This is a genomic window from Pseudomonas antarctica, assembly GCF_900624995.1.
Lineage (GTDB): Bacteria > Pseudomonadota > Gammaproteobacteria > Pseudomonadales > Pseudomonadaceae > Aquipseudomonas > Aquipseudomonas antarctica.
Genome location: NZ_UYXQ01000029.1, coordinates 1 through 48,765, shown reverse-complemented (window position 1 = coordinate 48,765; position 48,765 = coordinate 1). Strand labels below are relative to the sequence as shown.

General features: G+C 60.5%; 41 protein-coding genes, 7 tRNA genes, 1 pseudogene and 1 riboswitch. Of the genes and pseudogenes, 10 read left to right on the top strand and 39 right to left on the bottom strand.

Features of this window, described 5'->3' with window-relative positions:
- Positions 1-94: 94 nt before the first annotated feature.
- Positions 95-262, top strand: coding sequence for a hypothetical protein (locus E0F99_RS30015; RefSeq protein WP_156795338.1), 168 nt, complete (start codon positions 95-97; stop codon positions 260-262).
- A gap of 548 nt (positions 263-810) precedes the next feature.
- Here E0F99_RS30015 and E0F99_RS16555 read toward each other — a convergent pair.
- A tRNA-Val gene (locus E0F99_RS16555) sits at positions 811-887 on the bottom strand.
- A 184-nt stretch (positions 888-1,071) separates the two neighbouring features.
- On the opposite strand from E0F99_RS16555, the gene E0F99_RS16550 reads away from it, so the two are divergent.
- On the top strand, positions 1,072-2,355 hold the full coding sequence (locus tag E0F99_RS16550; RefSeq protein WP_083357740.1) for an NAD(P)/FAD-dependent oxidoreductase: 1,284 nt from the start codon (positions 1,072-1,074) through the stop codon (positions 2,353-2,355).
- A 232-nt stretch (positions 2,356-2,587) separates the two neighbouring features.
- On the opposite strand, the gene E0F99_RS16545 is transcribed toward E0F99_RS16550, so the two are convergent.
- From E0F99_RS16545 to leuC, 18 genes are all read right to left on the bottom strand, one after another.
- Positions 2,588-2,664: transfer RNA gene (locus E0F99_RS16545), tRNA-Asp, on the bottom strand.
- A gap of 55 nt (positions 2,665-2,719) precedes the next feature.
- Positions 2,720-2,795: transfer RNA gene (locus tag E0F99_RS16540), tRNA-Val, on the bottom strand.
- Positions 2,796-2,902: 107 nt separating this feature from the next.
- Positions 2,903-3,667 carry an SDR family oxidoreductase gene (locus E0F99_RS16535; protein ID WP_083357739.1) on the bottom strand — a complete coding sequence of 255 codons (765 nt, stop codon included), beginning with the start codon at positions 3,665-3,667 and terminating at the stop codon, positions 2,903-2,905.
- A gap of 11 nt (positions 3,668-3,678) precedes the next feature.
- Positions 3,679-4,890, bottom strand: coding sequence for an O-succinylhomoserine sulfhydrylase (locus tag E0F99_RS16530; protein ID WP_083357738.1), 1,212 nt, complete (start codon positions 4,888-4,890; stop codon positions 3,679-3,681).
- Between the two features lie 65 nt (positions 4,891-4,955).
- Positions 4,956-6,461: an amidophosphoribosyltransferase gene (gene purF, locus E0F99_RS16525; RefSeq protein WP_083357737.1), complete on the bottom strand. Its 1,506-nt coding sequence runs from the start codon at positions 6,459-6,461 to the stop codon at positions 4,956-4,958.
- A 41-nt stretch (positions 6,462-6,502) separates the two neighbouring features.
- Entirely contained in the window at positions 6,503-7,060 is a 558-nt protein-coding gene (locus E0F99_RS16520; RefSeq protein WP_014719151.1) for a CvpA family protein, read from the bottom strand.
- Positions 7,061-7,307: 247 nt separating this feature from the next.
- Positions 7,308-7,964 (bottom strand): SPOR domain-containing protein, encoded by a 657-nt coding sequence (locus tag E0F99_RS16515; RefSeq protein ID WP_083357736.1) that lies wholly within the window; start codon positions 7,962-7,964, stop codon positions 7,308-7,310.
- Positions 7,948-9,255, bottom strand: coding sequence for a bifunctional tetrahydrofolate synthase/dihydrofolate synthase (gene folC, locus E0F99_RS16510; protein ID WP_083357735.1), 1,308 nt, complete (start codon positions 9,253-9,255; stop codon positions 7,948-7,950). Before folC ends, E0F99_RS16515 begins: the two co-directional genes overlap by 17 nt.
- The gene (gene accD / locus E0F99_RS16505; RefSeq protein ID WP_083357734.1) at positions 9,252-10,172 is read right to left on the bottom strand and encodes an acetyl-CoA carboxylase, carboxyltransferase subunit beta; all 921 of its coding nucleotides are present in this window, start codon (positions 10,170-10,172) and stop codon (positions 9,252-9,254) included. Before accD ends, folC begins: the two co-directional genes overlap by 4 nt.
- A gap of 247 nt (positions 10,173-10,419) precedes the next feature.
- Positions 10,420-11,052: a phosphoribosylanthranilate isomerase gene (locus tag E0F99_RS16500; protein WP_083357733.1), complete on the bottom strand. Its 633-nt coding sequence runs from the start codon at positions 11,050-11,052 to the stop codon at positions 10,420-10,422.
- A gap of 63 nt (positions 11,053-11,115) precedes the next feature.
- Positions 11,116-11,940, bottom strand: coding sequence for a tRNA pseudouridine(38-40) synthase TruA (truA, locus tag E0F99_RS16495; RefSeq protein ID WP_083357732.1), 825 nt, complete (start codon positions 11,938-11,940; stop codon positions 11,116-11,118).
- A 144-nt stretch (positions 11,941-12,084) separates the two neighbouring features.
- Entirely contained in the window at positions 12,085-14,673 is a 2,589-nt protein-coding gene (locus E0F99_RS16490; RefSeq protein WP_083357731.1) for a FimV/HubP family polar landmark protein, read from the bottom strand.
- Between the two features lie 161 nt (positions 14,674-14,834).
- Positions 14,835-15,845 (bottom strand): aspartate-semialdehyde dehydrogenase, encoded by a 1,011-nt coding sequence (locus E0F99_RS16485; protein WP_083357730.1) that lies wholly within the window; start codon positions 15,843-15,845, stop codon positions 14,835-14,837.
- 160 nt (positions 15,846-16,005) lie between these two features.
- On the bottom strand, positions 16,006-17,118 hold the full coding sequence (gene asd, locus E0F99_RS16480; protein ID WP_083357729.1) for an aspartate-semialdehyde dehydrogenase: 1,113 nt from the start codon (positions 17,116-17,118) through the stop codon (positions 16,006-16,008).
- Positions 17,119-17,182: 64 nt separating this feature from the next.
- A complete protein-coding gene (gene leuB / locus E0F99_RS16475; RefSeq protein ID WP_083357728.1) occupies positions 17,183-18,265 on the bottom strand; it encodes a 3-isopropylmalate dehydrogenase in 1,083 nt (360 codons plus the stop codon).
- Positions 18,266-18,317: 52 nt separating this feature from the next.
- The gene (locus tag E0F99_RS16470; protein WP_083357727.1) at positions 18,318-19,082 is read right to left on the bottom strand and encodes a class I SAM-dependent methyltransferase; all 765 of its coding nucleotides are present in this window, start codon (positions 19,080-19,082) and stop codon (positions 18,318-18,320) included.
- Positions 19,083-19,212: 130 nt separating this feature from the next.
- Complete coding sequence (leuD, locus tag E0F99_RS16465; protein ID WP_083357726.1) at positions 19,213-19,857, bottom strand: 3-isopropylmalate dehydratase small subunit; 645 nt, start codon at positions 19,855-19,857, stop codon at positions 19,213-19,215.
- 10 nt (positions 19,858-19,867) lie between these two features.
- Positions 19,868-21,286: a 3-isopropylmalate dehydratase large subunit gene (gene leuC / locus E0F99_RS16460; RefSeq protein ID WP_083357725.1), complete on the bottom strand. Its 1,419-nt coding sequence runs from the start codon at positions 21,284-21,286 to the stop codon at positions 19,868-19,870.
- 147 nt (positions 21,287-21,433) lie between these two features.
- Here leuC and E0F99_RS16455 point away from each other — a divergent pair, with 147 nt between their 5' ends.
- On the top strand, positions 21,434-22,324 hold the full coding sequence (locus E0F99_RS16455; RefSeq protein WP_083357724.1) for a LysR family transcriptional regulator: 891 nt from the start codon (positions 21,434-21,436) through the stop codon (positions 22,322-22,324).
- 66 nt (positions 22,325-22,390) lie between these two features.
- Positions 22,391-25,669 carry an EAL domain-containing protein gene (locus E0F99_RS16450; protein ID WP_083357723.1) on the top strand — a complete coding sequence of 1,093 codons (3,279 nt, stop codon included), beginning with the start codon at positions 22,391-22,393 and terminating at the stop codon, positions 25,667-25,669.
- 3 nt (positions 25,670-25,672) lie between these two features.
- Here E0F99_RS16450 and E0F99_RS16445 read toward each other — a convergent pair whose 3' ends face one another.
- The 13 genes and pseudogenes from E0F99_RS16445 to uvrB all read right to left on the bottom strand — a co-directional run bounded on the left by E0F99_RS16445 (position 25,673) and on the right by uvrB (position 36,612).
- Positions 25,673-26,956, bottom strand: coding sequence for a hypothetical protein (locus E0F99_RS16445; protein ID WP_083357722.1), 1,284 nt, complete (start codon positions 26,954-26,956; stop codon positions 25,673-25,675).
- A gap of 122 nt (positions 26,957-27,078) precedes the next feature.
- A complete protein-coding gene (locus E0F99_RS30450) occupies positions 27,079-28,050 on the bottom strand; it encodes a hypothetical protein (RefSeq protein WP_232000143.1) in 972 nt (323 codons plus the stop codon).
- An 89-nt stretch (positions 28,051-28,139) separates the two neighbouring features.
- Positions 28,140-29,579 (bottom strand): hypothetical protein, encoded by a 1,440-nt coding sequence (locus tag E0F99_RS16435; RefSeq protein WP_130908821.1) that lies wholly within the window; start codon positions 29,577-29,579, stop codon positions 28,140-28,142.
- Between the two features lie 225 nt (positions 29,580-29,804).
- A complete protein-coding gene (locus tag E0F99_RS16430) occupies positions 29,805-30,764 on the bottom strand; it encodes a tRNA dihydrouridine synthase (RefSeq protein WP_083357720.1) in 960 nt (319 codons plus the stop codon).
- 55 nt (positions 30,765-30,819) lie between these two features.
- Entirely contained in the window at positions 30,820-31,254 is a 435-nt protein-coding gene (locus E0F99_RS16425; protein ID WP_083357719.1) for an acyl-CoA thioesterase, read from the bottom strand.
- A 37-nt stretch (positions 31,255-31,291) separates the two neighbouring features.
- Positions 31,292-31,423: pseudogene (locus tag E0F99_RS16420) on the bottom strand (alpha/beta hydrolase); the annotation flags it as partial.
- Positions 31,424-31,517: 94 nt separating this feature from the next.
- Positions 31,518-32,057, bottom strand: coding sequence for a TetR/AcrR family transcriptional regulator (locus E0F99_RS16415; protein WP_083357717.1), 540 nt, complete (start codon positions 32,055-32,057; stop codon positions 31,518-31,520).
- A 182-nt stretch (positions 32,058-32,239) separates the two neighbouring features.
- A tRNA-Glu gene (locus tag E0F99_RS16410) sits at positions 32,240-32,315 on the bottom strand.
- Between the two features lie 79 nt (positions 32,316-32,394).
- Positions 32,395-32,470, bottom strand: a tRNA-Ala gene (locus tag E0F99_RS16405).
- A 50-nt stretch (positions 32,471-32,520) separates the two neighbouring features.
- Positions 32,521-32,596: transfer RNA gene (locus tag E0F99_RS16400), tRNA-Glu, on the bottom strand.
- A 78-nt stretch (positions 32,597-32,674) separates the two neighbouring features.
- Positions 32,675-32,750, bottom strand: a tRNA-Ala gene (locus E0F99_RS16395).
- Between the two features lie 147 nt (positions 32,751-32,897).
- Positions 32,898-34,379: a glutamate--tRNA ligase gene (gene gltX, locus E0F99_RS16390; protein WP_083357716.1), complete on the bottom strand. Its 1,482-nt coding sequence runs from the start codon at positions 34,377-34,379 to the stop codon at positions 32,898-32,900.
- 217 nt (positions 34,380-34,596) lie between these two features.
- Positions 34,597-36,612 (bottom strand): excinuclease ABC subunit UvrB, encoded by a 2,016-nt coding sequence (gene uvrB, locus E0F99_RS16385; protein ID WP_083357715.1) that lies wholly within the window; start codon positions 36,610-36,612, stop codon positions 34,597-34,599.
- Between the two features lie 344 nt (positions 36,613-36,956).
- Here uvrB and E0F99_RS16380 point away from each other — a divergent pair, with 344 nt between their 5' ends.
- Positions 36,957-38,153 carry an amino acid aminotransferase gene (locus E0F99_RS16380; RefSeq protein ID WP_083357714.1) on the top strand — a complete coding sequence of 399 codons (1,197 nt, stop codon included), beginning with the start codon at positions 36,957-36,959 and terminating at the stop codon, positions 38,151-38,153.
- Positions 38,154-38,252: 99 nt separating this feature from the next.
- A complete protein-coding gene (locus tag E0F99_RS16375; protein WP_083357713.1) occupies positions 38,253-38,462 on the top strand; it encodes a hypothetical protein in 210 nt (69 codons plus the stop codon).
- 40 nt (positions 38,463-38,502) lie between these two features.
- On the opposite strand, the gene ptrR is transcribed toward E0F99_RS16375, so the two are convergent.
- Positions 38,503-39,381: a putrescine utilization regulator PtrR gene (gene ptrR, locus E0F99_RS16370; protein ID WP_083357712.1), complete on the bottom strand. Its 879-nt coding sequence runs from the start codon at positions 39,379-39,381 to the stop codon at positions 38,503-38,505.
- A 103-nt stretch (positions 39,382-39,484) separates the two neighbouring features.
- Between ptrR and E0F99_RS16365 the strand changes: the two genes are divergently transcribed.
- A complete protein-coding gene (locus E0F99_RS16365; protein WP_083357711.1) occupies positions 39,485-40,876 on the top strand; it encodes an aldehyde dehydrogenase family protein in 1,392 nt (463 codons plus the stop codon).
- A gap of 65 nt (positions 40,877-40,941) precedes the next feature.
- Here the strand turns inward: E0F99_RS16365 and E0F99_RS16360 are convergent, their stop codons facing one another.
- The 3 genes from E0F99_RS16360 to E0F99_RS16350 are packed head-to-tail and all read right to left on the bottom strand — an operon-like array spanning position 40,942 to position 43,868.
- Positions 40,942-41,961: a sensor histidine kinase gene (locus E0F99_RS16360; RefSeq protein WP_083357710.1), complete on the bottom strand. Its 1,020-nt coding sequence runs from the start codon at positions 41,959-41,961 to the stop codon at positions 40,942-40,944.
- Positions 41,962-41,970: 9 nt separating this feature from the next.
- On the bottom strand, positions 41,971-43,437 hold the full coding sequence (locus E0F99_RS16355) for an ATPase domain-containing protein (protein WP_083357709.1): 1,467 nt from the start codon (positions 43,435-43,437) through the stop codon (positions 41,971-41,973).
- Positions 43,434-43,868: a hypothetical protein gene (locus E0F99_RS16350; RefSeq protein ID WP_232000142.1), complete on the bottom strand. Its 435-nt coding sequence runs from the start codon at positions 43,866-43,868 to the stop codon at positions 43,434-43,436. The genes E0F99_RS16355 and E0F99_RS16350 overlap by 4 nt, the downstream gene beginning before the upstream one ends.
- 118 nt (positions 43,869-43,986) lie before the next feature.
- A riboswitch (cobalamin riboswitch) is annotated at positions 43,987-44,179 on the top strand.
- Between the two features lie 117 nt (positions 44,180-44,296).
- On the opposite strand from E0F99_RS16350, the gene E0F99_RS16345 reads away from it, so the two are divergent.
- The 3 genes from E0F99_RS16345 to E0F99_RS16335 are packed head-to-tail and all read left to right on the top strand — an operon-like array spanning position 44,297 to position 47,069.
- Positions 44,297-45,307, top strand: a complete 1,011-nt coding sequence (locus E0F99_RS16345) for an ABC transporter substrate-binding protein (protein ID WP_083357707.1) — start codon at positions 44,297-44,299, stop codon at positions 45,305-45,307.
- Positions 45,304-46,308 (top strand): FecCD family ABC transporter permease, encoded by a 1,005-nt coding sequence (locus E0F99_RS16340; protein WP_083357706.1) that lies wholly within the window; start codon positions 45,304-45,306, stop codon positions 46,306-46,308. The genes E0F99_RS16345 and E0F99_RS16340 overlap by 4 nt, the downstream gene beginning before the upstream one ends.
- Entirely contained in the window at positions 46,305-47,069 is a 765-nt protein-coding gene (locus tag E0F99_RS16335) for an ABC transporter ATP-binding protein (protein ID WP_083357705.1), read from the top strand. Before E0F99_RS16340 ends, E0F99_RS16335 begins: the two co-directional genes overlap by 4 nt.
- A gap of 46 nt (positions 47,070-47,115) precedes the next feature.
- Here the strand turns inward: E0F99_RS16335 and E0F99_RS16330 are convergent, their stop codons facing one another.
- From E0F99_RS16330 to E0F99_RS16320, 3 genes are all read right to left on the bottom strand, one after another.
- A complete protein-coding gene (locus E0F99_RS16330; RefSeq protein WP_083357704.1) occupies positions 47,116-47,613 on the bottom strand; it encodes a GNAT family N-acetyltransferase in 498 nt (165 codons plus the stop codon).
- On the bottom strand, positions 47,610-48,533 hold the full coding sequence (locus tag E0F99_RS16325; RefSeq protein ID WP_083357703.1) for an alpha/beta hydrolase: 924 nt from the start codon (positions 48,531-48,533) through the stop codon (positions 47,610-47,612). Before E0F99_RS16325 ends, E0F99_RS16330 begins: the two co-directional genes overlap by 4 nt.
- Positions 48,533-48,765 (bottom strand): TspO/MBR family protein (locus E0F99_RS16320; protein WP_130908820.1); only part of this gene is annotated, 233 nt, incomplete at its 5' end. The genes E0F99_RS16325 and E0F99_RS16320, both read right to left, overlap by 1 nt.

Below are 48,765 nucleotides of genomic sequence, written 5' to 3'. Positions count from 1 at the left end.
GGGTGCCCTACAGCGCCGACGCCATAACGTCGAACGACACGTCCATCACCAATTCCATCGTACCCCCCTGGTTTGAATTCAATCGCTAGCCAGTATGACCAAGTCACTGCGACTTGAGCAGCGCTTCATAATCGGCGCAGATCTGCGCGCGAATCATCAACGCCGCAGCGCCCAAAGCCACAGCATCCTGCCCAGCAGTCCCGATTTGAATGCGTGGGCATGGGCGATCGGCGCGGCTGCTGATCAGCGACTCAAGGGCTAAAGGCGGATGATCAATCGGGCGAGTATGGCCCCGGGGAGAAAGCCGCTGATCAGGATGGTCTGCGGGTCAAGCACCGATCCTAGAATGTTGATGGCTTAGCGCAAGGCCGGTGTCGCTTCATCGAGCCAAAGGTCAACACTGGCGTTGAGGGGCTGATTGATGTGTCTCGATTGCCGGCAGGCGCTTGCGCAAGCGTGCTCAACCACACCGGATCGGCTCGACCGTGAAGAATCCTGTTCCACACCTATACTCAATGAAGCCATGCGCATTCTTGCGCATCGCTGACGGCACGACCGCCGACGAAGAGGGTAGCCATTATGTATGCCGGACACATGAGTATGACCACAACCAATGGCGAAATTCGCTGCCAGATGGTTGTTCAGATCATCTGCCTGTTGTCGGTGGCTACGCTGTTCTGCTGACCCAAACCAGCCCTTCAACGTGAGCCGCACAGCGGCTTGGCGACCTATTGCCTTTATTCCAGACAACAAAAAAGGGCCCACCTTTCGGTGAGCCCTTCTAGACCGCCCAGCAGAGCGGATTTTGTTTGGTAGGCGCGATTGGACTCGAACCAACGACCCCCACCATGTCAAGGTGGTGCTCTAACCAACTGAGCTACGTGCCTGCTGTGAGGCGGCATTCTACGGAATTGTGGAGGGGTGTCAACATCTTTTTTGCAGCTAAGCCTATGAATATGCGAATTATTTATTTGCTACGGGCGCACCCGAAGTTTTCGGGTGGCTGGCAGGCAATTTTCAACTCAGGTAGGATCTGAGCACTCGTAAAAAATATAAAACAGAGGTTCCAGGATGGCGAACACCCCCTACCCCCAGTCGTATTACGCCGCGTCCGCCAATGCGGTTCCGCCTCGCCCGCTACTGCAAGGTGAAGTCGAAACTGACGTGTGTGTGATTGGCGCCGGCTACACCGGCCTCTCCAGCGCGCTGTTTCTGCTGGAAAACGGTTTTCGCGTCACCGTGCTGGAAGCGGCCAAAGTGGGGTTTGGCGCGTCGGGCCGCAACGGCGGGCAGATCGTCAACAGCTACAGCCGCGACATAGATGTCATCGAGCGCAGCGTTGGCCCCAAGCAGGCGCAGTTGTTGGGGCAGATGGCGTTTGAAGGCGGCAAGATCATTCGCGAGCGCGTGGCCAAGTACCAGATCCAGTGCGATTTGAAGGACGGCGGCGTGTTCGCCGCGCTCAATAGCAAGCACATGGGCCATCTGGAGTCGCAGAAACGCCTGTGGGAGCGCTACGGCCATACGCAGCTAGAGCTGCTCGACGAGCGCCGTATCCGCGAGGTCGTGGCCTGTGACACTTATGTCGGTGGTCTGCTGGACATGAGTGGAGGGCACATTCACCCACTCAATCTGGCATTGGGGGAAGCGGCAGCCGTGGAATCGCTGGGCGGCACGATCTACGAGCAATCGGCCGCGGTACGCATTGAGCGCGGGGCCAACCCGGTGGTGCACACCGCCGAAGGCAAGGTCAGGGCTAAATTCATCATCGTCGCGGGCAATGCCTACCTGGGGAACCTTGTGCCCGAGCTGGCGGCCAAGTCGATGCCATGCGGCACACAGGTCATCACTACCGCGCCCCTGGGTGAAGAACTTGCCAGGACATTGCTGCCGCAAGATTACTGCGTCGAAGACTGTAACTACCTCCTCGATTACTACCGCCTCACCAGCGACAAGCGCCTGATCTTCGGCGGCGGCGTGGTGTACGGCGCGCGCGACCCGGCCAATATTGAGGCGATTATCCGCCCGAAGATGCTTAAGGCCTTCCCGCAGCTCAAGGATGTGAAAATCGATTACGCCTGGACCGGCAACTTCCTGCTGACCCTGTCGCGCCTGCCGCAGGTCGGTCGTCTGGGCGACAACATCTATTACTCACAGGGTTGCAGCGGTCATGGCGTGACGTACACACACTTGGCAGGCAAGGTACTGGCGGAGGCGCTGAGAGGCCAGGCGGAGCGCTTTGATGCGTTTGCTGACCTGCCACACTACCCGTTCCCGGGCGGGCAACTGTTGCGCACGCCGTTTGCTGCGCTGGGCGCGTGGTACTACGGGCTGCGGGATAAGTTCGGGTTCTAATTGTGATAGCTGGCTGCCGACGATGGCCTTACCTTAGACCAAGGTAAAGCTATCGCAGACAAGCCAGCTCCCACATTGACCAGTGGCAGCTACGGAAGAAGCTCAAACCAAAATATCAAATCGCAGACACAAAAAACCCCGGTCTTTCGACCAGGGTCTTTGCTATCGGATCAAAGATAAGCCAATGGCTTTCTTTGTGCTTCAAGGCGTTCAGTGGGCCTTGAGGCAGATATGGCGCAGCGGACGGGACTCGAACCCGCGACCCCCGGCGTGACAGGCCGGTATTCTAACCGACTGAACTACCGCTGCGCGTCGGTGCAACCTTTAACGTTGCGTCCTGCCCTAAGGCAAAACTCTCAAGAAGTGGTGGGTGATGACGGGATCGAACCGCCGACCCTCTGCTTGTAAGGCAGATGCTCTCCCAGCTGAGCTAATCACCCTTTGCTTCGTTGAGGCCGCGAAATTTACGCAGGTAACGGACCTAAGTCAATAGCCTGCTTGAAGTTTTTCTGAAAAAGCCAAAATAGCTTCAAGACGGCTGCCCGCCCTACTCGCTGTAAATCATCTTCTTGCTCATGCCACCGTCCACCACAAACTCCTGGCCGGTGACAAAGCCCGCCTGACGCGACAACAACCACGCCACCATCGCCGCCACGTCCTCAACCGTACCTACCCTGCCCGCCGGATGCTGGGCATGGTCGACATCGGTCAACGGCTCGGCACGCCGCGCCGCAGGATCACGCGCATCGATCCAGCCAGGGCTGACGGCATTCACCCGCACCTCAGGCCCCAGGCTCATGGCCAAGGCGTGAGTAAGGGCCAGCAGGCCGCCTTTGCTCGCCGCATAGGCCTCGGTGTTAGGCTCCGACTGACGCGCGCGGGTCGACGCCAGGTTGACGATGGCACCGCCGTGGGCACGCAGGTACGGCGCACAGTGCTTGGCCAACAGCATCGGCCCACTGAGGTTTACCGCCAATATGCGGTTCCAGTACGCCAGGTCGAGGCTTTCCAGGGTCATATTGCGCGGGTCAGCCACCGCCGCGTTGCACACCAGCGCATCCAGGCGCCCGAACTGCCCCAGCACCTCGGCAACACCCTGGGCGACTTGTTTCTCATCCGCCACGTCCATGGTGATAAACCAGGCGTTGTCACCCAGCACCTTGGACACCTTGGAACCGCGTTCGCGATCCAAGTCGGTCAGCACCACTTGCCAGCCTTCACTGATCAGCCACGCGGCGATACCGAGGCCAATGCCCCGTGCCGCGCCCGTCACCAGTGCAACGCGGCCGTTACCGGTCGCCGCAGCGTCCATGGACCACTCGATCACAAGGCAGCCAACCCGCGAGCCAAGTCAGCTTGCAAGTCAGCCACATCTTCCAGGCCCACCGCGATGCGAATCAGGCTGTCACGTATACCCGCCGCTTCACGCTCTTGCGGGGTCAGGCGGCCGTGGGAGGTGGTGCCTGGGTGAGTAATAGTGGTTTTGCTGTCACCCAGGTTGGCGGTGATGGAGATCAGGCGTGTCGCATCGATGAAGCGCCAGGCGCCCTCCTTGCCACCCTTCACTTCGAAGCTGACCACAGCGCCGAAACCACGCTGCTGGCGCTGGGCCAATGCGTGTTGCGGATGGCTCTTGAGGCCCGCGTAATGGACCTTCTCGATACCGTCCTGTTGCTCCAGCCACTCGGCCAGGGCCTGGGCATTGGCGCAATGGGCCTTCATGCGCAGGCTAAGGGTTTCCAGGCCTTTGAGGAAGATCCAGGCGTTGAACGGGCTCAAGGTCGGGCCAGCAGTGCGCAGGAAACCCACCACTTCCTTCATCTGCTCGCTGCGACCAGCAACCACACCGCCCATGCAACGGCCCTGGCCGTCGATGAACTTGGTGGCCGAGTGCACGACGATGTCCGCACCCAACTTCAACGGCTGCTGCAACGCAGGCGTGCAGAAGCAGTTGTCGACCACCAGCATTGCCCCCTTGGCGTGCGCCACTTCGGACAATGCGGCGATATCCACCAACTCAGCCAACGGGTTGGACGGCGACTCGACAAACAGCAATTTGGTGTTGGCCTTGATTGCCGCATCCCAACCAGACAGGTCCGCCAAGGGCACGTAATCCACTTCGATGCCAAACCGTTTGAAGTATTTCTCGAACAAGCTGATGGTCGAACCAAACACGCTGCGCGACACCAGCACATGGTCGCCAGCGCTGCACAGGCTCATTACCACCGCCAGGATGGCAGCCATGCCGGTTGCCGTGGCCACCGCCTGCTCAGCGCCTTCCAGGGCCGCGATACGCTCTTCGAATGCACGCACAGTCGGGTTGGTGTAGCGCGAATAAACATTGCCGGGCACTTCACCGGCAAAACGCGCGGCGGCGTCGGCAGCAGTGCGGAACACATAGCTTGAGGTGAAGAACATCGGGTCACCGTGCTCACCTTCCGGGGTACGGTGTTGGCCGGCGCGCACAGCCAGGGTATCGAAAGCTACGCCATCGAGGTCGCTGTCCAACCGACCGGCATCCCATTCCTGACTCATGCTGCGACTCCTTACTCAATGCTTTATTTAGGATACAAAACCGGCCCCTCAGGGCCGGCATTTACTCAGTTGTTGTACAGGTCGATGATCGCGCTGACCGCCTGGGTCTTGATCTTCGACGAGTCGTTACGCGCCTGCTCGATCTTGTTCAGGTAGGCCTCGTCGACATCGCCGGTCACGTACTTGCCGTCGAACACGGCGCAATCGAACTGCTCGATCTTGATCTTGCCACCACCCACGGCTTCGATCAGGTCCGGCAGGTCCTGATAGATCAGCCAATCGGCGCCGATCAGGTCGGCCACGTCTTGGGTCGACCGGTTATGGGCGATCAGTTCGTGGGCGCTCGGCATGTCGATACCGTATACGTTCGGGTAACGCACGGCAGGCGCAGCGGAACAGAAGTACACGTTCTTCGCACCGGCTTCGCGGGCCATCTGGATGATCTGCTTGCACGTGGTGCCGCGCACGATGGAATCGTCCACCAGCATCACGTTCTTGCCGCGAAACTCCAGCTCGATCGCGTTGAGCTTCTGGCGTACCGACTTCTTGCGCGCCGCCTGGCCCGGCATGATGAAGGTGCGGCCGATGTAACGGTTCTTGACGAAGCCTTCGCGGAACTTGACGCCCAAGTGGTTGGCCAGCTCCAGCGCAGCGGTACGGCTGGTGTCCGGGATCGGGATCACCACGTCGATATCATGCTCAGGACGCTCGCGCAGGATCTTCTCGGCCAGCTTCTCGCCCATGCGCAGACGCGCCTTGTACACCGAAACGCCGTCGATGATCGAATCCGGACGCGCCAGGTAGACGTGTTCGAAGATGCACGGGGTGAGTTTCGGCGCAATTGCGCACTGACGGGTGTGCAGCTTGCCGTCTTCGGTGATGTACACCGCTTCGCCCGGCGCGAGGTCGCGAATCAGGGTAAAGCCCAGCACGTCGAGGGACACGCTTTCGGACGCGATCATGTACTCGACACCTTCGTCAGTGTGACGTTGGCCAAACACGATAGGGCGAATGCCATGCGGGTCGCGGAAGCCGACGATGCCATAACCGGTGATCATGGCCACCACCGCGTAGCCACCGACGCAACGGTTGTGCACGTCAGTCACGGCGGCGAACACGTCTTCTTCGGTCGGCTGCAGCTTGCCGCGCTGAGCCAGCTCGTGCGCGAACACGTTGAGCAGCACTTCCGAGTCGGAGTTAGTGTTGACGTGGCGCAGGTCAGATTCGTAAATCTCCTTGGCCAACTGTTCAACATTGGTCAGGTTACCGTTGTGCGCCAGGGTGATGCCATAAGGCGAGTTGACGTAAAACGGTTGAGCTTCGGCCGACGTCGAGCTACCGGCAGTCGGGTAACGCACATGGCCAATACCCATGTGCCCGACGAGGCGCTGCATGTGACGCTGGTGGAACACGTCACGCACCAGGCCATTGTCCTTGCGCAGGAATAACCGGCCGTCGTGGCTGGTCACAATACCGGCAGCGTCCTGGCCGCGGTGCTGGAGGACGGTTAGCGCGTCATACAGCGCCTGATTCACGTTCGACTTACCGACGATACCGACGATGCCACACATGCGACGCAACCCCTACTTAATGAATCTTGACTGAACACAACTTACTGAGGCGTTTTGGCCGGTAAGAGGTGCTCCTTGAACGGAAGATCAGCGGGTACGCTGATTCCGCTGGCCAGCCACTGACTGCTCCACCCCAAAATGAGGTTTTTGGACCAGTCTGCAACCAATAGAAATTTTGGCACGAGCACCGACTCCTGCCACCACGAATCCTGCTGTACCGGCCCCAGGCTCAACAGCCCGACCGCCACAACCACCAGCAACGCGCCACGCGCGGCGCCGAAGGCCATGCCGAGAAATCGATCGGTCCCTTCGATGCCGGTGACACGTATCAACTCGCCAATAAGATAATTGACCATTGCTCCCACCAGCAGCGTGGCGATGAACATGATGGCGCAGCCCGCGATGACGCGAGCCGAAGGTGTTTCGATGTAACCGGCCAGGTAAACCGACAGTGAACCACCGAACATCCAGGCGACGACTCCTGCGATGATCCAGGTCAGCAACGACAGTGCTTCTTTTACGAAGCCGCGGCTTAGACTGATCAAAGCGGAGATGGCGACGATTGCAACGATCGCCCAATCAACCCAGGTAAATGGCACAGTGCAGCCTACGTACGGATAAGGCGGCGCATTTTAGCAGAGCGCCGGGCTATCGGTAAGCTGTGATTGCGGGTGCTTTGCAAATCAATGGGTTGTGAAGAGCGAACGCTATCTTAAGACTACTAAAAAACCAATGTGGGAGCGGGCTTGCTCGCGAATACGGTGTGTCAGATACACATTCAGTGACTGACACTCCGTATTCGCGAGCAAGCCCGCTCCCACACTTGAACCGCATTCCCGCTTAAAATCAGCCGCGCTCAGGCTGGAAACGCACCACAAAACCATTGAGATTCTGCTGCCGGCCCAACAAGTCCCGCAGGCGATCTGCCTCGGCACGCTCGATCAGCGGCCCGACAAACACCCGGTTCTTGCCGTCGGCGCTACGGATATAGGCGTTGTAGCCCTGGGTACGCAGCTTTTTCTGCAAGGCTTCGGCGCTCTCGCGGTTGGCCAGGCTGGCGAGCTGGATCGACCAACTGATCGGCAAGCCATTCGGATCGATACGGCTCTGCCCCACATCAGGCTTACCCGGCGCAGCCGGTTGCGGCGCTACTGGCTTGGGCGCAGGCGCGGGCGCAACAGGCTTGGCGGCAACGACCGGGGCCGGAGCAGGCTTGACCACAGGAACACTCGGCTGTATCGGCTGGGTCGGCGCCTGCTGCGCAGCGATTTCCTCATCGGTCGGCACCGGCTCTTGCGGCAGCGCCTGCGGATCGGGCACCACCACCGGCTCAACCTGAACCTGAGGCACCGTCGGTGCCTGGGGCATGGCTGGCGCCTCAACCACTACCTGGCGCTGTTCGTCCTGGCGGGAAAACAGCATCGGCAGAAAAATCACCGCCAACGCCACCAACACCAGGGCTCCAACCATTCGCTGCTTGTAAGCGCTATCCAGTAATGCCATGTGCAGCTTCCTCCGTGGAGCGCCGGGCCAACCACTCTAGCGCCTCGGCAACACAATAAAATGATCCGAACAACAGAATATCGTCCTCGGCCGTGGCCACCGCACACTGCGCTTCAAGCGCCGCGATGACGCTTGCATACGACGCCACTGGCGCACCAAGGTTCTGCAAGGCGATTTCCAATTCGGCAGCCGGACGACTGCGCGGCGTATCCAGCGGTGCGACCGCCCACGCCTGGACAGCGCTCAACAACGGCGCAACCACGCCGCCCAAGTCTTTATCCGCCAACAGCCCGAACACCGCCAGGCGACGACCGACCGGCGGTGTACGTGACAGGCGTTGCGCCAAGTACTCGGCCGCGTGGGGGTTATGCCCCACATCCAGCAGCAGGTTCAGGCGCTTGCCTTGCCACTCGAAAGTGCGGCGATCCAGGCGCCCTACCACACGGGTTGCCAGCAATGTGGCAGCAATCTGCTCGGCATGCCACGGCAGATCCAGCAGCAGGTAAGCCTGCAGCGCGAGCGCGGCGTTTTCCATCGGCAGGTTCAGCAGTGGCAGATCGCGTAATTCGACCACTTGGCCACGCGCGTCATGCCCACGCCAGTGCCAATGCTGAGCGCCAATCTCCAGATTGAATTCGCGACCACGCAGGTAAAACGGGCAGCCCAGCTCGCGCACTTTGTCGAGCAAGGGCTGCGGCGGGTCCAGGTCACCACACAGCGCAGGTTTGCCCTGGCGCAAGATCCCAGCCTTTTCAAAGGCCACCGACTCCCGGGTATTGCCCAGATAGTCGGCATGGTCAACGCCAATACTGGTGACCAGCGCCAGGTCGGCATCCACCACATTGACCGTATCCAGGCGCCCACCCAAGCCGACTTCCAGCACGACCACGTCCAATTGCGCGCGCTCAAACAGCCAGAACGCCGCCAGGGTGCCCATCTCGAAGTAAGTCAGGGAAATCTCGCCGCGCCCGGCATCCAATGCGGCAAAGGCTTGGCAGAGCTGCTCGTCAGTGGCTTCGACGCCATTGAGCTGCACCCGCTCGTTATAACGCAGCAGGTGCGGGGAATTGTAGACGCCAACTTTAAGCCCTTGGGCTTGCAGCAACGCCGCGACAAAGGCGCAAGTAGAGCCCTTGCCGTTGGTGCCGGTCACCGTGATCACACGTGGCGCCGGCCGCCCCAACCCAAGGCGGGCCGCTACCTGTTGCGAGCGCTCCAGCCCCATGTCGATGGCTGACGGATGCAACTGCTCAAGGTAGGCGAGCCATTCGCCCAGGGTACGTTGGGTCATAGGTTTGCAGGCACCGGCGGCACAACGATCGGTTCGATTTTAGGCGCGACGTACACGGGTGTCGGCAGGCCCATCATTTGCGCCAGCAGGTTACCCAGCCGTGGACGCAGCTCGCCACGGGCGATGATCATGTCGATGGCGCCGTGCTCCAGCAGGAACTCGCTGCGCTGGAAACCTTCCGGCAGTTTTTCGCGAACGGTTTGCTCGATCACGCGCGGGCCGGCAAAGCCGATCAGGGCTTTAGGTTCGCCGACGATCACATCCCCCAGCATCGCCAGGCTGGCGGAAACACCACCGTAGACCGGGTCAGTCAACACGGAGATGAATGGAATGCCTTCTTCACGCAGACGCGCCAATACCGCGGAGGTCTTGGCCATTTGCATCAGGGAGATCAGCGCTTCCTGCATACGCGCACCTCCGGAGGCGGCGAAGCAGATCATCGGGCAACGATTTTCCAGGGCGTAGTTGGCGGCACGCACGAAACGCTCACCGACGATGGCCCCCATGGAGCCGCCCATGAAGGAGAACTCAAACGCCGACACCACCACCGGCATACCCAGCAGCTTGCCGCTGACGGAAATCAGTGCGTCTTTCTCACCGGTCTGCTTCTGCGCTGCAGTCAGGCGGTCCTTGTACTTTTTGCCGTCGCGGAACTTGAGGCGGTCAACCGGCTCCAGGTCCGCGCCCAATTCGGCACGGCCATCGGCGTCGAGGAAGATGTCGATGCGCGCGCGAGCGCCGATACGCATGTGGTGGTTGCACTTAGGGCAAACGTCCAGGGTCTTTTCCAGCTCGGGGCGGTACAGCACCGCGTCGCAGGATGGGCACTTGTGCCACAGACCTTCAGGAACCGAGCTTTTCTTCACCTCGGAACGCATGATCGAAGGGATCAGTTTGTCTACTAACCAGTTGCTCATGCTTTCTTTCTCCAGTACCGGTGGCTTGAACACAGCCCCGCGTATGCCCTTGAGCTAAATTCATTATGTGGCGATGACACAAGACAGGACGGGGTCAGACGTTCGACCGGCCATTTCCTGCCTGTATCCTCAGCCTTCCAGACAACCTGCCAGCGCAGGGTTGCCACTTCATTTCCGGGCCTCCCGCAGGCGGCGCCGGTGCTGTTTTACACAGTGGTAGTTATGGACGGCGGCAGACTGCCAGCCGTCACATCACACCCCTGCTGTTGCGCACGGCCTGCATGAATGCGCGAATCTTGTGGTGATCCTTGATGCCCTTGCCCTGCTCCACCCCACCGCTGACATCCACGGCATAGGGCATAACCTGCTCGATGGCGGCCCCAACATTCGCGGGGTTGAGCCCACCGGCCAGGATGATCGGCTTACTCAGCCCCTCGGGAATCAACGACCAGTCAAACGCCTCACCCGTGCCACCGGGAACACCTTCGACATAGGTGTCCAACAGAATCCCGCGAGCGCCAGTATAGGCAGCACATGCAGCGGCGACATCATCCCCAGCCTTGACGCGCAACGCCTTGATATACGGGCGTTGATAGCTTTCACACTCATCAGGGCTTTCGTCCCCGTGAAACTGCAGCATGTCGAGCTGCACGGCATCCAGGGTTTCGTTGAGTTCGCAGCGACTGGCGTTGACGAACAAGCCCACGGTGGTCACGAACGGTGGCAGTGCGGCGATGATCGCCCGCGCCTGCAGCACATTCACCGCCCGCGGGCTCTTGGCATAAAACACGAAACCGATGGCATCCGCCCCCGCTTCGACTGCCGCCAGCGCGTCTTCTATGCGGGTAATCCCGCAAATCTTGCTGCGAACGGCTGACATGTCGTAGAAACCTCAGGGTTGGACCGAGAAAGTCCCGGATGGTAACAAAAGCTTTTCCGGGCGTCAGCCGCCAAGTTCGCTGAAACCCGTGAGGAAGTGTGGCCCGATGAAGCGATCCGGCAATTCGAATTCGCCGCGGTACTCCACATCCACCAGGTACAGGCCGAACGGATGTGCAGTCACGCCGCCAGTACGGCGAATGCGACTTTCCAACACTTCCTTGGCCCACTCCACCGGACGCTCGCCCGTGCCGATGGTCATCAACACGCCTGCGATGTTGCGCACCATATGGTGCAGGAAAGCACCGGCACGGATATCCAGCACGATCATCTTGCCGTGGCGGGTCACACGCAGGTGATGGACTTCCTTGATCGGCGACTTGGCCTGGCACTGGCCGGCACGAAAGGCACTGAAATCATGCACACCGACCAAATGCTGCGCTGCTTCGGCCATGCGCTCAGCATCCAGCGGGCGGTGGTTCCAGGTGATTTCCTGATTGAGGTGCGCGGGGCGGATCTGATCGTTGTAGATCACATAGCGATAACGCCGGGCGATAGCCTTGAAGCGCGCATGAAAATCCGCAGGCATGACCTTGGCCCAGGTGACGCTGACGTCATGGGGCAAATTGATATTGGCGCCCATCACCCACGCCTTCATCGTGCGCTCGGCCTGGGTATCGAAGTGCACCACTTGGCCGCAGGCATGCACACCGGCGTCGGTACGCCCGGCGCACATCAGCGACACCGGCGAATCGGCGACCTTCGACAAAGCGTTTTCGAGGGTTTCCTGCACCGTCAGCACACCAGAGGCCTGGCGCTGCCAGCCGCGGTAGCGCGAGCCTTTGTATTCCACGCCCAGGGCGATGCGGTTAAAGCCTGCGGCCGCCATTTCGGCGGCCGCGTTATCTATGTTTGCCAAGAACTGAGAGCCCGATGAGTTGCGCAAAGGCGGCCATTATAAAGGCGACGGGCATATGAAGGGCGCTTTTGTTGCAGGGCCCACGCCACTCCCACACTGCATTTACAACGCCCTTCAGATTTTGCCGAGCATTTCCTTGGCTTCACCGCGCTGGGCTTCATCGCCCTCGGTCAGCACTTCGGAAAGGATGTCCCGCGCGCCATCAGCATCGCCCATGTCGATGTAGGCCTGGGCCAAGTCCAGCTTGGTGGCGACCTCATCGGTGCCGGAGAGGAAATCGAATTCCGGCTCATCACCGCCCAATGCCGCGTCTTCAGCGGTGAAGGAAGGTTCGATCGGCGGGTGCTCCAGGCTTTGGGACAGACGATCCAGCTCAGCGTTGACATCGTCCAGCTCGGAAGCGAAGGCATCCGGCTTGGCCGCTGACGCAGCGGCCGGCTCCTCAGCCAGGGACAGGTCGAAGTCTTCCGGCAGGTCGAAATCATCCAGTGCAGCAGGCGTCAGGGTCGGCGGCTCAACCGGCGGCACGTCCTTCATCTGCTCTTCAAGCCCCGAGAGGAAGTCATCGTCCGATTGAGCGGACGACGGCGCTTCCAGCTGCAGGTCCAGATCGAAGTCCGACAGGTCATCCGGGCTGGCCTTGGCTTCAGTCTGGCGCTGCAGAACAGACTCGAAAGTCGGCTCATCATCCGGGCGAACCACGGCTGGCGAAGCCGCTTCCAGGTCGTCCAGGCTAAGGTCGAAATCAGTATCGAAAGCCTCTGGCTCCGGCTCCGGGGCGGGCGCAGCCGGCTTATCATCCAGCAAATTCTTGACGTATTGCGCGTCCAGCGCGGCCGCAGCGACTGCCGCACTGACGCCCGCGGCTAAAACAGCCATGGCTGGGAAGCGGCTTTTGAGCTGCTCGACCTGGGCGTGGTTTTCACCATTGGCCACCAGTTGACGCTCCTGGGAAACGAAACCGTCCTTGTCGCCTTGCAACCCGTAAACTTCCATCAACTTCAAGCGCAGGTCGCTGCGCGCGGGCTCGTACTTGATCGCCTGCTGAAGGACGTCGGCCGCCTGGTTCAGGTGGCCCCGATCGATATGCGATTGGGCTTGTGCCAGCGCATCGCTGGCGTTTTGCGGGGCCACGGCAGCGGCCAGGGGCGAAAGCACGGAGGCAACCGACGGCACCACGACCGGCTCAACAACGGCAGCCGGTGCTGGCGCTGCAGCCAACTTAACGTTCGGCGCCGCCACTTCGAGGCCTTCGAAGCTGTCCGGTGGCAGGTCGTGATCAACGTTCGGCGTAAACTGCGGCTCTTCGGCCAGTGCCCGCGCCATGCGCAGGTGCTTTTCCTCTTCGAGGCGGGCATTACGATGGCGCGCCCACAGCAGCAGGAGCAGCAACACCAGTAAGCCGGCAGCACCGCCGATGACGCCGAGGATAATCGGATTGGTCAGCAGTTCGTTGAACTTGCCTTCGGTGGTATTGGCGGGCGACGGATCCGGCTTGACCGGCTCGGGCGTAGGTGCCGCAGCAGTCGGTGCCGAATCGGCTGCTGGCGCGGTGGCCGCAGGCTCACCTGCCAACTGAGCAGGCATCGCCGCAGTGGCCGCCGGTGCTGGCGCTGCCGGGTTACCGTTTGCAGCCTGCAACTTGGCCAGTTGATCGTTTTTCAGTTGAATCAGTTTTTGCAGTTTATCCAACTGGCTTTGCAGGTCGGCCGCACGGCTTTTCAACTCGTCGTTCTCGCGGCGCGTGGTATCCAGTTCTTCCTGGGTCATCGCCAGCTTGTCGCTCAGCGCGCGGCTGTCGCCAACCTTGCCCTTCACGCCTTTCTTGGCCGATTCGGCAGAGATCAGGCTCAAGTTGTCCTTCGCATTAGTGCTCGACGGTGCATCACCAGCCTGGGTGCGCTTGGTCGCATCCAGTTGCTGCTTGCCCGCAGCCTGCTTATTGGCGGTACGGCGACCCTCGCGCCAGGCTGCATTCTGCACGGCCACTTCGGCAATCGCCGCCGGCTGCGGCAAGCTGGTGGCTTGCTGGCGATCCGGAAGGCGTAACACCTGGCCGGTCTTCAGGCGGTTGATATTACCGCCGATAAAAGCGTCAGGGTTGAGCGCCTGGATAGCCAGCATGGTTTGCTGGACCGAAGCACCGTTGCGATTCTTCGCGGCAATTTCCCACAAAGTATCGCGAGGAGTCGTGGTGTGCTGAGCAGGCTTGCTGATGGCTGGCGCAGTGCTGGGAGTTGCAGTTTTGGTCGGCGCACTCAAACGCGGTGCAGGCGTGCTGGCGGCTGGCGCCGGCTGTTCGAACTTGGCAGGGTCCAGCAGCACACTGTAGTCACGCATCAGGCGACCGCTAGGCCATTGCACCTGCAACAGGAAACGTACGTAGGAATCGGGCAGCGGCTTACTGGAGGTGACGCGCACCACGCTACGACCGCTCGGGTTGATCACCGGCGTAAACGTCAGGTCATTAAGAAACGCCTGGCGATCCACACCCGCATCCACAAATGCCTGGTCGGAGGCCAGGCTCGGCGTAATCTCGGAAGCCGTGAGGCCGCCGACATCGAGCAATTCGATTTCCACCGACAACGGCTGGTTCAACTTCGACTTGAGGGTCATTTCCCCAAGCTGCAGCGCCTGCGCCATACCGGAGGACAGCGCCGAGGCGGCCGCTATTGCTAACACCAGTTTGCGAACGTGAACCATAGCCTCATCCTTTGTTTGAACACTCCTCGGCCTGCGAGAAGGTTGGTAACCGCTGCCATAAGGCATGGCGAGCCGATAGGTCACCGACGCGCTTGTGTTCTGCTTTGGACCAAGCATAGCGCCTGGCTAGAATCAATCTACAAATTGACGCCAAGTATCTTTTACGCAAGGCCTTTTATCAACAACTGCGCCAGCTGCACGGCGTTGAGTGCTGCGCCTTTGCGTACGTTATCTGACGTCAGCCACACATTTAGTTCCGCTGGGTCATCCACGCCCGCACGCACTCGGCCAACGTAGACTACATCCTGACCGACCGCATCCCCAACCGCCGTGGGGTAGTCGCCCTCTTCAACCAGCTCGATACCCGGTGCTGCCTCAAGTGCACGGTTGACCGCGACGAGGTCGACCGGCGCGCCCAACTGCAATGACACAGTCAGGCTATCGCCAAAAAACACCGGGGCTTGAACGCAGGTCGCGGAAATCTTTAGCAAAGGAGTTTCCAGCACCGCACGCAGTTCGTGTACGAGCCGTTTCTCCAGGTCGGTATGACCTTGGGCGTCTGGTTTGCCAACTTGCGCAAGCAGGTTGAAGGCCATCTGTCGATCAAAGAACTTAGGCTCCAGCGGGCGCACGTTCAACAGCTCGGCGGTCTGCCGGGCCAGTTCACTGACGGCCTCGCGGCCCTGAGCAGACACGGCCAGGTTGGCCGTGACGCTGACGCGCTGGATATCCAGCAAGCCGCGCAACGGCGCCAGAACCACCGCCAGGTTGGTGGCCGAAGGGCTTGGGCTGCCGAGCTGAAAGGGCTTTTTCAGCCCCTTGAGTATGTGCGCATTGGCTTCCGGCACCACCTGAGGTGCTTGATCGGCCGGCAAGGCGCCGGACAGGTCGATCACCGAGCAACCGGCGGCCGTGGCGCGCGGGGCGAAACTCAGGGTTACCGCAGGGCCCGCGGCAAAAAAGGCCAACTGCGCTTTTTTGAAGTCGAACTCATCGACTTCCTTGACCCGCACGTTCTTGCCGCGAAACGGTACTGAGGCGCCGGCCGAGTTACTGCCCGCCAGCAGGTACAGGGTGCCTACCGGGAAATCCAGCTCTTCGAGAATCTGCACCAGGGTTTCACCCACGGTGCCGGTGGCGCCGATCACGGCGATTTCAAAGGTCTGGGTCATGGTGGCTGCCTCGGGCATTGCGGGGGGAGCGGCACTTTACCGGGTGGTTGGGGGTGAGGCAATTAACCTGGGTTTTGTGGCCGGACGCAATGATCATTAGCGCGCAATAAAAAACCCGCGCCTGTCACCAGCCGCGGGTTTTCCATACAGCGCTAAGCGATCAACGCTCCAGCAAAATCCGCAGCATGCGACGCAGCGGCTCAGCCGCGCCCCACAGCAGTTGGTCGCCAACGGTGAACGCGCCCAGGTACTGAGTACCCATATTCAGCTTGCGCAGGCGGCCTACCGGTACATTCAGGGTGCCGGTGACTTTGGTTGGGCTCAGCTCCTGCATGCTGATATCGCGGTTGTTCGGCACCAGCTTGACCCAAGGGTTGTGCTGACTGATCAGCCCTTCGATATCGGCGATCGGCACGTCTTTGTTCAGCTTGATGGTCAACGCCTGGCTGTGACAGCGCATGGCGCCGATGCGCACGCAAATGCCGTCCACCGGGATCGGGCTTTTGAAGCGACCCAGAATCTTGTTGGTCTCGGCCTGGGCCTTCCACTCTTCGCGGCTCTGGCCGTTCGGCAGTTCTTTGTCGATCCACGGGATCAGGCTACCGGCCAATGGCACACCGAAGTTCTCGGTCGGGTAGGCCTCACTGCGCATGGCTTCGGCCACACGGCGGTCGATGTCGAGGATCGCGCTGGCAGGGTCCGCCAGTTGATCGGCAACCGCTGCGTGGGTCGCGCCCATTTGCTTGATCAGCTCGCGCATGTTCTGCGCGCCGGCACCGGACGCCGCCTGATAGGTCATGGCGCTCATCCACTCGACCAGACCGGCTTCGAACAAGCCGCCCAGGCCCATCAGCATCAGGCTGACGGTGCAGTTGCCGCCGACGTAGTTCTTGGTGCCCGCATCCAGTTGCTGGTCGATGACCTTGCGGTTGACCGGGTCGAGGATGATCACGGCGTCGTCCTGCATGCGCAGGCTCGAGGCAGCGTCGATCCAGTAACCTTGCCAGCCGGCTTCGCGCAACTTGGGGAAGACTTCGCTGGTGTAGTCGCCACCCTGGCAGGTCAGAATCACATCGAGGGTTTTCAGCTCTTCAATGCTGTAGGCGTCCTTGAGTGGGGCGATATCCTTGCCCACGGACGGCCCTTGGCCACCTACGTTCGAAGTGGTGAAAAACACCGGCTCAATAAGATCGAAATCCTGCTCTTCCAGCATCCGCTGCATGAGCACGGAACCGACCATACCGCGCCAACCGATCAGACCTACACGTTTCATCGCAACTACACCTTGTTAAAAAGTGGGCCGCCTTGCAGCAACAACTGCAAGCGGGCCCGAGAGATTACAGATTCCGCAACGCGGCGACTACTGCGTCGCCCATTTCTTGCGTCCCAACTTTGGTGCAGCCTTGTGACCAAATGTCACCAGTGCGCAGACCCTGGTCCAGAACCCGGCTCACGGCCTTCTCGATAGCGTCTGCTGCTTCACTCAGGTTGAAGCTGTAACGCAGCATCATCGAGACCGACAAAATGGTCGCCAATGGGTTGGCAATGCCTTGGCCTGCGATGTCCGGCGCCGAACCGTGGCACGGCTCGTACATGCCCTTGTTGTGGGTGTCCAGGGACGCCGACGGCAGCATGCCGATAGAACCGGTGAGCATCGAGGCCTGGTCGGACAGGATGTCGCCAAACAGGTTATCGGTGACGATCACGTCGAACTGCTTGGGTGCACGCACCAGTTGCATGGCGGCGTTGTCGACGTACATGTGGCTTAGTTCGACGTCCGGGTAGTCCTTGGCGACTTCTTCGACGATTTCGCGCCACAGCTGGCTGGAGGCCAGTACGTTGGCCTTATCGACCGAGCAGACCTTTTTGCCGCGCACACGGGCCATGTCGAAACCGACACGGGCGATACGGCGGATTTCGCTCTCGCTGTACGGCAGCGTGTCGTAGGCCTGACGCTCGCCATTCTCAAGCGTGCGCACGCCGCGTGGCGAGCCGAAGTAGATACCGCCGGTCAGTTCACGCACGATCAGGATGTCCAGGCCTGCAACCACTTGCGGCTTGAGGCTCGACGCATCGGCCAGTTGCGGATAGAGGATCGCCGGGCGCAGGTTGCCGAACAGGCCCAATTGCGCACGGATCTTGAGCAGGCCGCGCTCAGGGCGGATGTCGCGTTCGATCTTGTCCCATTTCGGGCCGCCCACGGCGCCGAGCAGCACCGCGTCAGCCGCACGGGCGCGGTCCAGAGTCTCGTCGGCCAGGGGCACGCCGTGCTTGTCGATGGCGGCGCCGCCGATCACGTCGTGGCTCAATTCGAAGCCCAGGCTGTACTTGCTGTTGGCCAATTCCAGGACCTTGACCGCCTCGGCCATGATTTCCGGACCAATACCGTCGCCAGGGAGAATCAGAATCTGCTTGCTCATGCGTTCCTCATTTCATCAAGCGACCTGCCCGTGGGCAGGTCGGGAAAATTAATCAGCGCTCGGCAAAAACCACCAGCACGTCGGTGCTGAAGGTGCCGTCGGCTTGAATCTCGTAGTAATCGCGCACTTCCTGGCCCATCGCCTTTTGCAGCTCAAGGATTGCAGCACGCAATACCTCTGGCGTGCGCATGCGCTCGACCCACGAGGTGTATTCCAGGCGCAAACGCTGACGGCTGCTGTTGCGCACGTGCAGGCCAGCCTCGCTGAACTGGCGCATCCACTCGCCGGCGGAATAATCGCGCACGTGGCTGGTGTCGCGCAGCACTTCGACGGTTTGCAGGTAAGTGTCCAACAGCGGGCTGCCCGGTGACAAGACATCAACAAATGCCGCCACACCGCCCGGCTTGAGTACCCGACGTACTTCACGCAGGGCCAGCCCAAGGTCGCTCCAGTGGTGGGCTGAGTAACGGCTGAACACGAAGTCGAACTCGCCATCGGCGAACGGCAAGCGTTCGGCGGCGCCGTGCACGGTGCGGATGTTGCTCAGACCACGATCCTTTGCGGCGCCTGCGACCACGTCGAGCATCTGCTGGGACAGGTCGTAGGCCACCACTTCTTTGACCAACGGCGCAACGTTGAAACTCACATGACCGGCGCCGCACCCCACGTCCAGCAGTCGCGCAGCGCCAGCCCCGGCCAGTTCGGCCTGGAGCAGCGCGAATTCGGTGCCTTGGGCGTGCACAGCACTGCTCAGGTAGGCCGCGGCCTGCTCACCGAATTGTTTTTGCACGACTTGGGTGTGGGCGGTGCTGGTCATGATGGTTTTCCTTGGGTTTTGGGGTGTTTGTACGGCCGCTATCGCAGGCAAGCCAGCTCCCACAGATGGAATACATTCCCCTGTGGGAGCCGGGCTTGCCCGCGATGGGGCCCGCACGGTCTACCGCAAATCAAGCGTCACGAAACAACCAAGGCTGGCTGGCCCGGTGCTTGGTTTCAAAGGCAGCAATCGCATCGCCGTCCTGCAAGGTCAGGCCGATATCGTCCAGGCCGTTGATCAGGCAGTGCTTACGGAACGCGTCGACTTCAAAGTGGTACACCTTGCCGTCCGGACGGGTCACCGTCTGCGCTGCCAGGTCAACCGTGAGCTGGTAGCCCACATCGGCTTCGACTTGTTTGAACAGCTCGTCCACTTCGGCGTCGCTCAAGATGATCGGCAGCAAGCCGTTCTTGAAGCTGTTGTTGAAGAAGATGTCGGCGTAGCTCGGCGCGATGATGCTGCGAAAGCCATATTCTTCAAGGGCCCACGGCGCGTGTTCACGGCTGGAGCCGCAGCCGAAGTTCTCGCGGGCCAGCAACACGCTGGCGCCTTGGTAACGCTCGGCGTTGAGCACAAAATCCTTGTTCAACGGGCGCTTGGCGTTGTCCTGGTAGGCGTAGCCCACGTCCAGGTAGCGCCACTCGTCGAACAGGTTAGGGCCGAAACCGGTGCGCTTGATCGACTTCAAGAACTGCTTGGGGATGATCTGGTCGGTGTCGACGTTGGCACGGTCCAGCGGCGCGACTAAGCCTGTGTGTTGGGTAAAAGCTCTCATCGGGTTTTCCTCAGATCAATTCGCGAACGTCGATGAAACGACCGTTGACGGCAGCCGCAGCGGCCATGGCCGGGCTGACCAGGTGGGTACGCCCACCGGCGCCCTGACGCCCTTCGAAGTTACGGTTGGAGGTGGACGCGCAATGCTCGCCCGACTCCAAACGGTCCGGGTTCATCGCCAGGCACATGGAGCAGCCCGGCTCGCGCCATTCAAAACCGGCTTCGAGGAAGATCTTGTCCAGGCCTTCGGCTTCGGCTTGCGCTTTGACCAGCCCCGAACCTGGCACCACGATGGCTTGCTTGATGGTCGAGGCGACTTTGCGGCCCTTGGCGATCACCGCCGCAGCGCGCAAGTCCTCAATCCGCGAGTTGGTGCAGGAACCGATAAACACGCGATCCAACTGGATGTCGGTAATCGCCTGGTTGGCTGTCAAGCCCATGTATTTCAAGGCGCGCTCGATGGAGCCACGCTTGACCAGGTCGGCTTCTTTGGCCGGGTCCGGCACGTTTTGATCAACAGCCAAGACCATCTCGGGCGAGGTGCCCCAACTGACTTGCGGCTTAATCTGGGCAGCGTCGAGCTCGACCACGGTGTCGAACACCGCATCGGCGTCGGAGACCAAGTCTTTCCAAGCCTCGACCGCAGCCTCCCAATCGGCGCCTTGCGGGGCGAAGGGGCGACCTTTGACGTATTCAACGGTTTTTTCGTCCGCCGCCACCATGCCCACACGGGCACCGGCTTCGATGGACATGTTGCAGATGGTCATGCGGCCTTCGATGGACAGGTCGCGAATCGCGCTGCCGGCGAACTCGATCGCATGGCCGTTACCGCCAGCGGTGCCGATCTTGCCGATCACAGCGAGCACGATGTCCTTGGCAGTGACGCCGAAGGGCAGTTGGCCTTCGACCAACACCAGCATGTTCTTCATCTTTTTGGCGACCAGGCACTGGGTGGCGAACACATGTTCCACCTCAGAGGTGCCGATGCCATGGGCCAAGGCGCCGAACGCACCGTGGGTGGAGGTGTGGGAGTCGCCGCAGACCACGGTCATGCCCGGCAAGGTGGCGCCCTGCTCCGGGCCGATCACGTGAACGATGCCTTGACGCACGTCATTCATCTTGAATTCGGTGATGCCATATTCGTCGCAATAATCATCGAGAGTCTGCACCTGCAGGCGCGACACGGTGTCGACAATCGCGTCGATGCCGCCTTTGCGCTCAGGCGTGGTCGGCACGTTGTGGTCCGGGGTGGCGATGATCGAGTCGACGCGCCAAGGCTTGCGCCCGGCCAGTCGCAGGCCTTCGAACGCTTGAGGCGAGGTCACTTCATGGATGATGTGACGGTCGATATAGATCAGCGACGAGCCATCGTCGCGCCGTTTCACTTCATGGGAATCCCAAAGCTTGTCGTAAAGCGTTTTGCCGGCCATCAGTCGGTCCTCATCATCGGTCTTTCTATGCCCCGGGTCTTGAGCGATTCAATAACCCTTTGGCTTGTGAGGCTGATGGTATGGCGCTACATTAAATAACTCAAATTCATATTTTTTATGCTTTGGATTACCAACTGGAATACCACAATGGACCTGGCCAACCTTAATGCGTTTATCGCCATCGCCGAGACCGGTAGCTTCTCCGGCGCAGGTGAGCGCCTGCACCTGACCCAGCCGGCCATCAGCAAACGTATTGCCGGCCTTGAGCAACAATTAAAGGTGCGTTTGTTCGATCGCCTGGGCCGTGAAGTCGGCCTCACTGAGGCCGGGCGCGCCCTGCTGCCGCGCGCCTATCAGATTCTCAATGTGCTGGACGACACCCGCCGCGCCCTCACCAACCTGACCGGCGAAGTCAGCGGCCGCCTGACTTTGGCCACCAGCCACCATATCGGCCTGCACCGCCTGCCACCGATCCTGCGCACCTTTACCCGCGAGTACCCCAACGTGGCACTGGATATTCAGTTCCTCGATTCGGAAGTGGCCTACGAGGAGATCCTGCATGGCCGCGCCGAAGTGGCGGTGATCACCCTGGCGCCCGAGCCGCACAATCTGGTGCGTGCCACGCCGGTGTGGGATGACCCGCTGGATTTTGTGGTGGCACCGGAGCACAGCTTGACCGGCAATTCCACGGTCAACTTGGCCGACATTGCCAAGCACCCGGCGGTGTTCCCTGGCGGCAATACCTTTACCCACCATATTGTCAGGCGGTTGTTCGAAGCCCAGGGCCTGACGCCGAACATCGCGATGAGCACTAACTACCTGGAAACTATAAAAATGATGGTATCCATCGGCCTGGCCTGGAGCGTGTTGCCGCGCACCATGCTCGATGATCAGGTGGCAAGTATTGCTTTGCCGGGCATACAACTCAGTCGCCAGCTAGGCTATATCGTGCACACCGAAAGGACGCTGTCGAACGCTGCGCGGGCTTTCATGAGCCTATTGGATGCACAGGTCGATCTGCCAGCCATACCGGCATGAAGCTGTGCGGCCTCAAGGTCTGATTAAAACCGCGCCGAACGCCCATTGAGCCAAGGCCCATTGATAATGCGCAACCCCGTCGATTCCGTGCCACCCCTGCCCCGCATTTACGCCTTAGACCCGCAAGAGGCGGAACAAAGCTGGGACAGCGCCCCGCAGTTGCTGGCAGCCCTCAATGCTGCCCGCCTGGGGGCGTGGTGCTGGGAAATCGACACGGGAAGGATAAGCTGGTCGCGAGGCACCCAGGCGCTGTTTGGCTTCGATCCGCGCCAGCCCTTACCCAAGGACCTGGATTACCTGGACCTGCTGGCTCCGTCGGATCGCGCGCGGGTGGTGCGCGCCTTTCACGCGGTGCTGGCGGGCGAGCCGTTTGAGCAAGCCATGCATCACCACATCCAGTGGCCGGATGGCAGCCATCACTGGCTTGAAATCAATGGCAGCCTGGCGCCGGACAAGACCGGGCGGCGCCGCATGATCGGGGTAATCCGCGAAACCACTCGCCAGCGCCAGCGCGAGCACGCCCTCAGCCACTCGGAAAAACGCTTCGCCACGCTGTTTCACCTGTGCCCCAATATGGTTCTGCTGACCCGTCAATCTGACGGCCGGATCAGTGAAGCCAACCAGTATTTCGAGATGCTCTTCGGTTGGCCGGTGGCCGATGTCATCGGCCGCACCACGCTGGACCTCGGCCTGTGGCACCACCCCGAACAGCGCGCGCTGCTGGTCAAGGCTACCCAGCGCAAGGGTGAACCGATCACCATGGAAGTGCAGTTCTGCGCCAGCAACGGACAGATCCACGATGGCACCCTCAGCGCGCAAAAAGTCGAGCTGGAAGGCGAGGCCTACTTGATCAGCACCTTCCTCGACACCACCGAACGCAAAAACGCCGAGCACGCCTTGAAAGACAGCCAGGAGCGCCTCGACCTCGCCCTGGACTCGGCGCAGTTGGGCACCTGGGACTGGCACATCCCCACCGGCATGCTTTACGGTTCAGCCCGCGCCGCCCAACTGCACGGGCTGGCGCCCGAACCATTCCACGAGTCCTTCGATGCTTTTTTTGAAGGCATGTCCGATGCAGACCGCGAGGGCATGCGCAACGCGTATCGCAGCTTGCGCGAAGGCCAGGACGGCAACTACCAGTTGACCTACCGCGTGCAGATGGAGGACGGCAGCCCACGCTACCTGGAAAGCCGCGCGCGCCTGTATCGCGACAAAGCCGGCAAACCGCTGCGCATGGCCGGCACCTTGCTGGACATCACCGAACAGGTGGAGCGCGAACAGCGCCTCACAGCCTCCGAAGAAAAGTTCGCCAGCCTGTTCCAGGCCAGCCCCGACCCGATCTGCGTCACGTGCCTGGATGGCGGCGCGTTTATCGAAATCAACCCAGCCTTTACCCTGACCTTTGGCTGGACCGCCGCCGAAGTGATTGACAAGAGCGCCGAACTGATCGGTTTGTGGGACGACACAAGCAAACGCCTGCAACGTATCGAGCAGGTGATTCGCGAGCAGGCACTGAGCAATGTGGCCATCGTGGTGCACCACAAGAATGGCCAGAGCCTGACCTGCATGATCTCCAGCCGCTTGATCAAGGTCGGCGACCAGCCCTGCATCGTCACCACCCTGCGCGACATCACCCAGCAGCAGCGCTCGGAAGCCGCGCTCAAAGCCAGTGAAGAGAAATTCGCCAAGGCCTTCCACTCCAGCCCCGACGCGATTTCCATCACCGAGCGCGACACCGGTCGTTATGTGGAGGTTAATGACGGCTTCTGCCGCCTGACCGGTTATCGCGCCGAAGAGGCCATCGGCCTGACGCTGTACCAGATCGGCATCTGGGCCGATGAAAACCAGCGCGCCGCGTTGTTGGCCGAATTACAGATCAAAGGCCGTATTCATCACCTGGAAATGCTCTGGCACAACAAACGGGGCGAATTGTTGGCGGTGGAGGTCTCGGTAGAGCCGATCACCCTGAATGAAACGCCGTGCCTGCTGCTGACTGCACGAGACGTGAGCCTGCTGAAAAACGCCCAAGCGCAAATTCGCCACTTGGCCTATCACGACCCACTGACCAACCTGCCTAACCGCGCCTTACTGATGGACCGCCTGAGCCAGCAGATCGCCCTGCTCAAGCGCCATAATCTGCGCGGTGCGCTACTGTTTCTCGACCTTGACCACTTCAAGCACATCAACGATTCCCTCGGCCATCCGGTGGGCGACACGGTGCTTAAAATCGTCACCGCGCGCCTGGAAGCCAGTGTGCGTATGGAGGACACGGTCGCACGCCTGGGTGGCGATGAGTTTGTGGTGCTGCTCAGCGGCCTGGAAGGTACTCGGACGCAAGTCAGCGCCCAGGTGCAGGAACTGGCCGACACCCTGCGCGAATTGCTCTCGGAACCGATGTTTCTCGACGGCCAACGGTTACAGGTCACGCCGAGCATTGGCGTGGCGCTGATTCCGGACCATGGTTCCACCCCGGCGGACCTGCTCAAGCGCGCCGACATTGCGCTCTATCGGGCCAAGGACTCGGGGCGCAACACCACGCAGATGTTTCACAGCAGCATGCAGAAAACCGCCAGCGAACGCCTGCGCATGGAGACCGACCTGCGCCTGGCGCTGTCACGCGGTGAGTTCAGCGTGCATTACCAACCTCAGGTGGATGCGCGCGGTAACCGTATCATCGGCGCCGAAGCCTTGGTGCGCTGGCAGCACCCGCAACTGGGCGCGCAGTCACCCACCGAATTTATCAAGGTGCTGGAGGACAGTGGCCTGATCCTGGAAGTCGGCACCTGGATTCTGGATGAAGCCTGCGGCGCCTTCGCGCAGTTGATTGCCGAGGGCCTGGTGGACCCGCTGAATTTCAGCCTGTGCGTGAATATCAGCCCTCGGCAGTTTCGCCAGAATGATTTCGTGGAACGGGTGGAACGCAGCCTGCAACTCCACAAGCTGCCCTATAGCTTGCTGAAACTGGAAATTACCGAAGGCATCGTGATCCAGAACTTGGACGACACCGTGGCCAAGATGCGCCGCCTGAAAAAGCTCGGCGTGAGTTTCGCCATGGATGACTTCGGCACTGGCTACTCGTCGCTGACCTACCTCAAGCGCCTGCCGGTGGATGCGCTGAAGATCGACCAATCCTTTGTGCGCGACGCCACCCACGACCCCAACGACGCCGAAATCATCCGCGCCATTGTGGCCATGGCGCGCAGCTTGAACCTGGACGTAATCGCCGAAGGCGTCGAAACCCCGGAACAACTGGCGTTCCTGCAAAAGCTGGGCTGCCATGTGTTCCAGGGGTATTTGCATAGCCGGCCATTGCCACTCGAGGGGTTCAGGCGCTTGCTGGGGTAACCGTCATGCCAGTTTCAATGCGTGAAACCCGGTGTTCATCCATCGCGATGACGCCAAGTCCTGCTTTTGCCCATAGTAATCAAGCGACCCGTTGACCACCGCGACTGAGTGTAGATTGTCCCCCAGCGTGCCGATCGCTCCCTGGGCCAGTTCATCGAGCGTACTGTTGCGTATATAGCCAAACAACCCTAGCCGCCGAAGCGCCTCGCCTGGCGCCTCGCCGTCGTTAAGGGTGTCCAACGCCTTCTCAAAGCTTTTCCCGGCGCGAAAGTCGTTGTTTTCCTTCTGCGCACGTTTGGCACTGACCGCGTACAAAAAGATGGCGTAATTGAGAAGCTTCGAACTACTGCCATGGAAGTTCGACGCGGCGGCAGCTTTGTTCAGTTCCTCATGGGTCACCTGCAGCGAGTAGGCATCCCTCATGACCACCTCAAAGCCGTCCCGGGTGACCTGAATGCGCTCAAAGATTCCCTTGGGATCCTGCCAGAACCGAATGATGGCCGCCTTGATCGCCGATACCGTCACGCAATTGTTTTGCTCGCCTTGATAAAAACCGTCCCATATCTGCGCGGGCGACATGCCGGACATTATATCGTTGACCTTTCGGGCGTCGTCGACAGGGCCCGGCTTGTCGTCGAACAAGACATAGCCGTAACCTCGATCCACCTTACTTTGCTCACCGTACTGATGTTTGACGCCCTCTGTAACCAATGCCGAGCCAAAGTTATGTGTCTCCAGGACTCCCACCGCCCCCTTGGCCGCCATGTCACTCGACGAAACGGATTGAGAAAGGCCGTACATCCCCATGCCCTGCAGACACCGCTGGGTGGTTTCACCCTCCAGCGTCTTTGCCAGCGCGGCTGAAAATGTCGGGAACCCCCCTGTCACTTGCTTGCGCTTTACAAAGGCCGCAAACACAACGTTGGCGTCCTTTACCGCACCGGCATCCTTTCCACTGAAGCGTGAGGCTTGCGTGGCCCGCTTCAGTTCCTGGTGAGACAGCTGCACCTTGAAATCGTCCTTCATGGTGATGTGATACCCATCACCGGCGGCGGTCAGCGCTTTGAACATGCCTGCCGGATGTTGACCAAAAGTCTGCATCATCAACTTGATGACCGCCTCGTGGGTGCTGGTGTCAAAACTCTCACCAAATTGCCTTTTCCCCGCATTGAATGCCCGGGTGACATCCGCAGGTTTTTCCCCTACTGGCTTTGACGAAAACACTGAAGCCGCGCCGCCCTGCACTTTGGCCGTCGCGCCTGGATAATTACTGACTGTGATATTCATTCACTGATTTCCTGATACTTATTGAAACGATAACCTGCAAAAAATGCAGTCTGGGGAAACGCTGCCTTAGATCGAGTCGCCCCCCCCCTGACGGCATCGCCCATGGGCAAGCGCATCAACAACTACACAAGCGCTATGGCGTCACCCCAGTAGGGTGCCGAGCCCTTACGACCCCATATCTCTTCGCGGCCATTGATAACGGCCACCGAATGCCCTCTCCGGTTGCACATGCCCAATTGCCCACGAGCGAGCTCATGGACCGAAACCGTCCTCATATGCTTGCGTAACCCCAGCCGCAAAAAGGCCTCCCCCGGGCCGCGCTCATCCTCTCCATCATTCAAGCTGCGAATGGCAGCCTGATAACTCCTAGCCGCAAAGCCATCGTTGTTTTCCATCTGGGCGCGCTTGGCACTGACGGCAAAGAGAAATTGCGCGTCCTTGACCATCCCCTCATCCCGCCCTTTGAACCTGGCGTTTCGCGCACCGTAGGCCAGCTCTTTATCGGTCAGGAGGACCTTAAAGCCATCGCGCATCTGCACGAGATAACCGTCATTAAACTTGGCCACCTGCTGGTATATATCCGTGGGGCTTTGGCCGAACCGATACATCGCTGCCTTTATTGCCGATACCGTCACGCAGTTACCGTCCGGGCCCTGACGGAACCCACCCCAAATATCGTCTGGCTTTGCACCGCCACGTTTGCTTGATAGCCCTGAGATGTCGGCTTCGGCGTTTGGCTTGAATGCCAGCGTGTCAGGTTCCAACGTTGGACTGAACGGCGGTACCAGCTCGCGTTTAACACGGTGGGGGTTAACAGGGCAGGGTTCATCCTGTTCACCCGATATTAAACTACGTAACTGAGTAACTAACGAAGCAAACAGAGCGAGCAGCGTATTAGCCGTTTTGGCTTGTCTGCCGACCGCCAACCTGTCCACTGGCCCACGGGCGTTCGAAATACAACGACGCGAGTAAGTCGCTTGTCTATTACGTTTTAGTGGTGCAGGAAGTTCATGACTGACAGCAAGCATATCAACGCCGACTGCCTGCTTTATATCCATGGCACGCACGATATCTCTTATTAGATAGTGAGACATATGTTCCCCCCTCAGCAGGCACCTCGTCGCAGATGTAGAGCCGAAGAAGTGCCCGCACTGCTTAAGAACTTAAATCGAGATCGGGATTATCAGGACCTGAACACTGACGGGGTATTGAACCGCCAATCCCCTTGCTCAAAATAATCTTCTGCCGGGCCTGGGCTGGTTAATGGCAGGACGGGGGGCTCAGGCACTGGCCTTGGCGCGCCAGGCTGGAGGTCCTGCTTGACCTCACGCTTGACGGTCTGCGTCACCTCATGATGATGATCTGCCTTGGCCTCATCTTCGGCTTTGGGTGTCTCGCCAGGCTGGAGCTCCCGCTCGACCAGGCGCTTGACGGTCTGCGTCACCTCATGATGATGAGCTGCCTTGGCCTCATCTTTGGCTTTAGGTGTTTCGCCGGGCTGGAGCTCCCGCTCGACCAGGCGCTTGACGGTCTGCGTCACCTCATGATGATGATCTGCCTTGGCCTTATCTTCGGCTTTGGGTGTTACGTCAATCTTGGCATCCGGCTGCGCAAGCGCATCGGGAATGGACACGAAGTCCGTCGCCAGCCTCGGCTTTAACCCGCCCAGCGGAGAAACCCTCGTATCCGGACAGTGACAATTGACGTTAACGTGCACATTGATGTTTGCCTTGGCGTCGCTGGTCACGGTGCCGTCAGGTTTAGTCGTCGTTGGGTATGACACCGTCAAGCTCTTCTGACGGACGTCATGGTTCACTACCGGAAGCTCACTTAGTTGCGGTTTCACGGGCGGCTGAGGCACGTCCCGTGTTGTTGGCAGTTTGCCTGCATCTGGAAAATCCAACTGTTTGCCTGCGTCAGTTTTAACCTGCAAACCGTCTGCACCCTGCAAATTCACGGGTTTACCTGCCTCAGGTTTTCCCAGCAATTTACTCAGATCCTGCATACCCAGCGGCTTAACGGGGTCAGATTCCCCCAGCAACCGGCCGGCACCCCGCAGATTCGCCTGCCTACCTGCGTCAGGTTTTGCCGGCAACTTATTACCCAGATCCCGCAGCGGCTTGCCGGCCTCAGCGTTCGCCGGCAAATTGCGCTCCTGCGGTGTACCTTCCGGTGATTTGCCTAAGTCAGGCAATCCCGCCGGCATTAAATCTTTCCCGGCAACCATTTCACGTATGGTTTTGAAGATTTGCTCAAGCATGTCAAATAACTTAGCCAGCGCAGCGCCAGGAATCATGACTTCATTGGGTGAGAACCGGGAGTTGTCAATGCGCAGTGGCGTATTGCTGACACTTGCACCTGGGGCATGCGCATTCGCGCTTTCACTGGACATCGATGACGACCCCGCGCTTCGATCAAAGGCGGACGCATCAACTTTCACGAACGATGGGTTATTAACCGATAGAGACATTAGCAGTTCCTTATTCAACATAGCCTGAGCCCGTAAACAGGTGAAGGCATTGATTGTTTTATTCGCTGGAAACAACAGCACTGCTTCACAGTCACTACCTTCGTGGAAAGTTAGGCTATTGAGTTCCGAAAATCGGCCTTCATATAAGGACACCAATGGGCTTTATCAGACTTTGCCGCCTAGACTTTTACGACCGGGCCTTGATTCAAGCCGCTGTCGACTGCCAATAATCGTCACACCCGTTAATACACTGCAAAAATGCAATTAACCGACAATATAAAAACACCTATTGGCCGATTTTTTGTGCTAAATCGCGAGCGCAAAAAAGGGCGCTCGTGGCGCCCTTTTCCGGTGAACTGTAAAACCGACTTAACCGTCTCAGGCAGCGACGGGGTGTGACATGCCCAGCAGACGGCTGACTTGATGCAGATCCGTCTCGCGGCGCAAGGCTGTAAACAGCACCACCGCCTCGGGGTAGTTGCGGGTCAGCATCGCCAGCCACTGCTTCAAACGGCCCGGTGCCTGCTTTTCAGTCAGTTGTGCCACCGACTGGGTCCAGAACGCCTGAAGCATCGGCTGCATTTGCGCCCAGGTCATTTCGACCACGTCTTCTCCTGCCTTCGCCGCCACAATCTGCCGCGCCAGGTCGGGACGCGCCACCAAGCCACGGCCAAGCATGATGTCTTCAGCGCCGCTGACTTCGCGGCAACGTCTCCAGTCGTCGACACTCCAGATATCGCCATTGGCGAACACCGGCACCTTGACCACATCCTGTACCCGTGGGATCCACTCCCAGTGAGCTGGCGGCTTGTAGCCATCGGTTTTGGTGCGCGCATGCACGACGATGTGCGCTGCACCGCCCTCGGCCAACGCTGTAGCGCATACCAGCGCACCATCCGGGCTATCGAAGCCCAGGCGCATCTTGGCGGTCACCGGGATATGTGCCGGGACGGCACGCCGCACATGCTCGACGATCTGATTAAGCAGCTCCGGCTCCTTGAGCAGGACCGCACCGCCGCGAGACTTGTTAACAGTCTTGGCTGGGCAACCGAAGTTGAGGTCGATCACTTGTGACCCCAATTCGCAGGCCAGCGCGGCATTTTCCGCCAGGCACACCGGGTCGGAGCCCAGCAATTGCACGCGCAGCGGCACGCCTGCTGCGGTGTGGGCACCGTGCAGCAGCTCCGGGGCGAGCTTGTGGAAATAGGCAGGGGTGAGCAGGCGGTCGTTGACGCGGATGAACTCGGTCACGCACCAGTCAATACCGCCCACGCGGGTCAGCACATCGCGCAGGATGTTATCGACCAACCCCTCCATGGGCGCTAAAGCAATTTGCATGGAAAACACTCAACAAAAATCGTGGCGCAGTTTACTGGGTTTCCCACACTAAACGTTAACCCCCTGTCAGCGCAGGACCATAACCCTCGAGAAATTCGGCCGGCATGCGCTTGGGCTTGCCGCTGGACAGCTCGATACACACAAAGGTGGTTTGCGCGCGCAGCAGGGTCACACCGTCGCGAGGGCGCACCAGCTGGAAGCGACGGGTCATCTTCAAGCGCTGGTCCCAGTCGACGATCCAGGTGGCCAGTTGCAGCTCGTCGCCCTCATAACCTGCCGCCAGGTAGTCGATCTCATGGCGTACCACCGCCATGGCGCGGTCGAGGCGGCGGTACTCGGTGAGGTCCAGCCCCAGGCGCTGGGAATGGCGCCAGGCGCAACGCTCCAGCCAGGACACGTACACCGCGTTATTGGCGTGCCCCAGGCCGTCGATGTCTTCAGCGCCGACCTGCAGATCGATGATAAATGGCGTTGCCAAATCCCAGCCCATGCCTTACTCCCGTCGCTTAATGTCGACGGGAAGTGTATCAGGCGGTCTGCCGCGCCTGTAAACGGCGGCCCGCCAGCAGCACCAACACGGCATTGATCACCCGAGGGTCAGCCAGGACCTTTTGGTGGCCACCCTGCTCCAAGCGCAGCAGGCGGCTGTCGAACCAGGCGCAACTTGCTGGCCACCGTGCGCGGCGCCAAGCGGCCGACGGTGCCATTAAAGCCACGGATCCAGGTTAATGCGCCCATCCTGCGACTCCTTTTTCAGCGCACCGCCGACTTGGCTGCACGCAATACACGGTCGGACAACTCACCCGGCCCAAGGGCGCGAGCCAAGGCCAGGCCACCGATCATCAACGCCATGTCGGCCAGGGCCTTGTCGGTGTCTTCAGGGCTGGCGGCCAGCTGGGCGGCCATTAACTCCGTATGTTCGTTAAGCGCCTGGCGAAACTCATCCGGCAGGCGACTCATCTCGCCCACAGTGGCCGGTATCGGGCAGGCTTGGTCGGTCGAGTCACGGTGCTTGCGCGACAGGTAAAACGCCGCTACCAGGCCTCTGCGCTCCTCACCGGTGAGCTGCGCGTCCATGTCGTCAATCGAGGCGCGACGCCGGGCCAACAGTTGCGTGAAGGCCTCCAGCATCAACGCGTCTTTGCTTTCAAAGTGCGCGTAGAAACCACCGACCGTAAGCCCTGCCGCGCCCATGACTTCGCCGACACTCGGCTCAGCCGGACCACGCTGGATCAACGCCGCGCTGGCGGCCTGCAAAATGCGTTCGCGGGTTTGCGCTTTTTTATCGCTCATCGTTGCCTCCGTCTCTCATGGGTTGAATATTATTACCATAATAATATTTGGCAAGCGACAGGCATGACCGCTGGTCAGGACGGAAAATTTTAATTGAGGAGGGGATTGGCCAAACGCCGGACAAACAAAAGGGCCATTCAATAATTGAATGACCCTTAAAAATCCCGCAGAGCGGGTAATCGTGGCGTCCCCTAGGGGACTCGAACCCCTGTTACCGCCGTGAAAGGGCGGTGTCCTAGGCCACTAGACGAAGGGGACACAAACCTTCTATACAACGTGATCAGGCTGAGTCTGATCAGTTCAAGGACGGTGTGGCCGCAACCTTGAACGTGTAAATTGGTGGAGCTAAACGGGATCGAACCGTTGACCTCTTGCATGCCATGCAAGCGCTCTCCCAGCTGAGCTATAGCCCCGGATTTTTCGTCTCGCGACGCAGCAGACCTTTCGAGCTGCTTGTTGAAACTGGCGTCCCCTAGGGGACTCGAACCCCTGTTACCGCCGTGAAAGGGCGGTGTCCTAGGCCACTAGACGAAGGGGACAAAACCTTCTGTACAACTGATCAGAGCTGAGACCTGATCAATTCAAGTACGGTGTGGCCAGACCTTGAACCTGTAAATTGGTGGAGCTAAACGGGATCGAACCGTTGACCTCTTGCATGCCATGCAAGCGCTCTCCCAGCTGAGCTATAGCCCCTCATCGGTGAGGACGGGGCGAATCTTAATGGCGGTTTGATAGGCTGTCAAATTTATTTTCAACAATTTTCAAAATTTTTTGCCGGGATAACAATCACTTACCGTTAAAACCCCGGAAAACCGGGGTTTTATCGTTACCGCAGGTTGCTCAGGCGATAGCGCCCAGCAGCTTTTCCCACTCTTTGTTTTCTTTCTTCGATACACCACCAAGCAAATCAAGGGCTTGGCGCAGACGGAAACGCGTCAGGTCCGGGCCGAGAATTTCCATCGCATCGAGCACCGACACCGAACTGGCCTGCCCGGTAATCGCAGCAAACATCAGCGGCATGGCATCGCGCAATTTCAGTTCCAGGGACTCGACCACCGCCTGAATCGTCGCGGTGATCGCATCCTTCTCCCACTGACGCAAGCTTTCGAGCTTCCACAGGATCAACTGCATCAACTGGCGAACCTGGTCACCCGAGAGCTTTTTGGATTCAAACAGCTTGGCGTCCGGGTTCACGCCACCGGCAAAGAAGAAGCTGGCCAACGGAGCGACCTGGCTGAATGTCTCCACCCTGCCCTGCACCAGCGGCGCGATCTTCATCATGTACTCGGGGTTCAACGCCCACTGCTGCACGCGGCGGGCGAATTCTTCCACCGGCAGGTCACGCAGCCATTGGCCGTTGAGCCACGACAGCTTCTCGATGTCGAAGATCGGCCCGCCCAGGGAGACGCGGGACAGGTCAAAGTTATCGACCATTTCCTGCAGCGAGAACTTCTCGCGCTCGTCCGGCATCGACCAGCCCATGCGGCCCAGGTAGTTGAGCATCGCTTCGGGCATGAAGCCCATGCGCTCGTAGAACGTTACCGACGTCGGGTTCTTGCGCTTGGACAGCTTGCTCTTGTCCGGGTTACGCAGCAGCGGCATGTAGCACAGCTGCGGCTGCTCCCAGCCGAAGTATTCGTAGAGCAGGATCAGTTTAGGCGCTGAAGGCAGCCACTCTTCGCCGCGCAGCACGTGGGTGATGCCCATCAGGTGGTCGTCGACCACGTTGGCCAGGAAGTACGTCGGCAGCCCGTCGGTCTTCATCAGCACCTGCATGTCCATGCGGTCCCACGGGATCTCGACGTCACCGCGCAGCATGTCCGGCACCACGCACACGCCTTCGCTCGGCACTTTCATGCGGATAACGTGAGGCTCGCCAGCAGCCAGGCGCTGGGCTACTTCTTCTTTAGAAAGCAGCAGCGCGCGGCCATCGTAGCGCGGGGTTTCGCCACGCGCCTGTTGCTCGGCGCGCATCTGGTCCAGTTCTTCCGCGGTGCAGAAGCACGGGAAGGCATGGCCCATGTCGACCAATTGCTGGGTGTACTGCTTGTAGATGTCGCTGCGCTCGCTCTGGCGATACGGGCCGTGCGGGCCACCAACGTCCGGGCCTTCTGCCCAGGTAATGCCCAACCAGCGCAACGCATCGAAAATCTGCTGTTCCGACTCACGGGTCGAACGCAGTTGATCGGTGTCTTCGATCCGCAGGATGAATTCACCGCCGTGCTGCTTGGCAAAGCAGTAGTTGAACAAGGCGATGTAGGCAGTGCCGACGTGGGGATCCCCAGTAGGCGATGGCGCAATGCGCGTGCGGACGGTGGTCATGGCAGGTCTCGAGTGGGCGATAAAGCTGAAAATTGAAACAAGGGGCGAATGGTAACAGCCTGGGGTGCTTGGGCTCCAGCGTGGGTGATTCTGGTGGACCGCGGTGCCGCCCTTCGCGAGCAAGCCCGCTCCCACAGTTGACCGATTCCCTGCATGAGAATGCGGTCGAATGTGGGAGCGGGCTTGCTCGCGAAGAGGCCATCACAGCCTCTACATATCAAACAGCCAACAACCGCTCCCGCAGCTTGCCGATCTCATCGCGCGTCTGCGCCGCCGCTTCAAACTCAAGATCCCGAGCCAGCTGGTACATCTTCTCTTCCAACTGCCGAATACGTTTGGTGATCTCACTCGGCGAGCGCAATTCGTTCTCGTACTTCGCGCTTTCTTCGGCGGCCTTGGCCATGCCCTTGCGTTTCTTGCTGCGCGAGCCGGGCACGGTGGCGCCTTCCATGATGTCGGCGACATCCTTGAAGACACCTTTGGGGATGATGCCGTTCTCCAGGTTGTAGGCAATCTGCTTGTCACGGCGGCGCTCGGTCTCGCCAATTGCCCGCTCCATAGAGCCGGTGATGCGGTCCGCGTAGAGAATCGCGCGGCCATTGAGGTTACGCGCCGCCCGGCCGATGGTCTGGATCAGCGAGCGCTCGGAACGCAAGAAGCCTTCCTTGTCGGCATCGAGGATCGCCACCAGCGATACTTCCGGCATGTCCAGCCCTTCGCGCAGCAGGTTGATGCCCACCAGCACGTCAAAGGTGCCCAGGCGCAGGTCGCGAATAATCTCGACACGCTCCACGGTGTCGATGTCCGAGTGCAGATAGCGCACGCGCACGCCATGGTCGGCCAAGTAGTCAGTCAAGTCTTCGGACATGCGCTTGGTCAGCGTAGTCACCAGCACCCGCTCTTCCAGGGCGACGCGCTTGGTGATTTCCGAGAGCAGGTCATCAACTTGGGTCAGCGCCGGGCGGATCTCGATTTGCGGGTCAACCAAACCGGTCGGGCGCACCAGTTGCTCAATCACGCGGCCCGCATGTTCGGCTTCGTAGTTACCCGGTGTGGCCGAGACGAAGATCGTCTGCGGGCTGATGCTTTCAAACTCGTCAAAGCGCATCGGCCGGTTATCCAGCGCCGACGGCAGACGGAAGCCGTATTCCACCAGGGTTTCTTTACGCGAGCGGTCGCCTTTGTACATCGCGCCCACCTGCGGCACGCTGACGTGGGATTCGTCGATCACCAGCAAGGCGTCGTCCGGCAGGTAATCAAACAGAGTGGGCGGCGCCTGCCCGGATTCGCGCCCCGAGAGGTAGCGCGAGTAGTTTTCGATGCCGTTGCAGTAGCCCAGCTCGAGGATCATCTCCAGGTCGAAACGCGTGCGCTGCTCCAGGCGCTGGGCTTCCACCAGCTTGTTGTTGGCGCGCAAATACTCTAGGCGCTCGACCAACTCGCCCTTGATGCCTTCAATGGCGCCCATCAGGGTTTCGCGCGGGGTCACGTAGTGGCTTTTCGGGTAGAAGGTGAAGCGCGGCAGCTTGCGGATCACCTCGCCGGTCAACGGGTCGAAGGCCGACAGGCTCTCGACTTCATCGTCAAACAGCTCGATGCGGATCGCTTCCAGGTCGGATTCCGCCGGGTAGATGTCGATCACATCGCCGCGCACACGGAAGGTGGCGCGGGCAAAGTCCATGTCGTTGCGGGTGTACTGCAAACTCGTCAGGCGCCGCAGCAGCTCGCGCTGGTCGAGTTTGTCGCCGCGATCAACGTGCAACACCATCTTCAGATAGGCTTCGGGGCTACCCAGACCGTAGATGCACGACACCGTAGTGACGATGATCGCGTCCTTGCGCTCCAGCAGCGCCTTAGTCGCTGACAGCCGCATCTGCTCGATATGGTCGTTGATCGACGCATCCTTCTCGATGAAGGTATCGGACGACGGCACGTAGGCTTCGGGCTGGTAGTAGTCGTAGTAAGAAACGAAGTACTCCACCGCATTGTTCGGGAAGAACGCCTTGAACTCGCCGTACAGCTGCGCGGCCAGGGTCTTGTTCGGCGCCAGCACCAAGGTCGGGCGATTGATCTGCGCAATCACGTTGGCGATGCTGAAGGTCTTGCCTGAACCGGTCACCCCGAGCAGCGTCTGGTGCGCCAGGCCGGCTTCGATGCCCTCGACCATCAGGCGAATGGCTTCGGGTTGATCGCCGGCGGGTTCAAAGCGGGTGACGAGCTGGAAATCCGACATAACGTACCTCGTGAAGTCACCCCGGGCCTACAGCCGCCAAGGACGAAAATAACTCAGCAACCCACGAATAATCATCGCAGGTTGCAGGAAAAAACCATGATAACTGTAGAAGTGGTGCCGAATGTGGCGGGTTTCAAGGCAGTCGTCCTATCTGCCGTCCTGGCCCTATGCTGCAATAAGACTAACGGTCGGCAAATAAACCGAAAAACTTGGCTTAAAAGCCGTTTCGGCTGTCGCCCTCAGCCGTTATGGCCTCTATACTAGCTCCCCGTTTGTGCACCGCTCTAGTGCATTCGGCTGGAGCGCGACACGTCCCTCCATTCCCCCATAGAGCTGCCGCAAAAATGAGCCTGTTCTCCGCTGTCGAAATGGCACCACGCGATCCAATCCTGGGCCTCAACGAAGCATTCAACGCCGATACACGAACCACCAAGGTCAACCTTGGCGTGGGCGTTTACTGCAACGAGGAGGGGAAGATTCCACTCTTGCGTGCCGTTGCCGAAGCGGAAGCCATTCGCGTGGCGCAACACGCCGCCCGTGGCTACTTGCCGATCGACGGCATCGTCGCTTACGACCAGGCCGTGCAAAAGCTGCTGTTCGGCGCTGACTCGCCGCTGCTGAGCGCCGGCCGTGTCATTACCGCGCAAGCAGTCGGCGGCACCGGGGCACTGAAAATCGGCGCGGACTTCCTCAAGCAACTGCTGCCCAACGCCGTCGTTGCCATCAGCGACCCGAGCTGGGAAAACCACCAGGCGCTGTTCGAAAAAGCCGGCTTCCCGGTGCAGACCTATCGCTACTACGACGCCGCTACCCACGACGTTAACCGTGCCGGCCTGCTCGAAGACCTCAACGCCCTGCCGCCACAGTCCATCGTGGTACTGCACGCCTGCTGCCATAACCCGACCGGCGTCGACCTGAGCCCGGCCGACTGGCAACAAGTGCTGGACGTGGTCAAGGCGAAAAACCTCGTACCGTTTCTCGACATGGCTTACCAGGGCTTCGGCGACGGCATCCACGAAGACGCCGCTGCGGTACGCCTGTTCGCTGAGTCGGGCTTGACCTTCTTTGTGTCCAGCTCGTTCTCCAAGTCGTTCTCGCTGTACGGCGAACGTGTGGGCGCGCTGTCGATCGTCAGCGAATCCAAGGAAGAAAGCGCGCGCATCCTGTCCCAGGTCAAACGCGTTATCCGCACCAACTACTCCAACCCGCCGACCCACGGCGCGGCGATCGTGGCTGCCGTGCTGAACAACCCCGAGCTGCGCGCCCAGTGGGAAGCCGAACTGGCCGAAATGCGCCTGCGCATCCGTGGCATGCGTGAGCAGATGGTCGCCGAACTGGCCAAGGCTGCCCCCGGCCACGACTTCAGCTTCGTCGGCCGCCAGCGTGGGATGTTCTCCTACTCCGGCCTGACCGTTGAGCAAGTCACGCGCTTGCGCACCGAGTTTGGTATCTACGCGCTCGACACTGGCCGCATCTGTGTGGCGGCGCTGAACCAGGCGAACATAGGTGCGGTGACAAAGGCGATTGTCCAGGTTCTATAACCCTGCCAGCGTCATGTGAAGGGGAAGCCGCCGGCTTCCCCTTTTTATTGGCGAACACACTAGACTGAACCCCGACTGCCCCTTTGCTGTGAGAGCCTTATGAGAAACGACGACCTGGACCTGCGCGCCGACCGCGACGAACTGCATGACTACACCCCGCGCGCGCCGCAAGCCAAGCGCCAGAAAAGCCTGGTGTTGCAAGTGGCGCTCGGTGTGTTCCTCGGAGGCTTGGCGCTATGGTTGGTGCAGGTGGGCGCAACCGCCATCATGGCCAAACTGGCGATGGGCACCCTGCAATTCGGCGGCTGATGAGGATCAAAATGTGTAAGGGGGCTTGCTCCTTCCCACATTAGAACCGTGGTGATTCCAGAACGCGCTCTTCCAGAAGCTTCACAAAACTGTTCAAACTCTGCGACACCGTGCCACGGCGCCAGATCAGCCAGGTGTTCAGAATGCGGAACGCGTCGCTCAACGGCCACACACTCACCGCCGTAAACCCCGGCATGCTCTCCAGCATGCTGCGCGGCATCAGCGCCAGGCCGGCCCCGGCGCTGACGCAGGCGAGCATGCCGTGGTAGGACTCCATCTCGAAAATCTTGCCCGGCACCGCGCCGTCCTGTGAGAACCAGCGTTCGAAGTGATGCCGATACGAGCAGTTCGAGCGAAACGTATAGATGCTCTCCCCCGCCACATCCTGCCCGCGCGTGATCGGCGCGTGGTGCAGCGGTGCGATCACCACCATCTCTTCCTCAAACACTGCCACGCCCTCCAGCGTCGCATGCAGCACCGGCCCATCGACAAACGCCGCCGCCAGGCGCCCCGATAACACGCCCTCGATCATCGTGCCCGACGGCCCGGTGCTCAGGTCCAGCTCGACCTTGGTGTGCTTCTGGTTGTACGCCGCAAGCAACGCGGGGATACGCACCGCCGCCGTGCTCTCCAGCGAGCCCAGGGCAAAGGCGCCCTGGGGCTCCTCGCCCGCCACCGTGGCGCGGGCTTCTTGCACCAAATCAAGAATACGCCGCGTATAGCCGAGGAAATTCCACCCGGCCGGTGACAGACGCAGGCGGCTTTTCTCGCGGATAAACAGCTCCACGCCCAAGTCCTGCTCCAGTTGCTTAATACGCGTGGTCAGGTTCGACGGCACGCGATGAATCAACTGCGCGGCCGCGCTGATGCTGCCTTGTTCGGCAACGGCCTTGAAGATTTCCAGCTGCACCAAGTCCAAGTCATTCTCCAATCGTGAATGTATTGCTTAATATTATTCAGTTTCCAGAAAACATACATCCCCGTAGGCTCAATCCATTCCATTCATTCAGCCGGACGGTGCCATGAACGCTATTACTCACCAGACCCACGCCTTGTCGATCAACCCCGCCAACGGCGAAACAGTCGCCAGCTACCCCTACGAAACCGAGGCGCAACTGGACGCCGCGCTCAACCGCGCCAGCGCTGCCTTCCGCACTTGGCGCCGCCAGCCGGTGAGCCAACGCGCCGAATGGCTGCTGGCCTTGGCCGCTGCCCTGCGTGATCAAGCCGAGGACATGGCGCAGATGATCACCCTGGAAATGGGCAAACCCATCGCCCAGGCGCGTGCCGAAATCGAAAAATGTGCGCAACTCGCCGAGTGGTATGCCGCCCAAGGCCCGGCCATGCTGGCGCCAGAACCGACGTTGGTGGACAACGGCAGCGCGCAGATCGAATACCGCCCGCTGGGCCCGATCTTCGCCGTAATGCCGTGGAACTTCCCGGTGTGGCAAGTGCTGCGCGGTGCAGTGCCAACCCTGCTGGCCGGTAATACCTACGTGCTCAAACATGCACCCAATGTGATGGGCAGCGCCTACCTGATCCAGCAAGCGTTCCAGAAAGCCGGTTTCGCCGAAGGCATTTTTGAAGTGGTCAACGTGAGGAACGACGGCGTCTCCCAGGCCATCGCCGACCCGCGCATCGCCGCCGTCACCCTCACCGGCAGCGTACGCGCTGGCATCGCCATCGGCTCACAGGCTGGCGCGGCGCTGAAGAAATGCGTGCTGGAATTGGGCGGTTCCGACCCGTTCATCGTACTCAATGACGCCGACCTTGAAGCCGCCGTACAGGCCGCCGTGATCGGCCGCTTCCAGAACAGCGGCCAAGTCTGTGCAGCCGCCAAGCGCCTGATCATCGAAGAAGGTGTGGTGGACGCCTTCACCGCCAAATTCCTCGACGCCAGCCGCGCGTTGGTGATGGGCGACCCGACTGCGACCAGCACCTACGTCGGCCCAATGGCCCGCTTCGACCTGCGCGACGAGCTGCATGGCCAGGTCCAGGCCACCTTGGAAGAAGGCGCGACCCTGTTGCTGGGCGGCAACAAAGTCCCCGGCGCCGGCAACTACTATGAGCCGACCGTGCTGGCCAACGTCACCGCCCAAATGACCTCGTTCAAACAGGAACTGTTCGGCCCCGTGGCCTCGATCATCACCGCCCGCGATGCCGACCACGCCGTGGCCCTGGCCAACGACAGCGAGTTCGGCCTGACCGCCAGCATCTTCACCACCGACTCGGCCAAGGCACGGGATATCGCCAACCAGCTGGAAACCGGCGGGATCTTCGTCAACGCCTTCAGCGTGTCAGACCCTCGGGTGGCGTTTGGCGGCGTGAAAAAAAGTGGCTTTGGGCGGGAGTTATCGCACTTTGGCTTGCGCGAATTCTGTAATGCACAGACGGTTTGGCTGGATCGCAAGTAAGCCAAATCATTCTGTGGCAAGCAGGCTCGCCACAACAGGCTCGCTCGCCACAGGGATGGCGCTAATCAGGCATTCAACAACGGCAACGTCACCACAAACTCACTGCCACAGCCCTTGCCCTTGCTGAGGGCGGTGACCTTGCCGCCATGCGCCTCCACCAGCTCGCGAACCACCGTCAAGCCAATCCCCAACCCGGAACCGTTAAAGCCGATGGCGTGCTCGTCCTGCACATAAGGGTCAAAGATCAGCGGCAACGCCTTGGCCGAAACGCCGATGCCGTTGTCACAAATACTGATCCTCAGCTCGTCCGTTGCGATGACAGACAGCACAATCCGACCGCCAACTGGCGTGTACTTGGCCGCATTGGCCAACAGGTTATGCAGGATTTGCGCAAGGCGCCCCGGGTCACCACTGAGCATCAAGCTGTAATCAGGCAGATGAGCATCGAACTGCTGCTTTTTCGCGCGCATCACCGGGCCGCACGCATCAATGGCGCTTCTGAGGATCTGCAGCATGTCGACATCACGTCGCTCGATACGCAGCTTGCCGGTGCTCACACGGGACACGTCCAGCAAGTCGTCCACCAACTGCGAAATATGCTGCACCTGACCGTCAATCAGCTCACGCATGCGCGGCAGTTGGTCGCTCGGCAGACGGACCATGCGCTCGGCGATCATGCTGATCGGCGTTAACGGGTTGCGCAGCTCATGCGCGACCATCGCCAGAATGCTTTTCTGCTGGCCCAGCGCACGCTCAGCGGTTGCCTGCAGGTCTTGAGCGCTGAGCGCCGCGATCACCAACTGGGCATTCGCCTCGCGAAGCTCCTGGTACAAACGCTGCTCTTCAAGCCGCGGCGGGGTTAGCGCATCGGATTGCGCAAGGAGGATCGCCAGTACCAGTTGCTGATTGGCCTCGATCACCTGCTCAACCTGCTGGGTATCCACCAGACGGCTGCTGGCTTCACTCAATTGCTGCTGCAGAGCGGCGAGCACGGCACGCGCCTCAACGGTTTTTTGGCCAAGCAGGAAGAGTTCGTGAGCGGCAGTGGTCAACTCACTTTCATTCTTGCCGCCGGTTTCGCTCATGAGCCAGGCTCACACATGTTTGTCTCCCACCAAAACCTGCTTGGTCGGTCGGCCGCCCAACAACCCTTCCTGCTCGGGCAACATGTCGCGAATCTGCAAGCCGTTATCGTCGATGTGGTACTGGCGCAACTGATCGGAATGGGCACTGGCGCGCACCTTGACCACGGCCATGATGCGCAACAAACGGCTCTCTACTTCGATATAACGCTGCACAATGATCGCGTCAGTCAAAAACGCAGTGCCATAGGGGCTGAAACGCAGGTCGGTGTAACGGTCTTCAAGCTCCGAGGTCATCAATACGCTGACCCCGGCAACGGCCAGCGCGGTGACCATACGCGACAGCGACTCGCGAAAATCTGCACGAAACGTTGGCGCCAACGCCAGTTCAAAGCCCGACAACGAATCAATCACCACGCGGGTGGCGTTCAAACGGCTGATCTCGCCCAGCAGCAATTGCACGATTTCATCGATGGACAGGTCCGGCGCGCGGCTGTCCACCAGGCCCACCTGCCCATTCTTGATCAACTCGGCCAACTTGGGGTTTTGCGAATGGTTGGGCCGTTGCTCAAACACCGCAATCACCCCGGTTTCACCGTTGCGCGCGCCTTCGGCCAGAAAGGTTGCCGCCAAGATGCTCTTGCCCGAGCCCGAGGGCCCGGCCACCAGCAGCGAATAGCCACGAGGCAAGCCGCCGCCGAGCATCTCATCGAGTGCCGGCACGCCCATTTTCAGGCGAGTGATCGGGAACGTCGACGGTGCTTCAATTAAACGATTGATGGCGGCCGGCGGGAACACGTTGATCCCCGTGGTGGCAATACGGAAGGTGTGCAGCCCCGGCAATGTCGGTTGGCCGCGCATCTTCATGATTTCCATCTTGCGCACCATCGAATTGCGCTCGACGCTCTGGCGCAGCCAAATCAGGCCGTCGGCCACGGTGAAGATCGGGTTGGTGTCGGTCTCAGTGAAATACTCGCCGATCAGGAAGGTCGTCGCCTGCCACGTGGTCATCAACATGCCCAGTTGCTGGATAAACTGCGGCAGGTTGTTGTTCGGGTTGTGCTGGGTCTGACTGGCCAGCACCACGGAGCGGAAAGAGTCGACGAACACCAGTGACGGCGAATGCGCTTCGACCTCGCTGACAATACGCCGCAATACCTCGTCCAGGTCCCCGGCCAGGGTGTCGTCGGCCAGGTTGATATAGCGAATCGACCGGTTGATCGCTTCGTCGTCGAAAAAATCGAATTGCTGCTGGTAACGCAGCATTTTCAGCGGCGGCTCACCGAGGACGGTAAAGAACAGCGCGGGACGCTCCGGCGTGGCCAGGGCAAACATCATCTGGTGCGCGAGGGTGGTTTTGCCACAGCCTGGTGGGCCTGCGATCAGGTTGAACGAAAACTCCGGCAGGCCTCCGCCCAGGACCTCGTCCAGTCCTGGCACACCGGTGGCCAGACGGTTGATAGTCACTTTGGTGCTCATGGCGAAATTTCCTGCGAAGAGGTGTCGCTCGAAGAAGGCTGCCACACGTCAACCAGCAGACGTGCGGTGAGTGAAGGCCCGACCAGCGTGGTCAGAAGCTCGTAGAGGGTTGTCAGCAACACCTCACCGAAAAACAGCGCATCGGTTTCGTTCTGCTCGACGAGTACGGATTTGAGGGCAATCAGGTCCATCGCGGCCGGCACACTGTCATAGGTGCCAGCCAGGCGTGGATGGGTCGAGACGCACAAATGGAAGCTGCGGCGATACAGCGCGACAACCCCCTGCTGGCCGATAATGGGCGTAAGTGCTGAGCCCATATCCTGCAAAATCGACACAATCGCCTTGGCGATGCTTGCCGTGTCAGCGTGCGGGCCAACACGGTGCGCCAGAGAAGCTACGATCCGGCGGCTCTCTTCGCTAAGCGTGGGCATGTCTGACTAATATCTGATGAACAGAGATCGATGGTACACCCTCTGTCGCAAGATAGAGACCCCACAGACAGTGGCAGATCAAATGGGCGCGGATGAGGCTCCCCCTGCCTGCCACGATCGACTACCATACCGCGCCGGTTCCCGAACGGGACTAATAGGGAATCCGAAGCGCAGCCCCTGCGCCAATCGGAACTGCCCCCGCAACTGTAGGTGCTGAGCCTGCTCCACATCGCCACTGGGCATTGCCCGGGAAGGCCGGAGCGTGGCGATGACGCATCAGTCAGGAGACCTGCCGGCCCAGCAACCATTACTAACCGGCGGGGTGTCCGGGAAGGACATCCGTGCCCTGCCCTATCGGCAGCATCCGAGGTGTATTTCCACGCCGTACCGCCCCTGTTTTCACGTACGGTTCACACGGAGATTGCCCCATGCTGCCACGCGTTAGCGCTTTGTTCACTGGCCTGGGCTTTTGTGCCCTGGCCCACGCAGCGCCTACTCAGTACCCGCTGACACTGCAGAACTGCGGCAGTACCCTGACCTTCCAGCAAGCACCTGCGCGCAGCGTGACCATCGGCCAGGCCGCCACCGAAATGCTTTACGCCTTAGGCGTGGGCGACAACGTGGTTGGCACGTCACTGTGGTTCAACCGCGTATTGCCGCAGTACAAGGCGCAAAACGACAGTGTCGAGCGCTTGGCCGACAACGAGCCGAGTTTCGAAGCGGTCATCGCCAAACGCCCGCAACTGGTGGCCGCCGAACTGGAATGGGTGGTTGGCCCACAAGGCGTGGTGGGCACCCGCGAGCAATTTCACGAACTGAAAATCCCCACCTACCTGCTGCCCTCCGACTGCGAAGGCAAAGACAACCTGGTGGGCGCCGACGGCACGCGGCTTGAGCCGTTTCGCATCGACACGCTCTATAAAAGCATCCGCCAGTTGGCCGAGATCTTCGACGTACAGGCTCGCGGTCAGCAACTGAACGACGAGCTCAAGGCACGCCTGGCCAAATCCGTCGCCACCGCGCAAGGCAAAGGCCTCAAACAGGCCAGCGCGCTGGTGTGGTTCTCCAGTTCCGAGATGGCCAGCGACCCGTATGTGGCCGGCCACAAGGGCATTCCCGAATTTATGCTCGAAACCCTGGGCCTGCACAACGTGGTGCAGTCCGATGAGGAGTGGCCCGCCGTTGGCTGGGAAACTCTCGCCAAGGCCAACCCGACCTTCCTGGTGATCGCCCGCATGGACCGCCGCCGCTACCCAGCCGACGACCATGAAAAGAAACTCGCCTTCCTGCGCAGCGACCCCGTCACACGCAACATGGACGCGGTGAAAAACAACCGCATCATCATTATTGACGCCCTGGCGCTGCAAGCCAGCATTCGCATGTTCGACGGACTGGAACAACTGGCCGGCGCCATCGACGGCTACGATCGGCCTAAATGATGCGCACCCTACTCGCCCTCGCGCTGCTGTTGCTCGCCCTACTCGCCGGCGTGGCCATCGGCGAAACGGCCATCGAGCCGCAGGTGGTGTTGCACGTACTCGCCAATAAACTGTGGGCCGCCGGCTACGTGCTGGACCCGATCGACGAGGGCGTGGTGTGGAACTACCGCCTGACCCGCGCCCTGGTTGCCGCTGCGTGTGGGGCCGGGCTGGCCACCTGCGGGGTGCTTTTGCAGTCGTTGCTGCGTAACCCATTGGCCGACCCTTACCTGCTGGGTATCAGCGCCGGGGCCTCGACCGGCGCGGTGCTGGTCGCACTGCTCGGCGTGGGCGGCGGGTTGATTTCGCTGTCGGCCGGCGCATTTGTCGGGGCCATGGCGGCCTTTGCCTTGGTGATCTTGCTGGCACGCGCCAGCGGTTCATCCAGCGGCACCGGGCAGATCATCTTGGCAGGCATCGCCGGCTCGCAACTGTTCAATGCCCTCACCGCGTTCCTGATTACCAAGTCGGCCAGTTCCGAACAGGCGCGCGGCATCCTGTTCTGGCTGCTGGGCAACCTCAGCGGTGTGCGTTGGCCGTCGGTGTGGCTGGCGGTGCCGGTAGCGGTTGCAGGGTTGGCGGTGTGCCTGTGGCACCGTCGCGCGCTGGATGCGTTTACCTTCGGCACCGATTCAGCGGCATCGCTGGGCATTGCGGTGCGCCGCGTGCAGTTTGTGCTGGTGGGCTGCGCGGCGCTGGTGACGGCGGTGATGGTGTCGATTGTCGGCTCCATCGGCTTTGTCGGGCTGGTGATCCCCCACGCCGTGCGCCTGCTGGTCGGCACCGGGCATTCACGGTTGCTGCCGGCCAGCGCCTTGGGCGGTGCGCTGTTTTTGATTGCCGCCGATGTGCTATCGCGCACCTTGATCAAGGGCCAAGTGATCCCGGTCGGTGTGGTGACGGCGTTGGTGGGCGCACCGGTGTTTGCACTGATTTTGATCGGCCGGAGGAATGCTCGATGACGGTGCTGAGTTGCACGGGCCTGGGCTTCAAAGTACGTGAGGCCGAGTTGCTGCGCGATGTTCACCTTGAGGTTCAATTGGGCGAAACCTTAGGCATCGTCGGCCCGAACGGTTCCGGCAAATCCACCCTGCTTAAACTGCTCGCCGGCTTGCGTACGCCCGGCAGCGGCGAAGTGCGCTTGGGCGGCGAACGCCTGGGCGACCTGTGCCGGCGCGCCATCGCCCAACAGCTGGCGGTGGTGGAACAACAAGCCGACACCGACGACGCCATCCGCGTGTTCGACGCCGTGGCGTTGGGCCGCACGCCGTGGCTGTCGGCGCTGAGCCCGTGGGCCGCCGAGGACGACGCCATCGTCAACCAGGCGCTGCATGACGTGGACGCCGCACACCTGAGCAAACGCGCGTGGCGCAGCCTCTCCGGCGGCGAACGCCAGCGCGTGCACATCGCCCGCGCCCTGGCTCAACGGCCACAGATTTTGTTGCTGGATGAACCGACCAATCACTTGGATATCCAGCATCAACTGGCAATTTTGAAAGGCGTGCAGGCGCTGCCGGTGACCACGCTGATTGCGCTGCACGACCTCAACCAGGCGCTGACCTGTGACCGCTTGGCCGTGCTGGATCACGGGCGGCTGGTGGCGTTGGGCACGCCGCTGGACGTGCTGACACCTGAGCGGTTGCAGGACACGTTTGGTGTGCAGGCGCATTACCTGACGGACCCGTTTGATGGGGCACAGATATTGCGGCTGCGCTCAAACTGAGGAGCCCCAGTCAGCCTCTATCCTGTGAAGGCCAGCCTTCACAGCGCTATAGGTGCCGCTGCATATGCGTCGTCCGCCACACCGGATCGGCTTCAACATCGACAATTTCAAACCCCTGCCGAAGCCAGAATTCAATAGCCCCCGCGAGAAACGGATGGGTATGCAGGTAAACCACTTCGATCCCATTGACCCGTGCCTGCGCCTCCAGCGCGCGGTACAACTGACCCGCCACACCAAAACGGCGGAACGTTGGCAGTACAAACAGGCGCACCACTTCCACCGTTTTAAGGCCTTGGTAATCCAATTGGGAGAAACGACCGTCATAGGGCAAATAGCCGATGGCGGCGACGATTCGGCCTTCGGCGCGGGCGATCAGGAAGTGGCCGTCGCCGTGAAGGTAGACCGTCTCGAACCGCGCCAGATCGTCCGGCATGCCGGTGGCGCTGAGTGTGGGGAAAAGCTCAGCCCGCGCCTGCAAGACAAAGCTCAGTACCTCTGAGATATCGCTGGGGCCGACCACCTCAATGATGGGTCTCTCGCTCATAGTCGCTGGCCTATCCAGGCCCGGCTGTAAGCCAGCACGCTGTGCGCCATCGCCACCGGAAAATGAATAAACCCATGGGCAGATTCCGCTAACAGGTGTGCTTCAACCTGCGCCTGCGCGCCCCACCGCTCGGCGATCAACACCGTGTCATCCATGAGTGGGTCCAATGCCCCGACAAACATCAACGCCGGCGGCAACCCCGTAAAATCGCCATACAACGGCGACAACGGAGGCTGCCGGCGCTGTTCATCACTCAGCCCGGGCGTCAGCCTACGCAAGGCCTCGACCATCCCCGGCCCGTCCAGCAGCAATGTGTCCGGCCCCGCGGCGCGCACACTCGGCGTGCCGGTCAAATCATAAACCCCGTAATACAACACCGCCCCGCTCACGCGTCTGAGCAGATCCGGCCATTGCTTGAGCGCCAGCAACGTCGCCACGGCCAGGTGCCCACCGGCGGATTCACCCACCACAAACACCGGCAAGTCGGCAAACTCCGGGCAGTCGCCCAACAGCCAGCGCGCGGCGGCCAGACAGTCCTCCATCAGCCCCTCAACCGGCGTATCGACCGCCAGGCGATAATCCACCGACACCACCGCCACATCGCAAGCGCGTAGCATGCCCAGGTTGAGGTCATCGTCCATCTGCGCATTGCCGATCACCCAGCCGCCACCGTGGATATCCAGCACCACGCCCTTGGCCTTGCCCGACGGGCGCAGGATGCGCACGGGCACGCCGCTCACCTGCCGAGTCTGAGCGGCAGGCGCGCTCTTGAGTGATTGAATGACGCGCAGCAGCGCCTGGATCACACGCGGAGTGACCCGATTGCGGATTTTAAAGCGCGGCAGCCAAGCGAGTTTCTTGTTGAAACGCCGCATCTCGGCCAGCTCGGGCTCGCTGGCAGGCCAACGTTTGTAGGCCATCAGCGGTTATTACGCAAAATCGAGAAATTCAGCGCCGCCGCCACACACAGCCACGCCAGATAAGGGAACAGGATCAACCCGGTGATCACATCCAGGCGCACGGCCAACACCACCATCGCCGCGACGGTGATCCACAGCAGCACAATAATCACCATCCCCGCGAAGAGCCGGTGCGCCCCGAAGAACACCGGTGTCCACAGCGTGTTCAAGGCGATTTGCGCAGCCCACAAGG

Excerpts from the sequence above, each read along its gene's own strand:
- leuC (WP_083357725.1), bottom strand. The coding sequence starts at position 21,286 with ATGGCCGGCAAAACGCTTTACGACAAGCTTTGGGATTCCCATGAAGTG.
- E0F99_RS16355 (WP_083357709.1), bottom strand. The coding sequence starts at position 43,437 with ATGAGCACCAAAGTGACTATCAACCGTCTGGCCACCGGTGTGCCAGGA.
- E0F99_RS16350 (WP_232000142.1), bottom strand. The coding sequence starts at position 43,868 with ATGCCCACGCTTAGCGAAGAGAGCCGCCGGATCGTAGCTTCTCTGGCG.
- E0F99_RS30015 (WP_156795338.1), top strand. The coding sequence starts at position 95 with ATGACCAAGTCACTGCGACTTGAGCAGCGCTTCATAATCGGCGCAGAT.
- E0F99_RS16445 (WP_083357722.1), bottom strand. The coding sequence starts at position 26,956 with ATGAATATCACAGTCAGTAATTATCCAGGCGCGACGGCCAAAGTGCAG.
- E0F99_RS16550 (WP_083357740.1), top strand. The coding sequence starts at position 1,072 with ATGGCGAACACCCCCTACCCCCAGTCGTATTACGCCGCGTCCGCCAAT.
- purF (WP_083357737.1), bottom strand. The coding sequence starts at position 6,461 with ATGTGTGGCATCGTCGGTATCGTCGGTAAGTCGAACGTGAATCAGGCG.
- E0F99_RS16455 (WP_083357724.1), top strand. The coding sequence starts at position 21,434 with ATGGACCTGGCCAACCTTAATGCGTTTATCGCCATCGCCGAGACCGGT.
- folC (WP_083357735.1), bottom strand. The coding sequence starts at position 9,255 with ATGACCCAACGTACCCTGGGCGAATGGCTCGCCTACCTTGAGCAGTTG.
- E0F99_RS16375 (WP_083357713.1), top strand. The coding sequence starts at position 38,253 with ATGAGAAACGACGACCTGGACCTGCGCGCCGACCGCGACGAACTGCAT.
- E0F99_RS16425 (WP_083357719.1), bottom strand. The coding sequence starts at position 31,254 with ATGGGCTGGGATTTGGCAACGCCATTTATCATCGATCTGCAGGTCGGC.
- E0F99_RS16490 (WP_083357731.1), bottom strand. The coding sequence starts at position 14,673 with ATGGTTCACGTTCGCAAACTGGTGTTAGCAATAGCGGCCGCCTCGGCG.
- E0F99_RS16515 (WP_083357736.1), bottom strand. The coding sequence starts at position 7,964 with ATGGCATTACTGGATAGCGCTTACAAGCAGCGAATGGTTGGAGCCCTG.
- E0F99_RS16430 (WP_083357720.1), bottom strand. The coding sequence starts at position 30,764 with ATGCAAATTGCTTTAGCGCCCATGGAGGGGTTGGTCGATAACATCCTG.
- leuB (WP_083357728.1), bottom strand. The coding sequence starts at position 18,265 with ATGAGCAAGCAGATTCTGATTCTCCCTGGCGACGGTATTGGTCCGGAA.
- E0F99_RS16360 (WP_083357710.1), bottom strand. The coding sequence starts at position 41,961 with ATGAGCGAAACCGGCGGCAAGAATGAAAGTGAGTTGACCACTGCCGCT.
- E0F99_RS30450 (WP_232000143.1), bottom strand. The coding sequence starts at position 28,050 with ATGTCTCACTATCTAATAAGAGATATCGTGCGTGCCATGGATATAAAG.
- E0F99_RS16335 (WP_083357705.1), top strand. The coding sequence starts at position 46,305 with ATGACGGTGCTGAGTTGCACGGGCCTGGGCTTCAAAGTACGTGAGGCC.
- E0F99_RS16530 (WP_083357738.1), bottom strand. The coding sequence starts at position 4,890 with ATGAGTCAGGAATGGGATGCCGGTCGGTTGGACAGCGACCTCGATGGC.
- E0F99_RS16470 (WP_083357727.1), bottom strand. The coding sequence starts at position 19,082 with ATGACCAGCACCGCCCACACCCAAGTCGTGCAAAAACAATTCGGTGAG.
- E0F99_RS16415 (WP_083357717.1), bottom strand. The coding sequence starts at position 32,057 with ATGAGCGATAAAAAAGCGCAAACCCGCGAACGCATTTTGCAGGCCGCC.
- leuD (WP_083357726.1), bottom strand. The coding sequence starts at position 19,857 with ATGAGAGCTTTTACCCAACACACAGGCTTAGTCGCGCCGCTGGACCGT.
- gltX (WP_083357716.1), bottom strand. The coding sequence starts at position 34,379 with ATGACCACCGTCCGCACGCGCATTGCGCCATCGCCTACTGGGGATCCC.
- E0F99_RS16330 (WP_083357704.1), bottom strand. The coding sequence starts at position 47,613 with ATGAGCGAGAGACCCATCATTGAGGTGGTCGGCCCCAGCGATATCTCA.
- E0F99_RS16535 (WP_083357739.1), bottom strand. The coding sequence starts at position 3,667 with ATGGACGCTGCGGCGACCGGTAACGGCCGCGTTGCACTGGTGACGGGC.
- accD (WP_083357734.1), bottom strand. The coding sequence starts at position 10,172 with ATGAGCAACTGGTTAGTAGACAAACTGATCCCTTCGATCATGCGTTCC.
- E0F99_RS16485 (WP_083357730.1), bottom strand. The coding sequence starts at position 15,845 with ATGACCCAGACCTTTGAAATCGCCGTGATCGGCGCCACCGGCACCGTG.
- E0F99_RS16450 (WP_083357723.1), top strand. The coding sequence starts at position 22,391 with ATGCGCAACCCCGTCGATTCCGTGCCACCCCTGCCCCGCATTTACGCC.
- E0F99_RS16365 (WP_083357711.1), top strand. The coding sequence starts at position 39,485 with ATGAACGCTATTACTCACCAGACCCACGCCTTGTCGATCAACCCCGCC.
- E0F99_RS16345 (WP_083357707.1), top strand. The coding sequence starts at position 44,297 with ATGCTGCCACGCGTTAGCGCTTTGTTCACTGGCCTGGGCTTTTGTGCC.
- E0F99_RS16325 (WP_083357703.1), bottom strand. The coding sequence starts at position 48,533 with ATGGCCTACAAACGTTGGCCTGCCAGCGAGCCCGAGCTGGCCGAGATG.
- asd (WP_083357729.1), bottom strand. The coding sequence starts at position 17,118 with ATGAAACGTGTAGGTCTGATCGGTTGGCGCGGTATGGTCGGTTCCGTG.
- E0F99_RS16340 (WP_083357706.1), top strand. The coding sequence starts at position 45,304 with ATGATGCGCACCCTACTCGCCCTCGCGCTGCTGTTGCTCGCCCTACTC.
- E0F99_RS16500 (WP_083357733.1), bottom strand. The coding sequence starts at position 11,052 with ATGTCAGCCGTTCGCAGCAAGATTTGCGGGATTACCCGCATAGAAGAC.
- truA (WP_083357732.1), bottom strand. The coding sequence starts at position 11,940 with ATGGCGGCCGCAGGCTTTAACCGCATCGCCCTGGGCGTGGAATACAAA.
- uvrB (WP_083357715.1), bottom strand. The coding sequence starts at position 36,612 with ATGTCGGATTTCCAGCTCGTCACCCGCTTTGAACCCGCCGGCGATCAA.
- E0F99_RS16380 (WP_083357714.1), top strand. The coding sequence starts at position 36,957 with ATGAGCCTGTTCTCCGCTGTCGAAATGGCACCACGCGATCCAATCCTG.